This is a genomic window from Rhodococcus sp. NPDC003318 (assembly GCF_042879035.1).
Taxonomy (GTDB): Bacteria; Actinomycetota; Actinomycetes; order Mycobacteriales; family Mycobacteriaceae; genus Rhodococcus_G.
Genome location: NZ_JBIAOU010000015.1, coordinates 56,162 through 112,636, shown reverse-complemented (window position 1 = coordinate 112,636; position 56,475 = coordinate 56,162). Strand labels below are relative to the sequence as shown.

The following is a 56,475-nucleotide window of genomic DNA, read 5'->3' as shown; positions in this document are numbered from 1 at the left end:
CTCGGTCGACACCTGCCGAGTTCCCATGCGGCACAGGCTGACCACCGCATCGACGCCGCCGCGGGCGACGGCATCCACGCCGCCGAGGAGGACGCCGTCGTCGTGCGGGTGCACCGCGACGTGCCCGGTCCCCGGGAAACGGGAGTAGTCGAGGACCTTCACGGACGGCCATCCGTGCCGGTCGTCGCGGCCGCCGTTCGCGGTCAGGGTCGCCAGCCGCATCAGGTCCGACGCGGTGTGTCCGGGCCAGCCGTGCAGGATGCGCCGCCACCGCGCCGGGACCGCGGACGCGCCCCACCGCCCGCCGAGCAGGCCGCCCGCGATGGCGGCGGTGGTGTCGGTGTCGCCGCCCGCGCGGACCGCGGCCTCGAGCGCGCGCTGCAGGTGCCGGGCGTCGGACGCGTCGGTGGTGGTGATCGCCCACCACGCGGTCTGCAGCGCGTGCACCACCCAGCCGTTGTTAGGAAAGTCTGCGGGAGAGCCGGTTTCGGCCTGGTCGAGCAGCGGCGACCAGTACGCCGCGACGTCCGCGGGTGCGGTGGCGAGGTAGTGGCGGACGCCGTCGAAGGTGCCGTGCAGCACGGCGTGCCGGATGGCGTGCGTCCAGATCTGGCAGGCCTCGATCGCGCGCTGGTCGTCGTGGGTCAGTGACGCGATCTGCGCGGCGGCGTGCGCGCAGGCCGCGGCGTCGTGGAGGTAGCCGAGGGCGACCGGCGCGGTCCGCATGAGGGACCCGTTGCCGCCCGTGCGGCCGGTCAGCTCGCGGGCGCGCGCCTGCATCGCCGCCGCGGACGCAGGGCGGTGGCCCAGTACCGCGCGGGTCTGGTTGCCGATGTCGGCGGGCTCGGAGTCGTACCAGCGGACGAACTGCGCCGCGACGGCGTCGAGGCCGGTGCCGCGGCCGATGTCGGCACCGGTGGCGGCGACCTCGGCGATCGCGACGGCCATCGCGGTGTCGTCGGTCCATTCTCCGGGTGCCCAGTGGAAGGGACCGCCGCCGATCATGTCGATCGTCGCCTCGGCGGAGGGGTGGGTGAACTCGTAGCCCGCGCCGAGCGCGTCGCCCGCGGCGGTGGCGAGCAGCACGCCGGCGGCGCGGTCGCTCTGGCTGGTCGTGAGGTCCATCGAAGCTCCTTCGATCAAGTCTGAGCAAACTATAGATCGAATATGCGCTAAGTGGCAAGGTGGGTCCGCCGCCGCTACGACAGCACCCACTTCCCCCCTCGGCTGAAGGTCACCTTCATGCGGTCAGGCCGCACGAAGGTGACCTTCAGCCGTCGAGGGAGCGGGTGATGACCGTTATGGGGCTGCGCACTCGAAACTGGTTGCGTCGTCGATGCTTCCGGTGCCCGTGTAGCGCGGCCACGTGGGGGTACTCGGACAGCGGACGCGAGCGGTCGGTCGCGTCGTAGGTGACCGGATCGGTGGGGCCTTCGCCGTGGTCGACCCAGCGCTCGACTGCGCTGAGCGAATCTCAGGACCCGGCGAAGTGGGCGGTGCCGCAGGCTGTTCCGGCAGGGCGGTTTTCCGCGACGCCTCGGCCAGTGGTTGGGTCGGTGCGGGACGTCACCCGGACATCGCGGGCGATCGGGACGAGTCGGTCAGTTCGGTTCGTCGAAGAGGGTGAGCTCGTCGGGGTCGTCGAACAGCGTCGCCTGCCGCGGCGCGGGTGCCGGCGGGGCCGGGTGGTCGCCGGGGCGGGAGAAGGTGACGACGCGCAGCGCGCCCCGCAGCGCGTCGTGGGTCTGCGACCAGGCGGAGTGTTCGCTCTCGCAGAGGTCGATCTCGTCGGTCTCGTCGGCGTCCCGGGCCTTGGTGAGGTTGTCGCGCCACTCGGACTTCTGCTCGGCGGCGATGCGCAGGTAGTCGAGGACGGTGGCGCGGTCGCGGTCGCAGATCTCGGCGACCGTGTCGTCGTCGAGGCTGTCGCGGGCGTAGAGCACCAGCTGCACGAGGGTGAGGAGTGCGGCGGGGATCTCCGGTTCGCATTCGTGGTCCGCGGCGGCGGTGGCGCGGTGTCCGACGGCGTCGAAGCGGGCGGCGAACGCCTGGTCGACGGTGCCGAGGAAGGTGGAGACGCGGTCGATCTGGTCGGTGAGATGCCGTGGCACGAACGGGAATCCGGGGATCTCGACGACGGCGTTGAGTCGGTCCTCGCGCAGCACGAACCGGATGTGCGACCACTGCGCGGTCAGGTCGGCGACGATCTCGGCGGCGCGGGTGCGTCCACCGATGCGGTAGAGGAGCGGCACCCACAGCCGGACGACCGGTTCGCGCGGGTGCGGCACCACGAACACGGAGTGGCCCTCGACGGACAGCACGAAGTCGCCGTCGGCGTCGGTGGCGGGGAGTTCGCCGAGCACGTCGGTGAGGGTGTTCTCGACGAGGCGGCGCAGGTGGTCGGGGTCGCGGGGCGTCACGGCCAGCATCGGTTCGAGGTCGGTGACCTCGGGTGGTGTCGACGTCAGCGCGGCGACGGGGGACTCGGGTGCCTCGCCGGCGGTGTCGATGCGCAGGAAGCTGGGGTGCGGAACGCTCCAGATCTCGCGGAACACGGTGACGGCCATCGCGGCGAGCTGGTCGGAGAAGCGGGAGGGGCGGTCGAGGAAGAATGCCGGCGATCCGTCCGCCGATTCCTCGTCGGGGGCGCAGGTGGGTGGCTGCCAGCCCAGTTCGAGCAGCAGCGACTCGGCGTCGGGGGAGAGAGCGAAGCGGGGGGCGAGGAATGCGTTGGACGGCACCTCGCAGCGCACCTGTCCGCGTGCCCAGCCGAGGAACTGCACGCACGGGGCGTAGCCGTCGGCGGTGTCGTCGCGGTCGGGGAGTTCGACGACGAGGATGTCGTCGTCGCGCATGGCGCCGACGTGGTCGGCGAGCGCACCGCGGAACATCCGCCACGCCAGTTCGACTGCGTGGTCGAACTTTTCGACGTCGGACACTGCATCCCCCTTCAGGCCGTCAGTTCGTGCACCCAGGGGTGCACGAGCTGACGGGAGGCTATCGCGCGGCACCTACAGAACCGGGCCGCGTCGTGGTCGGAGGCGGTCAGCGTCCGGGTTCGCCGACGGGGATCGTGTCGCCGAGGTGGCCACCGTCGCCGCAGGCGCAGTCGTCGCCGCAGCCGCCGGTGTTGCAGTCGCCGGCGTAGCTGACGTCGTCGGCGTCGCAGTCGAGGGTGCCGCCGAACTTCGCGGCGAAGTCGTCGTCCAGGTCGTGGGTGAGATCGTGGATCTCCTCGACCAGGTTCAGCAGGTGCTGCGGCGCGAACGGGTCCGCATCGAACAGCGTCGAGACGAGGACGTGCTCGCGGTCCACGGCGAACCGCAGCCGCGGCCACTGCTCACCGAGGTCGAGAAGCTCCGCCGCCGCGGCCGCACGGTGGGTGACGCCGTCCACGATCGACGACCACACGTGCAGCTGCGGCCCGTCCTCCGCGACCGTCACGTACAGCGCGAACCCGTGCACCGGGACGACGATGTCGCCGTCCTCGTCGACGGCCGGCGCCTCGCCGAGCAGCTCCGTCAACGCGCGGACCGCCAGGTCACGCAGCTGATCGCGATCCTCCGTGGCCACGGCGAACGCGCCGTCGAGCTGCAGGGGGAGGTTGTCCTCGTCGCTCATGATGTCCCTCTTCTGCGCCGAACGCGCGGGTGATGGCAGATGCGCCGTCAACCGTAGCGCGCCGTGCTGTCCCTGGCTCGATACGGGGCTCTGTCGGAAGTGGTCGCGGAGCGAGACGATGCGCGCTTTCAGGCTAGCGGTACGGTCCGGCGTAGCTTGGCCGACGATCGGGATCGAAGCCCGCCCCACGGCTACCGTTGCGGTGCTGCCTGGGAAGCTCGCACTGGAGTTGACCGTTCGGGCCCCGTCGCTGCGGCTGCAAGCACGTGATCCAGCAGGTCATCGACCTTTGATCGACCTGGTGTGTGGATACTCGCTGGAGGTCGGCTTCGGACTCGTCCCACCAACGTACCGGCGGGACAGCCGACTGCGGCGAGCGAAGAACATGGCTCGACATCCTCAACGAAAGGTTCTCCGCTCCGCTGGAACCGCGCAGTCCCACAAACTGTGACGAACGAGGTCACGAACTCGAAAGAGGTCGTGACCTCGTTCTTTGTTGCCCAGAAGCCCCTGTGTCCCACTTTGGGTGGGTGGGAGGCTGCGGCCCCGTTTCACCGCGCTGTCGAGATCGCTCCAGTGCCCTGCGTGCCGCACCGATCGAGGTGGGAGAATTTCACGCGGAGGTGCGGCAGTATCGAGTCGTCGGCGGCTGCCGACGGCATTCAGGATGCAGCGGAAGGCGAAACGTGGCGCTCAAGAAGTCGGATCTGTACTCGTCGCTATGGGCAAGTTGCGACCAGCTTCGTGGCGGCATGGATGCCAGCCAGTATAAGGACTACATCCTGACGCTGCTGTTCGTGAAGTACGTGTCTGACAAGGCCAAGGCCGACTCGAACAGCCTCATAGAGGTACCTAACGGCGGCTCGTTCGAGGACATGCTCGCCGCGAAAGGCGACAAGGAGATTGGCGACCGCTTCAACAAGATCATCGCCAAGCTCGCCGAGGCCAACGACCTGCGCAACGTCATCGACCAGGCTGACTTCAACGACGAGGAGAAGCTCGGCAAGGGCAAGGAGATGCAGGACCGCCTCTCCAAGCTCGTTACCATCTTCAACGACCTCGACTTCCGGGGCTCGCGCGCAGAGGGCGACGACCTGCTCGGCGACGCCTACGAGTACTTGATGCGCCACTTTGCCACCGAGTCCGGCAAGAGTAAGGGCCAGTTCTACACGCCGGCTGAGGTCTCTCGTATCCTCGCTAAGGTGGTCGGCATCGGTCCGGCCACCCGCCAGGATCAGACCGTCTATGACCCCGCTTGTGGCTCCGGCTCGCTACTGCTGAAGGCGGCTGCCGAGGCGCCGCGGGGCATGACGATCTACGGCCAGGAGAAGGACAACGCCACCTGGGCGCTATCCAAGATGAACATGATCCTGCATGGCAACGAGATTGCCGAGATCGCCAAGGGCGATACCATTACCGGCCCGAAGTTCGTCACCGCCGGCGAGCGATTGCAGCCGTTCGACTTCATCGTCATGAACCCGCCGTTCTCGGTGAAGTCCTGGACCAATGGACTTGAGAATGACTACGGCCGCTTCGAATATGGCCGACCGCCGGAGAAGAACGGCGACTACGCTTTTTTGCTGCATGCGCTCACGTCGCTGAAGAGCACCGGCAAGGCCGCGATCATCCTGCCGCACGGCGTGCTGTTCCGCGGCAACGCTGAGGCCACTATTCGCACCCGTCTGCTCAAGCGGGGCTTCATCAAGGGTGTCATCGGCTTGCCGTCAAACCTGTTCTACGGCACAGGCATTCCGGCATGTGTGGTTATTCTCGACAAGGAGAATGCGCAGGCGCGTACGGGTGTTTTCATGATCGACGCATCAAAGGGCTTCATGAAGGATGGCAACAAGAATCGTCTCCGCAGCCAGGACCTGCATAAGGTTGTCGACACCTTCAACAAGCAGATCGAGATCGACCGCTACTCACGCATGGTGCCGATGAGTGAGATCGCCGATCCAAGGAACGACTACAACCTCAATATTCCGCGCTACATCGACTCCTCCGAGCCCGAAGACCTGCAGGACCTCAGCGCCCACCTGTACGGCGGCATCCCCGACCGTGACCTTGACGCACTTCAGAGCTACTGGGACGCTTTCCCTCAGTTGCGTAGCCAGATCTTCACACCGAATCGACCCGGCTATAGCGACCTGGGCATCGACGTCAGTGCAGTGCAACAAGCCATCTTCGACGCAGTTAGCTTCCACAAACTGCGTGACGAAGCCGCCGGCATTGTCGAAGACTGGTTCGCGACGCACCGTGACGCATTGGCCGGCGTCAATGCCAACACCACCCCGAATGAACTGATAGCGACCATCAGCGACAACCTGCTGGCACGCTTCGCGCGGATGCCGCTGCTCGACGAGTACGACGTCTACGAGCAGCTCATGACCTATTGGCACGACACCGTGCACGATGACGTCTACCTGATCATGGCCGAAGGCTGGCAGGGTGCGGCCGTACCGCGCCTGACGATCAACGACAAAGAACGCAAGCTCACCGAAGAACCCGACCTAACTATCGGCAGCGGCAAGAACGCCCAGAAGTACAAGATGGACCTCATCTCGCCGGCCCTAATCGTGGCCCGCTACTTCGCTGACCAGCAGGTCAAGGCCGACAACCTCACCGCCGCCGCCGAAGAATCTACGCGCGCCGTCGAGGAATATATTGAAGAACATGCCGTTGAAGACGGCTCGCTCGCCGATGCTATGGAGGACGACAAGATTTCCAAGGCGCTCGTCGCTACGCGACTGAAGGTGATCAAGGTCGGCGGCGATCATGATGAGATCAAGGCGCTACAGCAGGTAACCAAGCTGTACAACGCCGAAGCAGCTGCCAAGAAGGCTGCTAAGGATGCCCAGGCTGAGCTCGACCTCGCCACACTCAAGAAGTACGGCGACCTCACCGAGAATGACATCAAGAAGCTTGTACTCGATGACAAGTGGCACGCGACCGTTGCGCGACGTGTCGCCGGTGAGGTAGAAGCATTGACGCTCGGACTGGTCACGCGCATCCAGCAGCTCGGTGAACGCTACGCAGCGACCGTTGAGGACCTCAACTCTGAGCTCAGCAATCTTGAAGCCAAGGTTGAGGGGCATCTAGCTGCGATGGGGGTCAAATGAGCGACGTAACCGCACTGACCGACGATTGGGAGATCCGTACGATCGGGTCACTCGGGAGCGTACGAGGCGGGAAGCGGTTGCCGAAGGGGCGGTCTCTTACTCAGACACCAACCGCGCACCCATACATAAGAGTCACTGACATGCAACAGGGACGGGTCGATATATCCGAGCTCCGCTTCGTGCCCGAAGACGTGGCTCCGTTGATCCGCGCTTATCGAATCTTCAAGAACGACATCTTCATCAGTGTGGCGGGAACCCTCGGAATCGTCGGCCGCGTTCCTGCAGATCTCGATGGAGCAAATCTCACCGAGAACGCTGATCGAATAACTTCGATCACTTGCGATGTTGACTACTTGATGTACTCGCTACTCGGCGAGCCAATTCAGAACGAGATCGACTCCATCCGGACGGTTGGTGCACAACCCAAGCTTGCGCTTGGTCGAATCAAACAGTTCGAGATTCCAATTCCGATGTCGCGGTCTGAGCAGTCACGGATTGCACAGACCCTTCGCGACACTGACGACCTGATCGCCACCCTCGAACGCCTAATTGCCAAGAAGCAGGCGATCAAGCAGGGTAAGATGCAGCAGCTCCTGACAGGCCGCACCCGCCTGCCGGGGTTTACCGCGCCGTGGACCGTGCGCTCACTTGGCTCGGTAGGGAAATGCATTCGCGGAGTCGGCTACGAGCCAGGTGTGGACCTGTCGACCGTCGATCGACCATTTACCGTTCGACTTTTGCGTGCGAACAACGTACAGGACGGCCTTATCGAACTCGATGGACTGCAATACGTGCACGAGCGACGCGTCCGGTCGGACCAGATTCTCAAGCGGGGTGACATCGTCGTCTGCATGGCTAACGGAAGCCGTGCACTTGTTGGGAAGTCGGCGCTATTTGATCATTCCAGTGATCCGAGGTACACGTTTGGAGCGTTCATGGGTGCATTCCGAGTGATCGGCAAAGAAGCTTCCCCGATATACGTTGCGGGATTGTTGAAAACGCACGCGTTTCGCTCGTGGCTTGACGTCATCCTTTCTGGATCTAGCATAAACAATCTGCGACCAGGGGATGTCGAGGGCTTCACGTGTCCCATGCCAAGCTTCGAGGAGCAAGGTGCTATTTCTCAGGTGCTCAGCGACGGCGATACTGAGCTCCTCAGTTTGCGTTCGCGTCTCGCCAAAGCCCGCGCCATCAAGACCGGAATGATGCAGCAACTTCTGACCGGACGCACGCGTCTACAGGTGGAGGCTGTGTCGTGAGTGACGTCGGGCAGATTGAACGGAAAGCCCAGAATCGCATAGTCGCGCTGTTTCGTGACCAGCTTGGTTACGAGTACCTCGGGAACTGGGAGCGCCGCGATGGTAATTCGAACATCGAGACCGGCCTGCTCGTCCAGAACCTCAAGGCTCGCGGCTACAACGACAACCTCATCACCCGTGCTCTCGACCAGCTGGGAAAGGCCGCGGCGGTCGGTGCCGGCCACGATCTCTACGAGGCGAATCGGGATGTCTACCGGCTGCTGCGCTATGGCGTGAAGGTCAAGCCCGGTGTCGGTGAGCAGACCGAGACTGTCTGGCTGGTCGACTGGGAACACCCACAGCTCAACAAATTTGCTGTTGCCGATGAAGTCACCGTCGCCGGCCAACACATCAAGCGTCCCGACGTGGTGCTCTACGTCAACGGCCTGGCCGTGGCCACGCTTGAGCTCAAGCGCTCCAAAGTTGCTGTTTCCGAAGGTATCCGGCAGACTATCGGCAACCAGCATCCGGAGTTCATCCGGTCGTTCTTCTCGACGGTGCAGTTCGTCTTCGCCGGCAACGACGTCGAAGGCCTACGCTACGGAGTCATTGACACCCCGGAGAAGTACTGGCTCGAGTGGAAAGAGCCCTCCGACATCGAAGACCGGCTCGACCGGGCGCTGCTGCAGATGTGCAACAAGGAGCGCCTGCTCGAGCTGATCCACGACTTCATCGTCTTCGATGCGGGCATCAAGAAGGGCCCGCGTCACAACCAGTACTTCGGTGTCAAAGCTGCGCAAGAGCGGATCGCCCAGCGTGAAGGCGGCATCATCTGGCACACCCAGGGCTCGGGCAAGTCCCTGACGATGGTGTGGCTGGCGAAATGGATTCGCGAGAACCAGTCCGACGCCCGGGTCCTGATCATCACCGACCGCACCGAACTAGACGAGCAGATCGAGAAGGTTTTCGGCGGCGTCAACGAGCAGATCTACCGCACCCGCAGCGGCGCCGACCTCATCGGCACGCTCAACGCATCGACCGAGTGGCTGATCTGCTCACTCGTCCACAAGTTCCGCGGCACCGACAACGAGGCCGACCGTGATGAGGCGACCGCCGAGTTCCTCGACGATTTGCGCGCCCGCATCCCGAAGGACTTCAAGGCCAAGGGCAACGTCTTCGTCTTCGTCGACGAGGCCCACCGTACCCAGTCCGGCACCATGCATACCGCGATGAAGGCGCTCCTACCGGGGGCGATGTTCATCGGGTTCACCGGCACCCCACTGCTGAAGGCGGACAAGGCCACCAGCATCGAAACGTTCGGCTCGTTCATCCACACCTATAGGTTCAACGAGGCCGTCGCCGACGGTGTGGTGCTCGATCTGCGCTACGAACCCCGCAACATCGACCAGCGACTCGACTCTCCCAAGGCTGTCGACGAGTGGTTCGAGGCCCAGACCCAGGGCATGACCGATCTGTCCAAGGCCGAGCTCAAGAAGCGTTGGGGCACCATGCAGAAGGTCCTCACCAGCCGGTCCCGAGCCGAGAAGATCGTCGCCGACATCCTCAAGGACATGGCGACCAAGCCCCGCCTTATGGACGGCCGCGGCAATGCCATACTGGTCGGCTCGAGTATCTATCAGGCGTGCAAGTTCTATGAGTTGTTCGTCGCGGCCGGCTTCAAGGGCAAGTGCGCCATCGTCACCAGCTACACCCCAAATGCGAGTGACATCGCCAAGGAAGACGCCGGCGCCGGCAAGACCGAGAAGATCCGCCAGTACGAGATCTACCGCAGAATGCTGGCCGACTACTTCGCCGAATCCGAGGACATAGCAGTCGGCAAGGTCGAGGAGTTCGAGCGGGTAGTCAAACGCCAGTTCATCGAGAACCCTGGCCAGATGCGGCTGCTGATCGTCGTCGACAAGCTCCTGACCGGCTTCGACGCACCGAGTGCCACCTACCTGTACATCGACAAGAAGATGCAGAACCACGGCCTGTTCCAGGCCATCTGCCGCGTCAACCGCCTCGACGGCGACGACAAGGACTACGGCTACATCGTCGACTACCAGGACCTGTTCAACTCACTCGAAACCGCGATCACCGACTACACCTCCGGCGCGCTCGACGGCTACGAGAAGACCGACATCGAGGGCCTGCTCTCCGACCGCGTCGACAAGGCCCGCGAGAACCTCGACGACGCCCTCGAACGCATCCGAGGCCTTGTCGAACCCGTTGCGCCACCGAAGAACACACTCCAGTACCAGCAGTACTTCTGCGCTCTCGAGCAGGGCAACGCAGCCCAACTCAAGGCCAACGAGCCCAAGCGCGTCGAACTGTACAAGGCGGTTGCCGCGGTCACCCGCGCCTACAGCAACATCGCCAACGAGATGACCGCCGCCGGCTACACGCAGGTCGAGGCCGAGGTGATCAGAGAAGAGATCGCGCACTACATTGACGTGCGCGCTGAGGTGAAACTCGGGGCCGGTGAGGACGTCGACTTCAAGCAGTACGAGGCCGGCATGCGGTTCCTGCTCGACACCTACATTCAGGCCGGCGCCTCCGAGGTGGTCTCCGACTTCGCGGATACGGGTCTGATCGAGCTGATCGTCAAGCTCGGGGTCGGGGCGATCGACAAGCTGCCTGCCGGGATCAAGAAGGATTCTGACGCTGTGGCGGAGACGATCGCCAACAACATGCGCAAGGTGATCGTCGACGAGCGGGCGATGAACCCAAAGTACTACGACAAGATGAGCGAATTACTTGACGCGATCATCGAACAGCGCCGCCAGCAGGCCATCGACTACCAGGAGTACCTGGCCAAGCTCCTCGACGCCGCCAAGAAACTCGGCACCCGGGAATCCGACACCCAGTATCCCGACTGGGCGGACAACGGCGCGCGCCGAGCCCTGATCGACTTCGGCTGGCCCGACCCGGCGATGCCGATCCGGGTCGACACCGCGGTCCTGACGAGCAAGCCGCACGACTGGGTGGGCAATACGATGAAGGAGAAGGTCGTCAAACGGGCGATCAAGAGTGTCCTTCCCGATGACTTCGACCGACTAGACGAACTGTTCGACCTGGTAAAGGCGCGGGATGAGTACCGCTAAGGCGTATCTCACCGTCCGCGGCATCGATATCGATGTCGTCTACAAGGACATCAAGAACCTGCACATCGGCGTCTACCCACCGATGGGCCGCGTCCGTGTCGCCGCGCCGGAGCGATTCGACGACGACCAGGTGCGTCTGGCGGTGATCCAGCGACTGTCGTGGATCAGACGACAGCGCGAACAGCTGCGCTCCGCCGCGCGGCAGTCCGAGCGGGAGATGGTGACCGGCGAATCACACTACCTGTGGGGTGTTCGTCGCCGGCTCAAGGTCGTCGAGCGGCCGGGACGGGCACACTTCGAGATCGACGGCGAGAGACTAGTGCTCTACGTGCCCACTGACACCCAGGCCGAGAAGCGTCGCGGCTACCTCGACAAGTGGTACCGAGACCAACTCCGACAGGCGATTCCCGTCCTCGTCGCCAAATGGGAGCAGGAACTCGGCGTGACGGTGCCGAAGTGGACGATCCGACGAATGAAGACCAAGTGGGGATCCTGCAACCGCGAGACCCGACACATCTGGTTCAATGTCGAACTTGCTAAGAAGGATCCAAAGTGCCTGGAGTACATCGTCGTCCACGAGATGACGCACTACTTCGAACGCCACCACGGTGAGCGGTTCATCACGCTGATGGACCAACACATGTCCGACTGGCGCGAGCGGCGCAAGGAGCTCAACGGCGCGCCACTCAGCCATGAAACGTGGGTTGGGGCCTGACTGGGCCCTCAGCTCTTGGAACGAAGTACTCGGCACCTGCTCGCTTGCGCCATGGAAGGCTTTGCAAAGTTTCTCTTCCCGATCGACGGAGGGTAGACAGATGTCCAGCGTGAGAAGTGGGGACCTCAAGACGTCCTGACTTGCATAGATTTAGTGGCTCTTCCTGATTCAGAGTGCGTTGGTCCGTTCCTGAAGCTGGCCGGAGTGGATCAACGACCGCACGATGTAGTGGTCGAGGTTGCGGAATCCGTGGGCGATGCCACGCAGGTGCTCGAGTCGGCCGTTGATGCCTCGACGGGGCCGCAGTGTCCGAGGATTGTCAACGAAGGTGCTGGACGCCAACCCGGCCCTGTGGGATCTGATCTACAACGGGATGCTGGCGTCGATCGCGACCGGGCGATGCGAGACAACAGCACTCGCTCGAATGATTCTGGGGTTGAACGGTCCACCGAAGTCGGATGTTCTCGCGCTGCCGGAGTTCCAGATGCCGGAGGACGGTGGCCTCTGGCATCTGCAGGAGACCCGATTGCCCGGGGTGTACCGACGTAGCAGCAGACGACACCGAGCGCGAGCCTCGCGTCAGAACAGGGTCGGTTCGGCCAGCGCCCCGGTCCGCGCCTCGTGCAGGCGTGCGGCCCAGCGTTCGACGAGCCAGCGTTCGACGAGTTCGGGCCGGGTCTGCGCCTGTGCGGCCCAGGAGTCGAGGACGTCGACGTAGCGGGTGTACCGGCGGAGTGTGAAGCCGGTGACCGCGGGGTTCTCCAGCCAGCCCTGGTGGATGAGGGTGGACACGCCGTGCTGGTCGACCAACTGGGCGGCCCGCGTGTCGACGGTCGCGCCGACCGCCGACAGGTACGCGGCGAGGAGCACCACGCCGACACCCGGTGTGTCCGGCCACCCCGACCACGAGCCGCCCGGGACGTCGGGCAGCCGCTTGTGCTTCGAGCAGTGGTCGAGCACGGCCTTGATGGTTCCGAGCGGGTCGGTGCCCTTCGCGGCGTGCGGGTTTCGGACGTCCGGAAATCGGCGCCGCACCTGCCGGCTGGTGTGGCCGGACTGCCACGCCGCGCACAGGAACAGCAGGCCGAGCCCGGCGTGGTCGGTGTCGACGAGCTCGCTGCCGAGACGCAGGTCGTTGCGCAGGATCGTTGCCTTGCCGCCGCTGACGACGCGGCCGTCCAGGTCCCGACCCTTGAGCCGGATCTCGTGCTCGCCGCGGTCGAGGTGCCGATTCCACCAGTCCAGGTCGACGACGGCGCCGTCGTCGAGGACGTGAATGTCGTATTGCCGCGTGCTGCACCACAGCACGCAGTCCTCGGGCGGCTCGAAACCCTCGTCGAACGGATGCATGCGGACATGATGGCAGCGAGTGCCGCCAGGACGACCGCGCCTCGCCGTACGGCGCGCCGGCAAAGCGCGGCACGGAGCAAAGCGTGGGTGATCTGTTCTCTCAGTTCGGGGTGAGGACGATCCGGCCGATAACCGTGCCGTCGTCCATCTGCCGGTGCGCGTCGGCGGCCTTCTCCAGGGGGAGGACCTGGTGTACGACCGCGTGCAGGTCGCCGCGGGCCGTGGCGGCGAGCTGCTCGGCACGCACGCGGTCCCGCTCGGCGACGGGGACGGTGTCAAGGCTGAAGGTGGAGAACGTGCGGGACTGCTGGAACGAGCTCATCAGCCGGGTGCCGAAGTCCGCCGGCGGCGGACCTGCGACGAGCCCGACGAGGACATACCTGCCGTTTGGTGCGAGCCGGTCGATGAAGAGCGGGAGGTCGTTGCCGGCGACGATGTCGATGATCACGTCGAAGGACTCCGGGGCGGACGGGTCGCCGGCGCCGGAGCGGTCGAGGACGTGGGTCGCGCCGAGGTCGGCAAGCCGCCGGCCGCGTTCGGGTGAGGAGGTGGTGACGGCGATGGCGCCGGCGCCGCCGCGGGCGGCGAGTTCGACCGTCGCGATGCCGATGCTGCCTGCCGCACCGCGGACGAGCACGGACTCCCCGGCGTTGAAGCGTGCATGCGTCAACGCGAAATACGCGACGGTGGAGGAACTTCCGGCGGTGACCGCGTCGATCGACGTCAGCTCGTCGGGCAGCGCGACGATATCGTCGACCCGGGCGACGGCCTGCTCGACGTACCCACCGCCGGTGCCGGTGAACGCCCACACCCGGCGCCCGACCCACGAGGCGTCGACACCGTCGCCGACCGCCGTCACGGTGCCGGCGACCTCGCTGCCGGGGATCAGGCCTTCGGTGAATCCGTAGCCCGCCAGGGTGCCGCGACGGATGACGGCGTCCACCCCGCCGACCCCGATCGCCTCGGTGCGCAGCACGACCTGTTCGGGTCCGGGTTCAGGTTCCGGGACGTCGATCACCTCCATGCCGTCGGGATCTCCGAATCGTCGTATCGCTATCGCCCGCATGGGTGGCTCCATTTCTGTTGCGTCGGTAAGCTTCTCTCGCGAACGTAGTGGACGGTCCCGTCCACTTAGGGGAAGTGAGAGTCATGACCGACCAACTGCCTCACATGCTGCGCGCCGACGCCCAGGACAACCGCGACCGAGTGATGGACGCCGCGAAGGCACTGTTCTCCGAGCACGGGCTGGCGGTCACGATGCGGGAGATCGCGCGCCGCGCCGGTGTCGGCCCCGCGACCCTGTATCGCCGGTTCCCGACCAAACAGGACCTCGTCGAGGAGGCATTCGCGCAGGAACTGCGGGCCTGCCGGGACATCGTCGACGACGGCGCCGCCGACCCGGACCCGTGGCGGGGTTTCTGCACGGTCATCGAACAGACCGTCGTCGTCAACGTCCGCAACCACGGTTTCGTCGAGGCGTTCATGTCCGAGGACCGGGAGGCCGGCGGCTTCGCCGCGCACCGCGCGACGTTGTTCCGCAAGGTCGCCGAACTGGCCTGGCGGGCTCAGGCGGCCGGGGAGTTGCGCCCGGACTTCGTCATCGACGACGTCGTGCTGGTGCTGGTGGCCGCCCGCGGGCTGGCGTCGCTGCCACTGGACAGCCGACAGGCGGCGGCCCGCCGGTACGCCGCGCTCGCGATCGACGGCTTCCGGGCATCGACCGCGCACGGGCGCCTTCCTCGTGCCCCGAAGCTCGGCATCGCTGTCACGACGGGCCGGAGGAAGACTTCCACGTAGGTCACGGCGTGTGAGCGTCATCCGCCGGTGTCACTGATGCCCGACGACATAACCCCAGACTGCCTGGCAAGCGGGGCTCAGGAGGCCCAGGCGCATGGCCCTCGAGTGTGCTCCAACCGCAGAGAGCGCAGATCCCATACCGCCTGGTTAGAATCCGGACCAATTGCAATGTTTCGCTGTCGGCCCACGACTGTGTCTGGTCCGGAGGAGGACGCATGACCGCGCGCCAGGGTTCGAACTCGTCCCATTCCACTGATCATGTCCAGTGAGAGCCCGGATATCCCGAACATCGACGGCGCCGCGCCCGCGGCGAGAGCCGAGATTCTCGCACGCGTGGTGGCCGCCGTCGACGCCGGCGACCTGGAGGAGGGACGCCTGATTCTGGGACGTGAGTATCCGTTTACTCCGGTAGCGAAGTCGTCACGCCGGTACACCGACAGGCAGTGTCTGCGGGTCTTCTACCGTGACGGATTCCTCGATCGCTACAGCGGAACGAAACTGGTTCACCCAGCTGCGCTGCGTGCACTTTCGGTGATCATGCCGGGAGAGTTTCCTGCACATCCCAACTGGTTGATGTCCCAGTCCCACTTCGCATTCTGGGAGCTGTTTCCGACGATTGACCATCTCGTTCCAGTCGCTCGCGGGGGCGCCGACGAGGAGTCGAACTGGGTATCGACATCGATGCTGCGGAACTCGGCGAAGGCACACTGGACACTCGAGGAGCTCGGCTGGACGCTCAGCCCTCCCGGCGACTACACGCAGTGGGACGGATTGTCTGGATGGTTCACTGGCTATCTCGAGGCGAATCCGGATCTGTTCGCCGACAAGTACCTCGCCAGGTGGTACCGGGCGACAGTCCACACACGGGGGGAGTACCGGCTCAGCGCCACGACCCACCCTCCGAACTGACGTCCGTCACGATGCCTCGAACCGGGCCTCGATGTCGGCGACGATGGTGATCCGGTCGGGCTCGAGCACCAGCTCGGGGGCGCCGGCGGGGGCGTCCAGCCGCGTCGCGACGGCCCGCATCATCGGCGCACCGACCGGGCGGGCGGTAGGAGGCGGCGCCACGCCGAGCATGCCGGGGTCGGCGATCGCGACGGCTTGGAACGTGCCGAATCCGAGGCTCTCTGTGTAGCCCTGCGCCTTCGTGATGGCGTCCAGGACGGCGAGGTGACGTACCTTCGCGAGCCGCCGCGCCTGCGCCTTGCGGCTGACCCACCACCGCAGGTGCTCCACGTTCACGGCCTCGCTCTCGGCGGCCCGCTCGACAAATGCGCCGATGCCGCGGAAGTCGCTGAACGTCACCGTGATCGACGCCGACGACTGGTACACCCACGGCTTCGGCTTGCCGCTCTGGCTGTAGGGGCGGTGCCGGGTGTGCCGGATCTCGTCGAGCGTCCACCGCTTGACGGGGCTGTCGTCCTGCTCGCGCAGCGCGATCACCTGCTCGGTGACCGTCGCGATCGCCGCCGCGGCCGGCTCGGCGGCGGCCTCCCGCGTCGCGCCGTCCGCGTACACCCGCAGCACCACGGTGCAGCGGTTCGGGGCGAACTCGCGCTCGGCGTGGCCGGTGACGGTGATGGCGATCGGGTTCGGGCTCATACAGGAAGTGTGCCAGGGGTCATCCGCGCGTCGGGCGGCGCGTGGAACTGCCGTTCGTGAAACCGGTTAGGATCTCCCTTCCGGTCGGGGGACCGGGCAAGTACCGAACAGGGGGACGGTTTGGGATCGACATTGCACGTGGACCCGGCAGCACTGGAAAACATCACCACTCTTCTCACCGAGGCCGGCAGCGCGGTCGACGCGGTTGCGAAGACCGCGATGGCAATCGGCGATCTGGTGAAGGACACCTGGAATGCTGCATTCTGACGACCAGCTCGGGCGCCCAAACGGAGTGGCTGGACCGGGGGAGCGGCCGCGGGGTGACTGCCGCAGCTGGAGCGTGCGGGCTGCTAGCGCTGTTCCTGTTGATCGCCGCCATCGGATGCATCGCCGAAGGCTGGTATGTACCTGCCCTTTTCGCGTTCCTGTTCGCTTTCCTACTGGTGCTGAGTGTCGTGACCGGAGTCGTCATGCGTCGCCAGTCCGGGACCGATGTCGACATCCGCACGACCACCGTCGACGGCAGCGACGTCACCGAGATTCGGCAGCCGTCGCTGCTGTTCGGTCTGCTCGCAGCGCTCATGACGGTGATGGCGGGCCTGACGGGCGGGGCAGCGGTTGCGCTGTTCCTCAACGCCGCGGGCTTTCCGGGCGCTGCGCTGATCGCCGCGGCGCTGGGACTGTTCGCCTTCGGCTATCTGATCGCGATCGCGACGGGGCGGGTGCGGCGTGGAGGTCTTCAGCTGTCGAGGGAGGGCATTCGGCATCGCGGGTGGAGCTTCGAGTCGTACCTCCCGTGGAGTGCGATCGTGGGTGCGAAAGCCGTGCAGTACCAGTTCCCGGAGACGCTGGCGATCGGGTACGCGAACGCTCCATGGGAACGTGATACCGGACGCGGCTCTACCGGGTGGACCGGCTACCGCCGGTACCCCTGATCGAGGTCGACATGTCGAAGTTCGCCGTCGACCCGGTCCTGCTCCACCACCTCGTCCGCCACTACGCGCTCAACCCCGATGCGCGGGCTGAACTCGGTACCGACGCGGCCACTGCCCGAGCCCGGGCCCGGGACTACCGCTGATCTCACGCCGCGAACCGCGAGTCGCATCCGCACGGACACTCAGATCAGGGCGTCCCGGCCCGACCGCGGCGGTCAGTACGCGGCGTCGGCTCCGTACTGGGCCTGCGCACTCGTGAAGCCTTCGTATACGAGCTGATCGATCAGTCCCGACTTCGAGAACGACGTCATTTCGAGGTAATGCTCAGCGCTCCGCGCGGCCTGCTCGTTCCAATCGGCGTTGAGGCTGTCCGCCGCGTATGTCGCATCCTCGGTGGAGAAGCCCTCGTACTCGAGCTGTTCGATCAGGCCGCTGCGGGAGAAGGCCATCATGTCGATGTACTGCTCGGCGGACCGGACGGCGTTCCTCTGGCTGGAACTGATCTGAGGCTTCGCCGGGGCAGGCGCGATCGTGGTTGCGGGTGCACGCACTGCTGTGGTCAGCGGAGGGATGTAGGTCCGCGCGGGGGCGACCGGCGCGACGGTGGTGACCGGCACGAGGGTGGTGACGGGCGCGACTGTCGTGACCGGTGCGACGATGACCGGCACCGTCGTGGTGCCGGGTGCCTTGGATGTTGCGATGCCGGTGGCTGAAGCCTGGCTACTCGCTTCGGCCGCGGTTGCCGTGCCGTCCTTCTTCTTGTCTCCCGCGCCGAAGGCGGCGGCGAGGACGAAGACGAGAACGACGGCGCCGACGATCCACGGCCACTTCTTCCGCTTCTTCGCCGGGGTGTCCGGCTGATAGCCAGGTGGTGGCGGAGGGTAGGCGTTCGGGTGGTGGGGGACGGTCATGGTTTCTCCTCGGAAGTTGCGACGGAGTCGTGAATCGATACGAAAAAAGTTTGGAGTAGCGAATATTAGCTACCGCTTCCGACAGGTTTCTTCAGTGCTGGTGGATTGCCGACAATTCCCGAAACGTGAGTGTCGGTCGAATAGCTGACGCCGCTGAGCGGGCCCAGAGCGGAGAACAGGCACGGTGGAGTGGCGCGAGTGCGGCTCTCGTGTCGTCTGTTCGTGAGACACGGAATGGCGGGTGTGGGTTCGATCGGGCAGACCTCCGTGGGCGGGCGCCCGCCGTAGGCTTGCCGTCATTAGCGCAATAATGATCTAATCGGTTCGACAACCGAAAGGGGGACACGATGGTCGCCTTCCTGAACTCGACGGCGTTCACCGCGTTTGGCGCCGCGACGACCTGGGCGGAGGTGCTTGGCTTCGTCACCGGCGCGTTGTGCGTCTACCTGGTCGGCCGGCAGTCGCTGTGGAACTGGCCGATCGGGATCGTCAACAACCTGGTCTGGATCCTGCTGTTCGCGACCGCGGGCCTGTACGCCGACTCCGCCCTGCAGATTATCTACATCGCGCTCGCGATCTGGGGATGGCACAACTGGATTCGCGGCACGGCCGGGGATCGTCTGCCGGTGGCGGGGACCGGCGCCGGCGAGAGGGCGGTGCTGGCTGCTCTCGGTGTCGCGGGCACAGCCGTGCTGACGATGCTGCTCGACACCGCGACGAACTCGACCGTCCCGTTCTGGGACGCCGTCACCACCGTGTTGTCGCTGCTCGCGACGTGGGGGCAGGCGACCAAACGGTGGGAATCGTGGCTGCTGTGGATCGCTGCCGACCTGGTTTACATTCCGCTGTACGTGCACAAGGGCCTGACGCTGACGGCCCTGCTCTACGCCGGTTTCCTGATCCTGTGCGTCCGCGGGCTGATCGCCTGGCGGCGGTCGCGGGTCGCCGCGCCCGAGCTGGTGGCGGTGGCGTGATGTACCGGCACGCGCTCGTCATCGGCAAGTTCTACCCGCCGCACGCCGGGCACCACCACCTCGTTCGCTCGGCGGCCGCCGTCGCCGACCGCGTCACCGTCGTCGTGATGGCGTCGGCAGCCGAGTCGATCCCCCTCGCCGACCGGGTCTCGTGGATGCGGCAGTCGCACACCGCCGACCCGTCGGTGACCGTCACCGGCATCGCCTGCGACGCGCCGATGGACCTCGGGTCCGAGACGGTGTGGGCGGCGCAGGTGGCGGCGATGCGGGCCGCGGTCCGGGGTGTCACCCGGGTGCCCGTCGACGCCGTCGTCTCCAGCGAGAAGTACGGAGAAGAACTGGCGCACCGCTTCTCGGCCGTCCACGTCTGCGTCGACCCCGGACGCGTCGCGCATCCCGTCTCGGGGACCGCGTGCCGCGCCGACCTCGCCGGGCACTGGGAGGCTCTCGACGCCCCGGCCCGCGCCGGACTCACCACTCGGATCGTGGTGGTCGGCGCGGAGTCGACCGGCACCACCACGGTCAGCCGCGCGCTGGCCCGGCATTACCGGAGTGCCTGGAACCGGACGCAATGGGTGCCCGAGTACGGGCGGCAGGCCACGCACGACAAGCTCGACGCGCTGCGACGCCGGCACCCGGACGCGTCGATGGACGACCTGACGTGGACCGGCACCGACTTTGCGCGCATCGCTGCCGAGCAGACGCGGCTCGAGGACGCCGCTGCCCGCACGGGGTCACCCGTCCTTGTCTGCGACACCGACGCCTTCGCGACGACAGTGTGGGAGCGGCGCTACCTCGGGACGTCCGTGCACGCAGTCGCCCCGGACCGTCGCGCGCTGTACCTGCTCACCGACCACGTCGGAGTTCCGTTCGTGCAGGACGGGATTCGCGACGGCGAGCACGTCCGCGCGGACATGACCGGCTGGTTCGAGGATGCACTCACCGCGGCCGGCCGGTCGTGGGTGCTGCTGACCGGCGGCCTCGCCGACCGGGTCGACCTGGCCGTGCGTGTCACCGACCAGGCGCTGCGCCTGAACGTGACGTTCGCGGATCCGCTGTGACGGCGGAGGTTGGATCAGCGCGAGGAGGCGCGGACCGGGAGTGAGTCGTCGCGGCGTAGGGAGAAGAAGTGCGGCCGCTCCGCGTCGCGCAGGTCCATCCAGCCGATGACGGTGTCGTCGTCGATGCGGCGGAACACGTCGTTGATGGGATGGGCGTCGTAGATCATCGTCGCGGTGTCGACGCCGCGGAAGTTGGTGGTGCGCAGTCGCGCCTTGGGCTTCCGCGTCGCCACGAGCGGCCGAGCGGTGGTGACGAGCTTCGACAGGTCCTTGCCGTCGAACGACGGCACGACATCGGCCGTCAGGAGAGTGAACGGCACCCGCTTCGGATCCAGCGCCCACAGCGACCGGCCGTCGGAAGACGGAAACAGCAGGGGGTGAACGGTTTCCGCGTCCACGAACTGCTTGCCCCACCACCCGCTGGCGTCGAGCATGCCGTCCATCTTGTTGCCGGTCCGCAGCTCGGCGCCCCGCCAGGTTCCGATCATGAAGTCGGGGTCGACGGGCGCGGCGTCGTCGAACACCGCCTGCGCCTCGTCCACCGACGCGCGCTGCTCGACGATGATCCGCTCGGCTACCGACATGGGTCCTCCTGACTGTAGTTAACGACCATTCTGCACAACGCGCCTGGCGAGGAGGAGGAAAACCGGTCGAACCGACGTGCGATGTGGTCTGTCGGACGGGTGCGCTACTGTCTCGCCCGGGAATCGACGTTGGGGGCGTTGTGCCGATGAAGGTTGATCCCGACATGCTGCGATCGTTCGCGGAGTCGGTGTCGGAGGTGTCGAGATCGCTCGCGTCGGTGGACGTGAGTTCGCCGTTCGCCGATGCGCAGGGGGCGCTGCCGGGCACGGCATTCGACGACGTGTGCACAGCTGGGCTGGGCGCGACAGCGGTCGGGCTGCGGAACGTGTGCCGAATGCTCGGCGAGATCGCCCGCATCGCCCGCATCGCCCGCGGCAACGCCGCCGACTACGACGTCAGCGAAGCCGACTTCACCGGCGCACGGCACACCATGGATGCACCGGCATGAGTCTCACGGTGTCGCATCCGGCGTCGCTCCTCGCGGCGGCCGACGGTCGAGGACTGGACACTCGACGCCACCACCCGCTACGTCGTGACGACGACTCCCACCGGAATGTTCCTCACCCAACTGACCATCACGACGCCGGCCGACCGAAGCGACGACCTCGACGCGGACGTCGTGGCCGTCAACCTCGGTCTGACAGTCGCGAGTCAGGCGACGAGGTCCTTGTACTCCGGGTTGCGTGCGACGAAGGTGTCCACATACGAGCAGGAGGTGGCGATCTTCAAGCCGTCGGCGCGGGTGGCGTCCAGGGCGGCAGCGACGAGCTTGCCCGCCAGGCCCTGCCCGCGGAACGCGGGGTCCGTGACCGTGTGGTCGAAATCCCGGACCTCGCCGAAGACGGTGTAGTCGGCGTGACCGGCGACCCTGTCGTCGACGAAGATCTCGAAACGGTTCTGCTCCGGCTTGTGCTCGATGCGATGCGTCACGGTCGCGGCCCTTTCCTCAGAGGATTGCCCCGCACATTCACGATGCGAGGCACTGCAACCTTCAACATCCCAGGTCGAGCCGCTATTCCTCACCCACCACGCTCGCCCCGACGCACCCCGGCGTCGCCGTCGACCCGTCCGCCCACACCACCAGAAAATTCGGATCCGGTCGTGAGGACAGCCACCGCGCCGCATCGGCGCCCCGCGCATACGCCGCCGTGGCGTCGATGTCCGCCCACGTCAGGGACTCACCGATGACGGTGACCGACGCGACGCCCGTCGGTGGACGACCTGTGCGGGCATCCACCAGATGACTGCCACGATGCGCGGTGCCCGAGGTCGCGACGGCACCGGTGTGAATCGGCACCACCGCAACCAGCCGGCTCGTGTCCAACGGGTTCTCGATGCCGATACGCCACGGCGCCGCAGCCGGATCATGCGTCCGACACGTCATGTCACCGCCCGCGGACAGGCAGAAATCGGTCTCGTCGAGCGCGCGCAGGAACTCGGCGGCCCGCTCCACCGCCCACCCCTTCACGACCCCACAGGGATCGAGAACCGTGCCGCCGGCCGGACCGGGTCGGCGGATCGCGAACGCACCACCCGATTCCCGTTCCGCGCGGTCGCCGAGCGCGAACACCTCCGCCACCGCCGGCGGCAGCCGATCCGTGCCCTCCTCCCCGCGAATCAACCGGGACACGAACGAGTCCGCGCGGAACGAACTGAACAGCCGGTCCGCTTCACGAAGCGACTCGAGCACCTCGTGCCACGCGCGGAGCCCCGCGTCGTCGGCGGCATGTCTGCCGCGAAGCGCCAGGCTGATCGGCATCCCCATCACCTGCTCGACACAGCGGCGGGTGCCGTCGCCGCCGCTCACAGCCCGGCCTCGTCGAGCGCCGCCTGCAGGGACTCCACGTACCCCTCGCTGGTGACCGTCGCACCGCTGACCATGTCGATGTCGGTGCTCTGCGCGTCGAGGGTCTCGTCGATCAGGACCGGCAACGCGCGGGCGTTGATCTGCTTGTCCTTGTTGTTGTTGGCCGGAGCCACCGGGACGGTGACATCGGTGATCGTGCCGCCCGACACCACGATCTGCACCTGCACCGGACCCCAACGGGTATCGGCTGCCGGGCCGACGATCGTGGAGGACGCCGACGGTTCCGGACCACCTGCCGACGCAACGGGCGCCGACGACGCGTCCGCGGCGGGGGAGCCGGTGCCCTCGGGACTGCCCGACACCACCGCAGCCGTGTCAACCGTGGCAGACGCTGAATCGATCGGCCCCTCGGTGGACGTGTGATAGCCGAACAGCAGGACACCGGTCGTGATCGTGGCCATCAGCCACAGGACGATCTTCCTCATCGCGACGTCACCATCCGAAATTCTCGGTGTGGATGCGGCCGGCGGGAACACCGGCCGCGCGGCTGGTTCGGCGGACCAGATCCGTCCACGGTTCGGGGCCGCAGACGTAGACGTCACGGTCGGCGATGTCGGGGGCCCAGTACGTCAGCGCGGTGCGGTCGTCCACCTCACCCATACCGTTGCCGAGCCACGACCCGGGACTCCGCCGCGGGCCGGGGAGCCACACGATCTGCAGGCCTCGCCGGGCGGACAGGTCCTGCAGTTCCCGGACGAACAGCGGGTCGGTGGTGTAGCGGAGCAGGAGAGTCGCCTCGCCGGGCCCGTAGTCGAGTCCCTCGGCCAGCGCCCGCAACGGGGTGGCACCGACGCCGGCGCCGATCAACGCGACCCGACGCGCGCTGCGAGCCCGACCCGACAGCCGACCGTACGGGCCTTCGAACAGCACCGGAGTACCCGGTGTCAGGGCCTGGGTGCGGGCGCTGCCGTCGCCGAGGTCCTTGACGGAGATCCGCAGGCTCCGACCGTCCGGAGCCGCCGACAGCGAGTACGGGTTCGCACGGGTCCACCCGGGACCGTCGACGAAACGCCACTGGAAGAACTGACCCGCATCCGCGGGCAACCGGTCGAGCGCCCGGCCGGCCATGTGGACCGAGACGACCCCGTTCCCCTCGGGAACGACGGCGGTGACGCGCAGTCGGTGCCGGGCGTTGCGCCAGACGGGCAGTCCGACACGCCAGACGAGGACGGCGGCCGCGGCGAGTGCCCACAGCGTCCACCAGTAGATCGTCGCCGCGGCGGAGGCGAGGAATTCCTGCCCTGTCCACAGCTGATGCGGCAACGCCAACCCCACGCCGAGGTACGCGTAGAGGTGCAGCAGGTGCCAGGACTCGTACCGCAGGCGGTCGCGGACCGGCCGGACACTGGTGACCACGATCATCAGCAGAAGCAGGGTGCCGGCGACGGCCAGCAGCATCCCGGGGTAGTCGACGGTCAGGTCCCACAGCATCGACGGCACGTCCGCGATGTCACCGCCGGCGTAACCCCAGGTGATGATCCCGACGTGCCCGACCATCAGGACGAACGACGTGATGCCGACGACGCGGTGCAGACCGATCAGCTCGTCCTGCCCGAAAGCGCGTTCCAGCACGGGGATTCGTGCGATCAGCAGTACCTGCACGAGCAGCAGTGCGGCGGAGACCAGCCCTGCGAGGCGTCCCACGGACGTCAGTGCGGTGTCGACCGCCCCGAGATCCCGGATGCCGCCGCCGGCCGTCCACCAGTAGGTGACCACGAGCAGGTTGAGCCAGAATGCGACGAGGGCCCCGTACCGGACGACCGTGTCGAACCGGTGAGCTGGGAATGGATCGGCCGTGGGGTTCTCCGTCCTGGCTGGTTCGCTTCGCCGTGGGTGCGCTTGCACGGGCGACATCGATTCGGTTCGCATCGGCGGTTCCTCGGGTACGCGGAGGTGGGAACCCGGAAGCCCCGAGGTCACGCCCCGCTGCGGTTGCGGAGTACGCGTGGGCTGCCACCACCGCGCGCCTGTTCAGTGTCGACGACCGGGCTGGGAGCCCGGATCGATCCGGCTGTGAATCACCTGGGAACGACCTTGGGGCCGGTGGGCCCCGCAGTTACCGACCCGGGCGCGCAGCGCGGCGAGGGCGCGCGGGTGCGGGCGCCGAGCGTGCGAAGAACGGCGAGGGTGCGGTGGATTGCCCTCACGTCACCGACGCCGGGCCCCTGCGAGATTCAACCTGTCGAGCCGCTGCTCCCGCAGTGTGTCGACAGACTGTCGCGGGGTCCACCGAGCGGAGTCGGTGGTCAGCAGCGGCTGGGTTCGCCGATCTTGACCACGGAGAGGACAGCTTCGGCCTCCGAGACGGGCGCGCCGGGGAGAGGGGTCTGCCCGACCACGATCCAGTTCGAATCGACGAGCTGGCGTCGGCCCGCGCCTGTCGCATCGGCACTGCGTGAAAAGAAGACGCCTGCCAGCTGAAGGCGATCCTGTGCCGCCTGAAGGTTCATGCACATGACATTCGGCATCGTCGCGGTGACGGGTGCAGCTGCAACGGCGGTGGGTTCGGGTGTGGCGATCACCGAGGCCGGTGCCGCGACCGGGACGGTCGATGTGATCGGCCGCGTACTCGGCACAGTCGTCGATGCCGTCGTCGGTGGTGCCGTTGTCGTGGTCGCCGACTCTTCCGAGGCACTGCTGTCGGTGCTGCCGCAGCCGGCGATGAAGTCGTTCTGCTTGTCGCCGAGGTTGCGGATGGTGACGTCGCTGCGGAGCCGCGCCGGGCACCTACGTCGTGCTGTTCGCGGACACCTTCTCGTTGTCCTCGGACCGCATCGCGTGGGTCGACACGCTGTAGACATGCGTAGTGGGAACCGGCCGGACGCCCTGCGTGCGGCCGGGTGTCTGCGTACGCTGCCGAGGAGACCCGAGAGGCGGACGCATGAGCGCACCCGATCCGACCCAGCGGCTGGCCCTGATGCGGGCCTTCGCCCAGAGCTACCGCGACCGGCAGTTCCTCGCCGAGCACTACGACCTCGCCGACGGCTACCTGCAGACGACCCTGTCCGACGACTCGCGGATGCCGCTGACGTTCTTCGTCGAGTACAACAACGCGTGGTGGTTCGAGATCGTCACGGCGGTGGCCGTTCCCGCCGTCGGCTACGACCCGGACAGCGACACCGGATTCATCGTCCTCGACATCGAGTACGACACCGACGTCCTGCGCGCCATGCAGCACGTCCACTTCGGCGGCGACGTCATCAACCGCATCCGCACCTACGCGGCGGGCGCGTTCTTCACGTTGCCGAGGCCCCTCGTCGAGCTCGACAGCCACGGCAACCGGTTCTGGCTCGAGACCGGCTACCACCTGCGCCCGTCCGCGGAGGCGGCGCGCGACTTCCTCGACTCGGAGTCGGGCCGCCGGTTCGCCGACGACGAACCCACTGCCACACCGGTTTCCCGGATCCGGCGCAACCTGGACGAGTTGCTCGGCCGGATCTGACCGGGACCCGTCAGACGCTGATGCCGGCGGTCCGCAGCGCGGGGGTGAGGGCCGCGAGATCGGTCATGTGGTGCAGCCATGTGGGTCGTTCGATCGGACGCCACCGCCACCGACACCGGATGCCAACGCCGCGCCGCGACGACCCATCCGTCGCCGCCCGGCATCGCGCCGGCGGGCGCCCAACGGGCCGCCCGCGGCATCCACGTCAGTGCGGCCAGGCCGACCGTGGCGAGCCGAGAATCGAGACGAAGGTGTGTGCCCGAGGTCGCTGGTCAGTCGGTGCTGATCGGCGAAGCCGGTGCGCAGCACAGGGAATCGCGGCAGGCCGGGAACAACGAAGCGGGTCGGGCGGATGTAGTTGCGCACACGCGAACCGTCGGGGTCGGGGAAGTGCTCACCGGCAGGGCCGTACGTCCACGCGGTCGCCGCCGCGCGGTGCGTCTCGCCGGCGCCGAGGGAGATTGCGACGTCGTCCTCCGGACTTCGCGGCCTCGACGGCCAGCAGACTCGACAGTCCGGGCGCGATACCGACACCGAGCAGCACCGGCCCGTCGACGGATTCGAGCGTCCGCGCGTACGACGACGCCGCGGTGATGTCGACGAACGGAATGCCGCGCTCGGCGACGGACGCCGCGAGCGCCCGGGTTCTCGGCGCCCGCGCAGTTCACCAGGATCGACACGTCGTCCAGTGCCGCGACGAGTGAGGCCGGGTCGGTCAGGTCCACCACCCGGTCCGCCCGCGCCGGGTCGCGTCCGGCCGCGATCGCCGGGATGCCGTCCCCACGAAGCCGCTCGACGCGCTGGCGTCCTACGCTCGCATCGGCCGCTGACGGGCGGGTCGCGGGCCGGTACGCGCGACGAAGGCCCGTGCGGCACATGCGCGCACGGGCCTTCGTCGTGTGACGAGCCGGACTCAGCTCAGCTCAGGCCGCCGAACAGGATGACCAGCGCGTTCACCGTGTTGGTGATCGAGTCGACGATGCCGGCACCGACCAGGTCGACGCTGCCGAGCGGGATGATGGCGACGGTTTCGAGGGAACCCATGTGTACCTCCAGAATGCGGCGGGGCCGGGGCGGCCCTGCTGGGAAATCAACCCCGACGAGCGTCAGGGGGTTGTGCCGGCAACGCTGTCAGCGCAGCACGGGGCGTCGGGGACGGCTCAGCTGGCCGAGAGTTCGCTGAGCACGCTGATCAGGTGCGTCACCGATGCGATGAGCTGGCTACCCGACAGCAGTTCCTCGATCGATCCCATGTACTTCTCCTCACATGAACAGGCGACGCTCATCGCAGTCACGTTGAGCGGCAATGACCTTCGGGGGTTCGTAGGCGGCGGCCCATGAACTTAGGTGATGCTAACAGGTCGCTCGTCCGTGTGGGGACGCCAGGTTTCCGGGACGTGGTCAGCCCAACAGCTCGCGGATGTCCTCCACGGTCAGGGCCGACGTGAACGCGCCACCCTCGTCGACGACGGAGGAGAACAGTTCGGACTTGCGGGCCTTGAGCGCCATCACCTTCTCCTCGATCGTGTCCTTGGCGATCAGCCGGTACACCATCACGTTGCGGGTCTGGCCGATCCGGTGCGTGCGGTCCACCGCCTGCGACTCGGTGGCCGGATTCCACCACGGGTCGAGCAGGAAGCAGTAGTCCGCCTCGGTGAGGTTGAGGCCGAACCCGCCCGCCTTGAGGCTGATCAGGAACACCGGCGCGTCGCCGCCCTTGAAGTCGTCGAGCACCTTGGCGCGGCCGCGGGTGCTGCCGTCGAGGTAGGCGTGCGCGATGCCCTCGATGTCCAGCCGGTCCCGGACCCGGCCCAGGAAGCCGGTGAACTGGCTGAACACCAGCGCCCGGTGCCCGCCCGCGACGACGTCCTCGAGCTGTTCGAGCAGGGCGTCGACCTTCGCCGACCCGATCCCGGCGTACTCGTCGTCGACGAGCGCCGGGTCCAGGCTCAACTGCCGCAGGACGGTCAGCGACTGCAGGATCGTGAACCGGTTGGAGTCGAGGTCCTCGACGAGACCGAGGATCTTCTGCCGCTCCCGCTGCAGCCGGGTGTCGTAGAGCGCGCGATGCCGCGGCGACAACTCGACCTCGAGCACCTGCTCCTGCTTCTCGGGCAGATCCGCGGCGACCTGTTCTTTGGTGCGCCGCAACATCAGCGGCCGGATCCGGCGGCGCAGCTGCGCGAGAAGTTCGGTGTCGCCGCCCTTCTCGATCGGGGAGCGGTAGAACTCATGGAACCGTGTCGGATTCGGGAACAGGCCCGGCGCGGTGATCGACAGCAGCGACCACAGCTCCATCAGGGTGTTCTCCATCGGCGTCCCGGAGATCGCGATCTTCGTCGGCGCCTCGATCCGTCGCATCGCCTGGTACGCCTTGGACCGGTGATTCTTGACGAACTGCGCCTCGTCGAGCAGCAGCATCGACCACGGATGCGCCTCGTACTCCTCCGAGTCGAGCCGGGCGAGGGTGTACGAGGTGACGACGACGTCGGCGTCCTCGATCGAGTGCGTCAGGGCCGCACCGCGTTTGGACGACGTCTCGGACATGGCCGCCACCCGCAGGTGCGGGGTGAACCGCGCCGCCTCCGACGCCCAGTTCGCGACCACCGACGTCGGCGCCACGATGAGCACTGGGGCGTCGGCCGGATTGTCCTGCCGCGCAAGGCAGATCAGCGCCAGCGACTGCACGGTCTTGCCGAGGCCCATGTCGTCGGCGAGGATGCCGCCGAGCCGGTTGGCCCACAGGAACGCCAGCCAGTGGAACCCCTCGAGCTGGTAGGGCCGCAGCGTCGCCTGCAGCGTCGCGGGCGGATCCAGATCGGCGGTGCCGGTCAGGTCGAGGAGGCCCTGCACCTGCTCGCGCCACTGTGCGGCCTGCCGCTCCACGACGCCGAGCGCGGCCAGTTCCTCCCACAGCCCGGCCTGGAACCGGCTCAGCCGCAACCGGTTCGGGTCCTGGTCGTGCAGTTCCCGGGCCTCGGCGATCAGGCTCTTGAGTCGCTGCAGTTCCGGTTTGTCCAGCGACAGGTATGCACCGTCGGGCAACAGCAGGTGCGAGTCGCCGGCGCTGAGTGCGGCGAAGACGTCGCGGAACGGCACCGGCCGGTCCTCGACGCGGACGGTGATCGACAGGTCGAACCAGTCGCCGTCGTCGGTGGCGTCGGTGCCCACGCCGATCTGCAGCGTCTCGCCGGCGTCGCGGTAGTCGGCGGCGCTGCCCGTCACCCGCACCTCGACGTCCTCGCGGCCATGCAGCAGCGGAAGCAGCTCACCGGTCAGCCGTGCCGTCTCGAGACCGTGCAGCGTCATCCGCGGGTGCGGGCGGGCGTCCGGCGCCGAACGCAGCCCGAACTCCTCGAGCGGCGCGTCGAGAGCGGCGAGGACGGCCCGCTCACTGTCGACGTCCCGGAATGCCTCGTGCCGTGGCGCGTCCAGCGCGACGAGCTGTTCGACGCCGTTGATCCGGTACCGGAACGACCAGGCCAACACGGCGTGATGGCCGGCGGAGTACGCCACCTCCAGCAGCAGGCCGGGGCCGTCGACGGTCGGCGGGGTGAATCCGCCGTCCACGGAACGCACGGTCGCCGCGCGCTGCAGCCGCGGGAAGTACTCGGCGGCGAACCGGTCCGCGTCCTCCTCGGGCACCGACACCGACGCGTTCCCGATCACCAGATCCTGCATCCCGCGCGGCGCCTGCCCCGTCAGCTGCGCCAACCGGAACGGCCACTGCTCGGGGTCCGCACCGCGCTGCTCGTCCGGACGCAGGTACAGCACGCCGTGCGGGTCGGGCCCGATGAACCCGAGCACGATCACCGGCAGCGCGGAGTCGTCCGTGTGGATCGTCGGAGTCAGCTGCAGACCGGTGTCGGAGCGGTCGAGGTCGACGACGAGCGTCGCCTGCGCGTGCCGCGGGACCGGGCCCATGCCCTTGCGGTGGTAGACGAATTCGATTCCGGCGTCGCGCATCTCGTCGATCAGCGCCCACAGGCGGGGCGGGCCGATCGCGGTCAGGTCGATGTCCTTCTCGCTGACCTGCCCGTAGTAGCCGCGCCGGCCCACCTGGTACGTCGACCACAGCTCCGACAGCAGCGTCACGTGCCGGACGTCCGCATCGCGAAGGCCCGCGAGTCCCGACCAGTTCATGTTGCCGTTGACCCATCCGGTCTTGCCGGGCCGCAACAGCCGGGCAGTCACGCCCCACGCCTCCGAACGCGGGCCACGCCGCAGCGCCAACTGCACACCCAGCGGGACCGAGTCCGGTGACGCGGCGGGCTCGGACGGCAACGCGGCGTCGAGGATCGTGTGCCAGCTCGGCGGCTCGTCCACAACCTCCGCCGCTGCCGACTCGAGCAGGACCACCGTCAACGCGACCACGTGCTTGCAGTTCATCCGCACCGGACACGTGCACTGGCCGAACACGAAGTCCAGGTCGTCGCCGTTCTGCCGGAACTGGGCGACGGACTCGTACACCTCCGTCCCGTCGACCGTCCCGACCGCCACCAGGTCCTCCTGGTACCAGTCGATGCCCGCCACCGCCCCCGACCGGGCGTACCGCGACCCGCGGCTGAACGCACCCTGCCCGACCACGCGTGCCAGGGAGGCGAGCGTGTGGGCGCGGCGCGCGTCGGAGGTCATGTATCGACGGTACCGGTGCCGCGCGGGCGATCGGCCTCAGGTCAGGCGAGGGACACCGGGTGGAAGTACAGCGCCGTGTCCGTCTCCTCGATGCGGACGTCGACCGTGTCGCCGACCCCCAGATGGTCGTCGACGTCGATCCGGGTACTCGACCCGAGCGCAGCCCGCACCGACCGCGCCGGGATCAACCCCTGCCTGCCGTCCGGCGCGATCGCGAGGGCATAACGCCGACCCGTGCGCGTCACCCGAGCGAAGACGGTCGGCTCGTCGGTCCCGCCGCGTTCCGCCGAGTCGCCACCGGCCGTCGGCGGTGCGGTCTGCCGGTCCAGTTCGGCCGCCAGCAGGTCCGCCATGGTGTCGACGTTGTCGAGGAGCTCCGCCATCCTGCGGGCCACGTCGCGGTGGAACTCGTTGGGTTTGAGTGCCTTGCCCGGCTTGTACATGTCCTCGTGGGTGAGCTCACCCCAGGCGTCCTGCAGTCGCGTCTTCACCTGAACCTCGACCTTGACGGGCAGGTCGCCCTCGTGGGTGGCGACCTTCACCAGGAGCACCGCGTGAAAGGCGCGGTAACCGCTGTCCTTCGGGTGGGCGACGTAGTCGTTCGGTGGATGAGCGAGACGCACCGAACACGTCGGGGACGCACACGCCTGCTGCAACTTCTCCGTGAACGCAGACAGATCCCGCGGCGTCTTGCACAGCACCTTCACTCCGAGCAGGTCGTGCACGACGTCGGCGACCTCCTCCGGCGTCGTGGGCCGGGTGATCTGCCCCGATGCCTCCTTGCGGAGGATCTTGTCGACGGTGCGGGCCCGATCCTTGATCCGCGCCGACTCCGCGTTCAACCGGTCGCGGTCGAGGTCCTCGAGCACCGAGTCGGCGAGCGTGTCGAGGAACGTCTGCGCGGTCACCAACGCCGCCGCCCACGCGCGTTCCCTCTGGTCGTACAGCTCGTCGACCAGGATGGCGAGAGTGTCTGCGCGCTTGCTCCTACGCATGATTTCGGGGGGTGCGTCAGTTGGGTTCGTCGAAGAGCGTCTGCTCGCCGGGGTCCGGGAACAACTCACCCTGCCGCGGCGGCTTCAGTTCGCCGCGCTGCACCTCGACGGCATCCGGTTCGTCGTCGACGAGACCGTCGAGGACGCCACCGAACCGCCGCGCGAACCGGGTGTCGACGGTCCGGGAGAACGCGAACAGCTGCTGCAACGTGTCGAGCAGATGTTGCGGCACATACGGATTCGCCGACACCGACGCCCACACGTCGACGCGGTCGGCGGTGAGCGTGAACTTCAGGTGCGGCCACCGACGGTTCAGGTCCGCGCACAGTTCGCTGGCGCGCGTGCGGTCGCTGACGTCCCGGACCAGCGGCACCCGGACCTGCACCTCACCGCCGTCGAGATGCGGACCGACGAACCCGGCGAGCGGACCGATCGCCAACACGAAGTCGTCCGCATCCTCGTCACCCGGCGGCTCGTCGAACAGCTGCGACAGCGTCAACCCCACCAGCTCGAACAGGTGGTCCTCGTCCCGCGGCGACACCGCCGCAGTCAGGTCCAACGCGAACGACTCCTCGTCCGACAGCACCTCCGGTTCCATCGACACGTGCTCGATCGACCCCGACGCCTCGATACGCAGGAAGCTGGGATGCGGCACCGACCACACCTCCCGGAACACCGACGTCGCCATCGCCGCCAGCTGATCCGCCCAGTTCGCCGGCTTGTCGACGAAGAACGCGGGCGACCCCGCGTCCGGCTCGTCGTCCGGATCACGCGTCGGCCGATGCCACCCGAGCTGCACCAGACGCACCTCGTCCGCCTCCGACAACCGATGCCGCGGATCCAGGTACGCGTTCGACGGCACCTCGCACCGCACCTGCCCGTCACCCCACGCCAGGAACTGCACGCACGGCACGAACCCCTCGACGCTCGACTCCTCGCCCAACTCCAACGCCAGCAGGTCGTCCTCACGCATCGCCGCGATCACGTCCGCGAGCCGCTGCTGATGCTCTGACCAGGCGCGATCGATGCCGGCGTCGAAGTCCTCGAACTCGGTCATGGTCCCCCCAATCAGGTGTGTCGCTGTCAACACCACGCTATCGCGGCACATGCCCGCCGGCTCGGAGCCGGGCGGGGTGTTCGACGGAGAATTCCGCCCCAGCGGAACCGGAGACGGGGATGCTGCGTCCTAACAGGATGAATCGGTCTGGGGAGCGGGGTGGCATGCGGGTCGGGAGCATCGTGGGGGTGGTGTGCGCCGCAGCGTTCGTCGCTGCAGGTTGTGGCACCCAATCGGTGGACGGGCAGGCAGGAGCGGAGGGGGTTTCCGCTGGTGATCCAGCATTCAGTCCGTGCGACGACATACCGGACGAGGTTGTGCGGGAGGTCGGGGTGGATCCGGCGACCGAGGAGCGGGACATCGACGGCATCGACCAACCTGGGTGGAACATTTGTTCCTGGTCGGGTCCGAAGCCCGCGCTGGCCGTATTCGCGACCAACTACACGCTCGATGATGTTCGCGCCAAGGAGGGCAACGTCGCCTTCACTCCTCTCGACATTCCCGGCAGGACTGGATTCGCGTATCGCCAGAAATCGGACATTGCCGGTCGGAATTGCGACGTCGCGCTCGAATCGGCAGACGGCTCAGTTCTGGTGTCCACGACCTACCTCGGCATCGACCCGATCACTGAAGACGCGTGCGTAGTTGCGACTCGACGAGCACACACGCTGGTCGAGTACATCCCGGAATGAGTACAACTATTTGTTTGGGGGAAAAGTGGCGGAGTCGCTCGCCGGTTGGACGGAGTTGGCGCAGGCAGTGGACTCGGGACAGCTTTGGCTCGCGCAGGGCGTGGCACAACAGTGCGCACGCCACTGCTCCGACCTCTCGAGGAAACTGGTGGAAATTCAACATCGAGCGAGAAGCCTGTCGCAGGTCGACGGATTCGGCACGTTCCCCTCCGGTATTGCGTTGGCGAAGAAGTTTTCGGACAAGGCCTCGGGTGGGGTGTATTCGATGGATCGGGCGCTCGCCGACCACATTGCGGAGGTGGAGCGGATGCGTGAGGTGTTCGTGAAGATCGACGCCATGTACCGGGACGCGGACGATTCCGGGGCGCAGTTGATCACGGGAGCCGGCTCCGGATCCTGACGTCCGGACGAAAAGGGGGGAAGACACAGATGGGACTGTTTGAATCCACGATGCCCAGTGTGGAGGGCTTGACCGATTCGCTGGAGCGGTTCGCGTCGGCCGCCACGGAAGTCGCTGCCGGCGTGCGCGACGGAGCTGTCGAGTTGGTGACGGGCCGCGACCTCGAAACAGAGCGATCCGCGCGGAATGCGCAGGCGCACGGAAACGAGGAACGCGACGGCATCCACACCTGTCAGTCCGAACTGGGCGGCCGGTTCACCGGCGACTGGGACTCACAGGTGTTCGTCGAGGAGAGCTTCGACTCCATGTCCCACGAGGACATCATGGCGTCCGTCGACCGCATGGACCCGGCGGCGGTGGATGCGAGCGCACGTGGTTGGACGGCGATCGGCGACGCGCTCGCCGAAGCCCTCGACGACTTCAAAGCAGCGATCACATCCGAGATGAACGCCGGTTGGTCCGGTGTCGCCCACGACGCGGCAGCGAGTGCAACGGCGAACTACGTGACCGCGTCCGACCAATTGGCTGTCGCGGGCCTGCTCGTCGGAACGAAGGTCGCCGAAGTCTCGACAGGCATCACCCAGGTCAAGGCGACGGTACCGCCGCCCGAGAACTCGTCGTTCTTCGAGAAGGCCCTGGACTACACCCTTCCTCGGCTTACGTACAAGGCGTTCAACCACGAGCGGACCGAGGCGCGCGAACAGGCCGTACAGATCATGAAGACCGTGTACTCGCCCGTCATGCGCGAAGCGGACACCCGGGTACCGACGCTGCCGGCCCCGGTCAGCGTCGTCGCTCAGGACCAGAGCCAGACAGCCGGAACGCCACAGGGTGCCGGTTCCTCGGCAGGGTCGAATCCGACGTCGACCTACACGGGGCCGTCGAACTCGGGCGCTGGAGGGACGCCGAGCGGAGGGACCGCGGATGCCGGCTCCACCGCGCACGACGCTGCCGGTGACGGTGCGACAACCGCCGCGCCGCAGCCGGGCATGGCCGATGCCGGCACCGCACCATCCGGCCTCGAGGATGGGGACGGAGCCGGACACCGTTCGCTGCAGCAGGATTCGCCGGCTGCATGGACCAGGCCCGCCGCGGTCGGCGGCGACGGCATCCCCTCGGGTGCGGGGCAGGGTGGACCGGGGCCCGGGCACGTTCCCTCGGGGGTGACCGGCAGCGGAGGCTCGACGGCGAACCCGTACGGCGGCGCCGGTGCATCCGGCACCGGTGGCTGGGGCGTCGGAGCGCACGGCGGCGGCGTGAACGGCGGATCCGGCGCGGTCGGCGGGATCGTCGGCGGCCCCGGTGTGGTCCCTGCAGCGGGCGCGGCGTCACCAGGATCAGTCGCGGCCGCAGCGCGTGGTGGCGCGGCAATGCCGGCCGCAGGCATGATGCCCGCCGCAGCACGCGGCGCGGGTGGCGATGACACGGAGCACGCAACTCCCGGCTACCTCGTCACCGTGGACAACGGAAACGACATCGTCGGCACACTGCCACTGGTGGCTCCGCCCGTCCTCGGGGCATGAACGGGCCGTGGTCCGGATCGTTCGCGGGGCCGGACACGCGCGAGCGGCCCGTGGGAACGGCTCCGGCCGACTCGGTGCTGTCGGATGCCGCCGTGGTGTCGGACACCACGACCGCCGTCGCGGTGAACGCGGCGCTGTGCGCGGTGACGGCGCTGGTCGTCGGACTGTTCGTGCGGCCCCGACCCACGCAGTGAGCTACGCCAGGACGGCTCCCGGATTGAGGATGCCGTCGGGGTCGAGGGCCGTCTTGATCCGGCGGGTCAGTTCCATCACGTCCGGCCCGAGCTGGTTGGGGAGCCAGTCGCGCTTGAGTCGTCCCACGCCGTGTTCGCCGGTGATGGTGCCGCCCAACCGGATCGCGAGGTCCATCACCTCGCCGAACGCCCGCCGGGCGCGCTGTGCCTCGTCGCGGTCGTCCGGATCGAAGACGATGAGCGGATGGGTGTTGCCGTCACCGGCGTGCGCGACGACGCAGATCCGCACCGCGCAGTCGGCGGCGATCGCCTCGACACCGGAGATGAGTGTCGGCAGCGCCTGCATCGGCACTCCGACGTCCTCGAGGAGCAGCGAACCCAACGCCTGCACAGCCGGGAACACCGCCCGCCGCGCCGCCGTGAACGCCTCGCCCTCGACGGGATCGTCGGTGGCGAACACCTCGGTGGCGCCACAGGTTTCGGCTGCGGCCACCATTTCCGCGATCTCGAGCTCCGCGGCCGCGCCGGGGGCGTCGGATTGCGCCAGCAGCAGGGCGCGGGCCGAACGGTCCAGACCCATGCGCACCGAATCCTCGACCGCGTTGATCGACGCCTGGTCCATGAACTCGAGCATCGCCGGGCGCAGCGTCCGCGTGATGGCGAGGACCGCTGCGGCCGCCGCGTCCACCGTCGCGAACGACGCCACCATCGTCGATGCGGGCGGCTGCGCCGGGATCAACTTCAGGGTGATCTCGGTGATCACACCGAGCGTGCCCTCGCTGCCGACGAACAGTTTCGTCAGCGACAGGCCCGCCACGTCCTTCAGTCGCGGGCCGCCCAGCCGGACCGCGGTGCCGTCCGCGAGCACCACCTCCAACCCGAGGACGTAGTCGGTGGTGACGCCGTACTTGACGCAGCACAACCCGCCCGCGTTGGTGGCGGCATTGCCCCCGATCGAGCAGATCTCGAACGACGACGGATCCGGTGGGTACCAGAGTCCGTGTTCGGCGACGGCCTGCTTGACCTCCGCGTTGAGCAGGCCGGGCTGCACGACCGCGGTGCGCGTCACCGGGTCCACCTCGATGGCGCGCATCCGCTCGGTGGACAACACGATCCCCCCGTCGACCGCGGACGAGCCTCCCGACAGTCCGGACCCGGCACCCCGCGGTACCACCGGCACGCGGTGTGCACTCGCCCAGCGCAGCACCGCCTGGACGTCCTTCGTGCACGTCGCGCGGACCACCGCGAGGGGAGTGCCTGCGTTCGGGTCGGCGGCCCAGTCCTGGCGGTAGCCGGAGACGATGTCCGGATCGGTGAGGAGTGCGCCGTCGGGCAGGTCGGCGGCGAGGGCATCGAGATCGGCGGCAGCGGTGGTCATGACCCCCATCATTCGCCCGTGGAGCGCAGGTGACCACGCAGCGCGCGCTGTATCGCCGCTACCGTGCACGAATGCGGACAGTCGGTGTGGACCTGGCGGCGGAACCGGCGAAGACGGCGGTCGCGACGGTCGAGTGGGGTGACGGATCCGCCCGGGTGATCGACCTCCGGCTCGGCGCCACCGACGCCGACATCGTCGAGGCGGCGATCCGTGCCGACCGCATCGGCGTCGACGCGCCGTTCGGCTGGCCGGACGCCTTCGTCGAGTTCCTCGCTGCGCACCACCGCCGGAGTCCGGTGCGTGATCTCGGGCTGGACACCCGCGCGGGGCGGCTGCCGCTGGTGCGCAGGCGGACCGACCGGATGGTGCACGCGGCGACGGGCATCGTTCCGCTCAGCGTCTCGACGGACCTGATCGCGCACGTCGCGCTGCGCTGTGCGGGCCTGCTCGCCGATCTCGCCGTGGCCGGGGTCGACACCGGCCGCGTCGACGGCCGGGTTGTCGAGGCGTACCCGGCAGCCGCGTTGCAGCGGTGGGGCCTGCCCTTCCGCGGGTACAAGGGGACGGTGAACGCGACCCGGCTCGCCGCGCTGACCGGCGAAATCGAGGTCGCCGCTCCCGGTCTCGAACTCGGCGGGTTCCGCGCCCGGTGCGTCACCTCCGACGACGCGTTCGACGCGGTGATCGCGGCACTGATCGCGCGGGCGGTCGCCCTCGGCCGGACCGCGCTGCCGGATCCCGGTGACCGCGACGTCGCGGACCGGGAAGGGTGGATCCACCTGCCGACCTCACCGCTCGACACGCTCTTCGGCTGACGCCCGAGGCGGCCCGCTCGGCGGTGGGATTGCCGGCGCCGCGTTCCGTTTCGGCCGGCACGCAGGATTGCGCCCCGCGCAAGCCGGCTTTCAGCCGACCCGCTCGGCGACGAGGAACGACGCGATGCGGCCGATCAGGTCGTACGGGATCGGCTTCGTCAGCGGGAATTTCGCCGTTCCGGGGCCCGACCGGTACGGGGCGAGGTCGGCGGCGAACGCGGCGTCCCCCTCGGGCAGCGGGTAGACGCTCACGTGGTGTTTCCATCCGGCGAAGTACACGATCGACGTGCCGCCGACGATCAGTGTCGGGATCTGGTAGCTGATCTTCTCGCCCGCGCCGGGAACGGCCTCGTGCAGCGTGCTCCGGATCTGCTCGAGTACGGCGCGGGTCTCCGCGGGGAACGATTCGAGATACGCGTCCACGGTGTCGAATTCGATAGCCAAGACAGACCTTTCGCTGCGTGGTGAACTCTCACTGGGCGTCCACCGCGGTCACCTGCAACTGTTCGACCTCCGGTCGCGCGCACCCGGTGCCCGCATGTGCCACGTACAGTGCCTGGGAGTCGTTGGGCGGATAGATCCGCAGCCCCGCGACAGGGGTCGGTTCGCATTGCGCCGGTGTGTAGTTCACCACTTGCGCGGCCCGGACCGTCACGGTGGCGCGGCCGCCCGGCGCAAGCGTGACCGGTTCGCCGATGTCGCCGGAGTGGGTGGCGGCGGCGCCGACCTCGGTGCCGTCCTTCGCGGTCACGTAGGAGACCCCGGGGAACCCGTGCAGGCTGCAGGCGCGTTCGCCGGTGTTGACGAACCGCAGCGGGATCGTCACCGACCCGGCCGACTCGTCCGTCCTGGTGTCGGTCACCGACAGGTCCGACGCGGTGCAGGGGTCCGGTGCGGGTCCCGTCGTTCCGGCCGCGGCGGTGCCGCCGGACAGGCCGGGAGCCGCGATGGAGGGTGTGGCCGGCACGGCGCCGCCGAGGTGGGGCTCCTCCGTGCCGCAGCCGGTGAGGACGGCCGCGGTCACCGCGCCGATGGCAGTGCAGACCCGGTACCTCACCCGGGACCCCCTCACTCGAAACCCTGACGCAGGCGGTCCTCGAACAGTGCTCGGACGTCCCGCACGTGCTGGTCCAGGGTCCCGGCGGACCACCCCTCCGTCGACACGGGCTCGAGGACGTCGACGTGCACCGTGCCGGCATGTGCGACAAGGGAATTGCGCCACATCAGCTCGCCGGCGTCGTGGATGACGATCGGGACGATCGGCACCTGCGCCTGCAGGGCCAGATGGAATCCACCTTTCTTGAACCGACCGATCCGCGGGGTGGGGGAGCGGGTGCCCTCCGGGGCGATCGCGATGGAGGTTCCCGACGTCAGCTTCTCGACGGCCGGGGCCAGCGCTGCCTTCGCTTGCGTCGTGTTCGACCGGTCGATGTACGCCACGTCGAGCAGCGCGCCGACCGGGGCGAACCGCGGATCGTGTGCGGCCTCCTGCTTCGCGACGCCGGTCACGTCGCGGCGAATCACGTTGCCCAGCACCAGGACGTCGAGCGAGCTCTGGTGGTTGAACATGAAGACGGCGGGGCGTCGGCTCCACGCGTTCTCGCGACCGCGCACCTCGACGTCGATGCCGCAGATCGTCAGCGCGACGTCGGGGCCGAAGGTGCCGACGACGTTCGCGGCGGTCTGCCGGCTCCGGGTCACGAGTCCGATCCCGACTCCGACCGCGGCCGTCGACATCAGTGCGCCGATCGCGGTCGCGGTACGGACCGTGGACACCGGCGTCGGGCCGCGTCGGGGCCGGCTCAGGCGCACCACCGGCCAGCCGCGCTGCCGGGCTTCGCGGGTCAGCGCGCGGTCCGGGTTCAACGCGACGGGCCGTCCGACCGATTCGAGCATCGGAATGTCCTCGGCACCATTGGAGTACGCGAACGCGTCGGACAGGTCCGAGCCGCGACCGTCGACATACTCGCGCAGTGCCTTCGCCTTCTGTGCGCCCCACAGCGGCGGCGAGGCCAGGGCGCCGGTGAGCATGCCGTCGTGTACTTCGGGTTTGGTGCACAGCACGTCCGCGATGTCGAGGTCGTCGGCCACGTACTGCGCCTGATAGGGCGTCGCGGACGTCGCCATCACCACCGTGTGCCCGGCGCGGCGGTGGGCGGCGAGGATGGTGCGGGCGTCGCGGTAGATCATTCCCGCGATCTCCTGCCGGAACAGCCGCAGCCCCCACTCGGCGAGATCGTCGTCCAGCCGACCGGCCAGTCCGCGCACCGCGACGTCCATCAGCCCGCCCACATCGGCACCGCGGAACCGGGTGTCGAGCACTGCTCCGGTGGTGCGCAGCAACTCGCCGAGTCCGATATCCATGGTGCGCAGCCGGTTCCGGTACACGACCGACGCCGAGTAGCCGGCGATGAGGGTGCCGTCGAGGTCGAACGCGGCGACGGTCCCCGGCCCCGGCGGGGCGTCGGCGATCGTGTCGAGCAGGGTTTCGAGCGAGCTCATCGCGGTGGTCCCTCCGGCTCGACGACTGCAGGCTGGGACAACTGGTCCAGGCGGGTGTGTGCGAGCGCCCGGATCCGCCGCACCCGGTCGACGAGGGTGCGGATCTCGGCGGCGAACCGGGCGCGCCGCTCGACGACGCCGTCCTCCCAGGACGCCGGCGGCGAGGTCGGCGCCGGCTCGACCAGTCCGCGATTGCGGGCCAGCGCCAGCGCGGTGCCGAACAGTTCGGCGGAGATCGACTCGCTGCTCGCGATCTGCTGCCGAAGCCGGCGCTGTCGCGCGATCCCGAGACACTCCGTGACGAACGCCTTCTCGTCGAACGGCTTCGACACCGGCGTCGACGTCAACTGGTCCGCCACCACCTCGTACGCTTCCAGGAACGGTTGCAGCACACGGTGCGCGAGGAACGGCCGGACCGCGTGCAGCATCTTCGCCGCATGGTCCGGGTCGTCGAGGTCGTTCTCCCAACCGGGCCGGATCAACGTCAGCTCGTCGCGCATCTGCTTCTCGAAAGTGACCTTGTCGGGGAAGAAGAACTCGAACTTGAGCACGTCCCGGATGCGTTTCGCGTCCTCCCAACCCGACGTCACCAGGTCGTCCGGCGGGTTGTCGACCGCGCCCTGGATCACCAGTTCGGCGATGGCGCGGGCGACGAGGAAGTGAATGCTGTTGTTGCGGTAGAACGCCGCGACGAGGTGTTGATCGGAGCCGAGGTAGTACACCGGTTCGTCGCCGTCGGCGTATCGGGTCAACGCACCGGAGTCGAGGTGCGTCTGCAGCGCCTTGCGGATCACCTGCGGATTCGTCAGGTCCACATCGCCCGCGGTCGGCAGGTCGCGCGCGAGGATGTACTCGATCAGCGGGGTCATGATCTTCTCGAGCTCGTACACGGTCAGTGCGCGGTCCTCGATGCCGAGGAACGGGAGCAACACCAGCGACGAGGCGGTGATCGGGGTGACCTCGTTGATCCGGTGGCAGACCTCGAACGCCGTCTTCTGGATCGCGCGTCGCTGATCGGACTCCTGCGCTAGTGCCTGTGCCAGCGACAGTGGCCTGCCGATCGTCACGTGCGCGACACCGTTGCGTTCACCCTGCGCCCGGACGTAACCGACCATCCAGCGGAAGCCCTCCTTCTGCTTCACCGCGCCGTGCGCCTCGGCGGCCATCGCCTTGACCTCGTAGAGCTGGTCGTAGATCAGCGACACCGGAACCAGGTACACGTCGGAGGCGCCCGAGGCGTGGAACGCCTGCGCCAGGTAGGTCAGCAACCCGAACCGCGGCGGACGCAGTTTGCCGGTGCGGCTGCGGCCGCCCTCGAGGTACCACTCGAGGTTGAACCGCTTGGTGACCAGGTAGCGCATGTACTCGCGCAGCGTCCACTTGTACACCTCGTCGTCGCCGAACTTGCGACGGATGAACACGGTGCCGCTGCGTTTGCCGATCGGGCCGATGGGCCAGAAGTTGATGTTCAGACCGCCCATGACGTGGTTGAGCGGAAGGTCGTTGGCGAGCAACGCCGGTCGCAGCACCAGCGGGTCGAGGTACGAGCGGTGACCGGGGAGGAAGACCAGTGAGTGCCGCCGGTTCAGCTCGCGCAGTTCGTCGAACCGTGCGGAGTCGACGTCGAGGCGATAGGCGCGGGAGAAGTAGCGGCCCAAGCGGTCCCACAGCGCGATCGCCCGCCGGCTCTGCGTGGCGACCAGCTCGTCGAGTGCCTCCCGGGCACGTTCGTCGACTTCCGAGACACCGAGCGACTGATCGACGGCGAGCTGCCGCACGCCCTCGCGGTAGCGGTGACTGTCGGTGATCTCGTCGACGACGAACCGCGACACCTTGTACTGGTCGCCGAGCAGCGTCCGCTCCGCCCGTTCCAGCGCGAGTGCCGCCTGCCTGCGGATGAAGTCCGGCAGGGACCCACCGCCGGTGTCGGCGAGCCGGCGTTCGAGGTCGCTGAGCGGGGCCGGTTCGCCCTCGATGACGCGGCAGCGCGCCGGATCGTTGCGCAGCATCCGCCGCTGGGCGCTGCGCCCGGGATGCAGCGGATCGCGCGGGGACAGCGCCTCACGCAGTCGCTGCGCGCCCGGCTCGTGGGGGTCCCGCGGCAGCCACACCACCCGCACCGGTGTGAGCAGCGGATCGTCCTCGCGTCTGGTCAGCTCGTCCAGCGCCTGGTCCGTGATCGTCACCGCCGTGGCCGGAACCGACGAGCCGCTCACCTGCAACCCCAACCAGGTGTGCAGCACGCCGGACTCGGTTTCGGTCATCGCCTCCGTCAGGTACACCCGGGGACGCTGGCCGTTTCCCGTCATCGCGAAACCTCCGTCATCGTGGGCTTGCTGTCGCTCCCAAGGCCACGATCTCGTCGAGGCCCTTGCGCAGGCATTCCATGAACAGTGCCGGTTCGGTGACCGCCGCGGTGTCGATGTTGACTCCGATGCAGCAGACACCGACGTGGGAGACCAGCGTCGCCATCACCGCGCAGCCGGGTACCGGGCCGAACGGGAACATGCGCTCGATCCGCGCCCCCGCCAGGTAGACCGGGACGGGGACACCCGCGACGTTGCTGGCCTGCAGGTCGAGCCCCTCGGCCTGGGAGAGGTACCAGTTCGCGAGCAGCCACGTCGGCAACCGCGACAGGACCGGCGCCGCCAGGTCGAGCGCGTCCAGCGCGGGTTCCTCCCGCAATCCCAGGACGATCGCCCGGACCTTCGCGATCCGTTCCACCGGATCGGTCACGGTGGCCGGGCCGACGAACCGCACGGCCGTGAACCGGTTGCCCCCCGACGGGTCCGACGCGGTCCGCATGTTGACCGGCATGCCCATCGGCACGGGGCACGGGTCCTGCCCGAGTGCGCGCTGGTACCGGGCGAAACCTCCGAGCAGGGCGGCGATGTACGCGTCGTTGAGCGAGCCGCCGGCCGCGCGGGCGGCGGTCTTGAGTTCGGTGAGCCCGACCTCGAGGACGCCGAACCACCGCCCCAGGCCGCGGTCGCGCAGCAGCGGCGAACCGCTCGCGGGCGGCGGGGTGACGACCCGGCGCAGCGAGTTCGCGTACCCGAGCACCTCGCCGGCCGCGCCGAGTGGGTCCGCGACCGCCGCGGTGGCCGTGCGCAGGGCGCCGCCGATCAGGTTCCCGACGAGTCCCGGCGCCCGGCGCAGCTGGGTGACGACCTCCTCGCCGAACGCCGTGACGGTGTTCAGGTTCTCGGGGGCCGCGGGTAGGCGATCCGGTTTGTTCGGGGTCGGCTCGCGGCGACGGCTGTGCAGCAGCGTCATCAACCCGATGCCGCCCATGCCGTCGGTCATGCTGTGGTGCGTCTTGACGACGTACACGGCGCGGCCGTCGGCGAGGCCGTCGATCAGCAGTGCGGTCCACGGCGGACGCGCCTTGTCGAACGGTTCGGTCGCGAGGTGGCGACAGATCCGCAGCGCGTGGTCGAACGTGGCCGGATCGGGCAGTCGCACGCGTCGCAGGTGGTAGTCGAGGTCGAACTCCGGATCGACCGACCAGACCGGATTGCCGAGTCCGAAGACGGGTTCGACGGCCCGCATCCGGATGCGGGGAACGATGTGCGAGGCCCACTCGTGCGCGCGGACGAGCCGGTCCCAGTCCGGTGGTTCGTCGAGGACGTCGACGGCGACGATGGGGGAGCGGAGGCGGGGCTGGGCCTCCTCCATCCGCCACATGCCCGCCTCGAGGTCCGACATGGTGCGGTTCCAGCCCTGGGCGACACCGGACAGGTCGACGTCGACCGCGCTCGGTGGGATCAGCGGTTCGCCGTCGCTCATGCCGCACTCCCTCGGTAGTCCATCGGCCCGCGGTATGGCTTCAAGTCTGTACCCGGGACGGTGGGGTTGGGGGTGTTTCGGGCACCGCGCCGTGCTCGTGTCGCGTCGCGAGAAGACGCCGATTTCGGCCGCGTCAATGTGTGATAACACACATATCGGTTCACGCAAAGTTTTTACGCTAGCTATACAAACTTCCCGCTAGAGGGTCTAGATTCGGCCGCATCGCTCGACACCGCCAAAGCGTTACACGTCGAGCGTGGATGTCCTTCGAACGACGGACACCCCCGTAGCTGCCAGGCTGTACGCGTGGCACGGGTGAAGGAGTGACCCATGAGCGGTGTGCCCGCCGGAGTCGACGGTGTGATTCGCGCGATTTTCGCCTACGAGTTCGACGACCTCGCCACCGTCGACGCCACGGCCGTGGACGCGATCCGGTCCGGGGAGTTCGACGACTGGGTGCAGGCCGTCGCCGATTCCGGACTGCTGACCGCATCCGCGGTCCGAGGCCTCGAACTGGCCTGGCGTGCGGACCCCGAACTGCTCGTCGACGCCCTGCTCGACGGTGCCGACGAGGTCACCCGCCGACGGTTCCGGGCTCCTCGCGTGGCGGCGCTGCCCGCGGCGCCGGGTCAGGTGTCGGCGTTCGGCTGACCGCTCGTCGTACCGTTTGTCACACGAGTCCCACTGGCCACTCTGTTACCGAATTGTCGTTGTGCATCCTCGCCACCGCGACGATTCCCCGCTAGGTTTGGCTCCAATCGCTCCAGGGCACCGCAGTGTTACACACGCACACGAACTCGTCTCAGACGAAGGGACCGGCACCATGAACGATCTGGCATCTCCGACAAAAGAGCTGGTCAGCGCGGTGCTGTTCTGTGAATGGGACGGTGGGGAGATCGACGTGCACGCGATCGATCGAGTGCGTGACGGCGAAATGGCCGAGTGGCAGGAAGCACTGTCCGACAGCGGCCTGTTCACCGACGAGGCGCTCGTCGCGATCGTCGCGGCCTGGCGAAGCGATCCGGAACTGCTCGTCGACGCTCTGCTGGCCGGGGCGGACGAGGTGTCGCGGCGCAGGCTCAAGGCGCCCCGCAGGCAGTCGCTGTTGCCGGCGCTGCTGCCGGACCGCATGGCCGTCTTCGGCTGATCACGACGCTCCCGGGCCCTCACCGACCACGATGACATCGTCGTCGGTGAGGGCCCGATGTCGTGTGCCGTCGCGTCGGTAGCGTTCGACGATCCGCTCGATCAACGCGGACTCCGACGGGTCGTACCCGGGAGACCGATAGTGCGGAACGATCGCCTCGTCGATCAGGCCCAGCCCCTCCCAGATGACCGGCACCCCGCACGTGGGTTCCACCTCGGCCGGGTCGTCGACGAGCTCGAGGCCCCGCAGGCTCGGTGCCATCACGCAGGCGCCCGCGCTGTATCCGGCGTAGACGAGGGCGTCCTCCAGCAGCAGGCCGGTCAGCACGACGTCGGCGCCGGACCGTGCGAACTGCGCGCGCAGGACGAAGGTGTTGCCGCCGCGCACCCACACCATGTCGTATCCACGGAGTTCCTCCCGCAGCAACTCCGGCGCGTCGACGAACCTCCTCAGGTCCACCTCGTGCGGATCGAAGCCGAGCCTGCGCAGCGGAACGAGATCGGACACGACGGCCGAGTCCCGGGCGCTGCCGGCGGTGTTGGTGTCCCACGCGTCCGCCGCGTTGGCGATCACCGCGACCCGGCCCGGCCGGCCTACCAGCCGCACCAGCCGGTCGGGGTCCGCGCCGAACCGGTACGAGGCGAGAAACAAGCGCATCAGGGTGCCGTGCCGGCCGAACCGGTGAGGGTTCGCCGCATCAGACGGTCAGTCGCATCAGATGGTGAACCCCAGATTCGTCGCGATCCGGCGGCCGAACTCGACGTCGCCGGTGACGGTGATCTCCGCGAGCCGGTCGGCACCGGCAACCCGTCCTCCGCACAGGCGGGTGAACAGCCGCGAATCGAGCGTGAGAGTCGCCGTCGCCGGTCGGGGCAGTTGCGGGACCACCGCGGCGCGGCCCTCGACCGCGACGTGGATGTCGCGTGCCAGCGGACCCGACAGCGCGAACGTCACCGACGACCCCTGCGGTGCGCCGCCCTTCTTCCCGACCGCGAACCCGAGACCCGGAAGCAGTTCGGCGATCGCGTACTCCCCGCGGACGCCGCCCTCGTCGCCCGGCAACCCGACGGCGTCACGGATGTCGTGCTCGTGGAACCAGCAGTCGAACAGGCGGGTCCGCATGAAGCGGCCGTAGCTGTCCGGCCCCACCGGGGTCATCGCGGGCGCGTCGAAGTCGTCCTGCGTCATCGCGTCGAGTGCGGCGGCGCGTCGCGACGTGATGTCCCGGTACCGCGCGAGCATCTGCTCGGGGGACAGGTCACGCAGTCCGACGATCCACCGTTCGTTGTAGGCGCCGATCGGATTGTGGACGTGCGCGGCGGCGGGCACCGCGTCCGCCGCGACCGGCGGCTCGACACCGGCGAGCATCGACTCGGTCCCGATCAGATGTGCGACGACGTCGTGAACCGACCAGCCGGGCAGGGGGGACGCAGCCGCCCACTGGTCGGGCGTCAACCCGTCCAGGACGGAGTCGATGGTGGCCCACTGCTCGATCAGGGCCGCGGCGAGGGGTCCCTTGTCGAGCAGCGTGGGCGTCCGCGCGTCGCTCATTGGGGACACATTAGGCGCGGTCGCTCCCGGGCGACGCGACCATCGGTGTTTCGGGCGCGTCCGCACAGCGCGGGCACCCGTGGTCGGGGCCGTCGGGCAGGAACGCGCCGCAGTCCGGACACACCCGGTCCAGCCAGCACACGGGGTCGCCACCCAGATCGTCAGCGGAAGCCGGATCGTCAGCGGCGGAGTCGGCGGTCACCGGTCTTCCAGGATGAATTCGGCCAGCACGTCGGCGTGGCTGTGCTCGAGGTCGCGGGTCGCGGTCAGCAACACCAGCGAGTGCCCGTCGGCGAGGTCGGTGACCCGCGCGATCGCCTCACGTCCCTCGTCCGACTCGAGTTCGGCGCGATACCGGGCCCGGAACTCGCGGAAGTGCGCGGTGTCGTGGCTGTACCAGCGCCTCAACTCGGTGGACGGCGCGAGGTCCTTGGCCCAGTCGTCGTAGTGGAAGTCGTCCTTGCGGACGCCTCGCGGCCACATGCGGTCCACGAAAACCCGCACCGCACCCTGCTCGGGTTCCGGGTGGTCGTACACCCGCTCGACCGTGACGCGCGGCGTGGTCCTGCTCGTCGGGGCGGTTCGGCTGGTCGGCGTGATCCTGTTGGTCATGGCACCTCCGAGGAGTTCGCTCACGACCAGTCTAGGTTGGACGGCTTCTCCCCGAACGCGTACGGAGCAGGACGGATGTCCATGAGGGGGTGACGCGCCCGGGTCTCGTGTGACCGCTGTCACAATTGGCTGGTCCGGTGTCCGCGTTGTCCGTGATCGGATTCGATTCAGTGCCCAATTCGTGGGATTCTGCGCACCTCAGGAACCGTAACGATGGCTAACATTGGCTACTTCGTGCCGCCGGACCACTCGTCCGCTCGTCGCACGGGGGGGTCGCCATCCGACTTGATTCTCTCACCATCGAACGCAGGAAGTAATGACAGTGGACACATCGCAGAGCACGCCGCAGGCGCGCCCGACGATCGGTGTCGTTCGGGAGACGAACGACGGCGAACGTCGGGTTGCGCTTGTGCCGAAGGTCGTGACGGCGTTGACCGGGAAGGGTATCGACGTGATCGTCGAGCCCGGTGCCGGTACGGCCGCATTGATCCCCGACGAGTTGTACAAGGAGGCGGGCGCGACGATCGGTGATCCGTGGCCGGCCGACGTGGTGGTCAAGGTCGCACCGCCCACCGATGCCGAGACGGCGAAGTTGAGGGCCGGTCAGGTGCTGATCGGGTTCCTGGCTCCGCGGACCAACCCGGACGGGATCGCGGCGCTGAAGGCAGCGGGCGTACAGGCGTTCGCCGTCGAGGCGATTCCGCGGATCTCGCGGGCGCAGGTGATGGACGCGTTGTCGTCGCAGGCGAACGTGTCGGGGTACAAGTCGGTGGTGGTGGCGGCGTCGGAGTCGACGCGGTTCTTCCCGATGCTGACCACCGCGGCCGGCACGGTCAAGCCCGCGACGGTGCTGGTGCTCGGCGTGGGTGTCGCCGGTCTGCAGGCGCTCGCCACGGCGAAGCGTCTCGGTGGCCGCACCACCGGCTACGACGTGCGTCCGGAGGTCGCCGACCAGGTGCGCTCGGTCGGCGCGCAGTGGCTCGACCTGGGCATCGACGCGGCCGGTGAGGGCGGGTACGCCCGCGAGCTGACCGAGGCCGAACGCGCGCAGCAGCAGCAGGCGCTCGAGAACGCGATCAAGGGCTTCGACGTGGTGATCACCACCGCGCTGGTCCCGGGACGTCCGGCGCCGCGTCTGGTGACCGCCGCCGCGGTGCAGGGCATGCGGCCCGGCAGCGTCGTCGTCGACCTGGCCGGGGAGACCGGCGGCAACTGCGAGCTCACCGAGCCCGGACAGACGGTCGTCAAGCACGGCGTCACCATCTGCTCGCCGCTGAACCTGCCCGCGACGATGCCCGAGCACTCGTCGGAGCTGTATTCGAAGAACCTGCAGGCGGTGATCGAGTTGATGCTCGACGACAACGGGGCCCTCGCCCCCGACTTCTCGGACGAGATCCTCGCCGCCGCGTGCGTCACCCGTGCGGAGGCGAAGCCCTGATGTACACCGAACTGCTTGCGAACATCGCGATCCTGGTCCTGGCCGGGTTCGTGGGTTTCGCCGTGATCTCGAAGGTCCCGAACACCCTGCACACCCCGCTGATGTCGGGCACGAACGCCATTCACGGCATCGTGGTGCTCGGCGCGCTGGTGGTGCTCGGTCACCTGCCCGGTGACGCGCCGTGGTCGATCAAGGTGATCCTGTTCGTCGCCCTGGTGTTCGGCACGCTGAACGTGGTCGGCGGGTTCGTGGTGACGGACCGGATGCTGTCGATGTTCAAGCCCAAGAAGGATGCTCCTGCCGTGAAGAAGGGGGCTGACGCCTGATGGGCTACCTCGTTTCGATCCTGTACATCGTCGCGTTCTCGATGTTCATCTACGGTCTGATGGGCCTGACCGGCCCGAAGACCGCGGTGCGCGGCAACTACATCGCCGCGGTCGGCATGCTCGTCGCCGTCGTCGCGGTGCTGATCGACATCCGCGAGACGGACAACTGGATCCTCATCGCCGCCGGCCTGATCGTCGGTGTGGTGCTCGGTGTGCCGCCGGCGCTCAAGACGAAGATGACCGCGATGCCGCAGCTGGTGGCGCTGTTCAACGGTGTCGGTGGCGGCACCGTCGCGTTGATCGCGTGGGCGGAGTTCCTCGACTCGGACGGGTTCACCACCCTGTCGGACACCCCGACGGTGCCCGTGGTCGTGGGGTCGCTGTTCGCGGCAATCATCGGATCGGTGTCGTTCTGGGGTTCGCTGGTCGCGTTCTCCAAGCTGCAGGAACTGCTGAACAAGAACGTCGAGAAGAAGGTCGTCGCGTCGGCGAAGCTGTTCCAGCTGGCGAACATCGTCCTGGCGATCGCGGCGATCGCGATCGCGGTCTACATCGGCGTCCAGGCCGACCCGAGCAACGAGCCGACGTCGGCGATCTGGATCGTGGGTCTGCTGATCGTCGCCGGACTGATGGGCCTGTTCGTGGTCCTGCCGATCGGCGGCGCGGACATGCCCGTCGTGATCTCGCTGCTCAACGCGCTGACCGGTCTGTCCGCGGCGGCGGCGGGTCTGGCGCTGAACAACCAGGCGATGATCGTCGCCGGCATGATCGTCGGTGCGTCGGGTTCGATCCTGACGAACCTGATGGCCAAGGCGATGAACCGGTCCATTCCGGCGATCGTGTTCGGCTCGTTCGGCGGCGGTGACGCCGGCGGCGCGGTCGTGGGCGGTGCCGGTGGCACCGTGAAGGCGACGTCCGCCTCGGACGCGGCGATCCAGATGGCGTACGCGAACCAGGTCATCGTCGTCCCCGGTTACGGCCTGGCGGTGGCGCAGGCGCAGCACGCGGTCAAGGAGATGGCCAGCATGCTCGAGGAGCGCGGCGTCGAGGTCAAGTACGCGATCCACCCGGTCGCCGGCCGCATGCCCGGGCACATGAACGTGCTGCTCGCCGAGGCCGACGTCGAGTACGACGCGATGAAGGAGATGGACGACATCAACGGCGAGTTCGCTCGCACCGATGTCACCATCGTCATCGGTGCCAACGACGTCACCAACCCCGCGGCGCGGCAGGACTCGTCGTCGCCGATCTACGGGATGCCGATCCTCAACGTCGACCAGTCCAGGTCGGTGATCGTGCTCAAGCGGTCCATGTCCTCCGGCTACGCCGGTATCGACAACCCGCTGTTCACCGCGGACCAGACGTCGATGCTGTTCGGTGACGCGAAGAAGATGGTCGGCGAGGTCACCGAGGAACTCAAGGCGCTGTAGAGCGTCAGACCTCGGGGTCGTCCAGATCGTCCCCCCGGCTCGGGCTGAAGGTGCCCTTCGTGCGGTCAGGCCGCACGAAGGGCACCTTCAGCCTTGTGGGGCGCCGGACGTACCTGGCCGGCGAATCGCGCCGCGAGCAGCACGAACACCAGCGGGACGATCAGCGTCGCCGTCAGCGGCATCAGACCGGTCAGCCAGCCGAGCAACGCGGGCCCGGCCAGCAGTCCCAGATACCCCATACCCACCACCCGCGACATGGTCACACCCGGTGAGCCGCCGCTGAGGTTGCCCGCCGCGGTGAAGATCTGCGGGATGCAGCCGGACAGGCCGAGTCCGAACAGCGCCCAGCCGGTGAGGGTGAGCCACACCCAGCCCGACGCCATCACCGTCGCCAACCCGGCCGCCGCGAGCAGCGTGCCGCAGCGGACCACGGCGACCGGACCGAACGCGGCGGCGACCCGGTCCGCGGTGAAACGGCCCACCGTCATCATCACCGCGAACGAGCCGAAGGCCAGCGCCGCCGTCGACTCCGAGGTGCCCAGGTGCTCCTCGACCTGCAGGGTGCTCCAGTCGTTGGCGGCGCCCTCGGCGAGGAACAGCGCGAACGCGATCGCGCCGAGCGCGAGGACCTTGCCGGTGGCGGCACGGCGGCGGGGCGGTGGTGCGGGCGCGGCGGTGGCGGTCGCCTCTCGGGTCGGCGGTTGGGGCGGTCGCCCGAGCAGCATCGGCAGGCACAGCAGGACCACCACCAGCGCGACGGCCGCCGCCCCGGACAGCGCGGTCAGCGGGCTCCATCCGGCCGCGAGCGTCGCCGCCCCGAGCAGCGACCCGGCCACGCCGCCGAGCGAGAACAGGGCGTGGAACGCGGACATGATCGGCCGTCGATAGGCCCGTTCGACGTGGACAGCCTGCGAGTTCATCGACACGTCCAGCGCGCCGTTGCCGAGGCCGAACACCGCCAGTGCCGCCGCCAGCGTTGGGGCGTCGGTGGCGAGACCGGGCCCGATCACGCCCGCGGACAGCAGCAGACCCGCCGCGCCGACCATGCGTCGGCTGCCCCACCGATCGGCGAGCGGTCCGGCCATCTGCATGCCGAGCAGCGCGGCGCCGGCGAGGACCAACAGCAGCCACCCGAGGGTCGCATGGCTGATCCCGGTGCGCTCGGAGATCGGCGGGATGTGCACGACCCAGGCCGCGAGCAGAAACCCGTTGACAGCGAAGATGCCGAACACCGCGGCGCGGGCGCGACGCAGACGGCTGGGATCGAGCGTCGAATACGGCACTGGCCCCATTATGGCGACTCCGCCGCCTGTGCGCGCCCCCGGTAGCCCCGGCCACCGACGTCACGCACAGGTGGCGAAGCCGGCGGCGACCGAGGTGAGGAAGCGCGACGCCTGTTCGCCGTCGACCACGCGATGGTCGAACGAGAGCCCCAGCGTCGTCACCCAGCGAGGGACCACCGTGTCGTCGACCACCCACGGGCGCCGCTCGATCGCGCCGAGACACAGGATCGCCGCCTCGCCCGGCGTCACGATCGGGGTCCCCGTGTCCACCCCGAACACCCCGACGTTGGTGATCGTGATCGTCCCACCCGTCAGGTCGGCCGGAGTCGCGGTGCCCGCACGGGCGGCGCCGACCGCGGCGTCGATCGCGCCGGCGAGATCCGGCAGGGACAGTGCCTGCGCGCCGCGGATCGCCGGCACCAACAGCCCGCGGTCGGTGGCGACCGCTATCCCGAGATTCACGTAGTGCTTGACGACGATCTCCTGCCGCGCCTCGTCCCAACTCGCGTTCAGATCGGGGTGGGACCGCAGCGCCACGAGCAACGCCCGCGCGATCAGGTGCAGTGGCGTCAGTGGGGGGTCGAAGAGCGTTGTCGCGCGCAGCCGGTCGAGCAACTCCACCGACGCGGTGACGTCGACGGTCGTCAGCACCGTGGCCTGGGGAGCGGTGAACGCGCTGCGGACCATCGCCGCCGCGGTCCGCTTGCGTACCCCGCGGATCGGGATGCGAGTCTCACGGCCGGACGCGCCCGGTGCCCCCGAGGGCGCCGATGCGGCCGACTCGACATCGGTCACCGTGATCGTGCCGCGAGAACCGCTGCCCACCACGGAGTCCAGGTCGACATCGAGCTCCCGGGCCAGCCGGCGTGCGGCGGGCTTCGCGTCGGGCCGCGCTCCCGCGCGGGGCTGCGGGTCGGTGGTCGACCGATCCGCGGCACCCACCCGCCTGCTCGCGGTCGGCGCGGAGGGTCCGTAGCCGACGAGCACCGAAGCCTGGTGCGGGGCAGCGGTATCGATCTCCGCCTCGACGAAGGTGTCCGTCTTGGTGTCGGTGTCCGTCTTGGTGTCGGTGGTCACCGGGGTGTCGGTGGTCACGGTGGTGTCCGGCTGGGCGTCCGGATCGCCGATGCGGATCAGGGGCGCCCCGACCGGGACGGTGTCGCCGGGTTCGGCGAGCAGGGCCAGTACCGTCCCCGCGAACGGGGACGGCAGTTGCACCGCGGCCTTCGCGGTCTCGACCTCCGCGATCACCTGGTTGAGCGCGACGACGTCGCCGACGGCGACCGTCCAGGACACCAGTTCGGCGTCGGTCAGGCCCTCACCCAGGTCGGGCAGCAGGAACTCGTGGGTCCCCGAACCCTGTGTCCCCGAACCCTGTGTCCCCGTCACCGCGCGCTCCCGTTCAGGCGGCGAGCGCGCGGTCGACGGCGTCGAGGATCCGATCCGGGTCGGGGAGGTAGTGCTTCTCGAGCTTCGCAGGGGGATACGGGGTCGCGAACCCGCCGACGCGCAGGACCGGCGACTCCAGTTGGTAGAAGCAGCGTTCGGTGATGCGCGCCGCGATCTCCGCGCCGAGCCCGGCGAACACCGGGGCCTCGTGCACGACGACGAGCCGCCCGGTGCGCCGGACCGACTCCTCGACCGCGTCGAAGTCGACGGGCGACAGCGACCGCAGGTCGACCACCTCGAGTGAGTGCCCCTCGGTCTCCGCCTGGGCCGCGGCCGCGAGTGCGGTGGCGACCATCGGCCCGTAGGCGACGACGGTGGCGTCCGAGCCGGACCGCACGATTCGGGCGCGGTACAGGTCGAGGTCGGGCGGCGCGTCGGGTTGCACGTCTGCGCGATCCCAGTAGCGCCGTTTCGGTTCGAAGAACACCACCGGGTCGTCGTCGGCTATCGCCTGCTGGATCATCGTGTACGCCTCGGCGGGGCTCGACGGTGTGACCACCCGCAGTCCGGGGGTGTGCGCGAAGTAGGCCTCGGGGGATTCCGAATGGTGTTCCACCGCACCGATTCCGCCGCCGAACGGGACCCGGATGGTCATCGGCGCCCGGACCTTGCCCTCGGTGCGGTAGTGGATCTTCGCGACCTGCGAGACGATCTGGTCGAAGGCGGGGTACACGAAACCGTCGAACTGGATCTCGCAGACCGGGCGGTAGCCGCGCAGTGCGAGGCCGAAAGCCGTTCCGATGATGCCGGATTCGGCGAGCGGCGTGTCGATGACGCGGGCGCCGCCGAAGTCCTTCTGCAGGGTGTCGGTGACGCGGAAGACGCCGCCGAGGGCGCCGATGTCCTCGCCCATCAGCACCACCTTGGGATCGCGTTCGAGGGCGCGGCGCAGGCCGGCGTTGATCGCGCCGGCGAGGGTCATGACGGTCATGACCGCGCCTCCTCGAACGAGCGCAGGTAGTCGGCGTAGCGCTGACGCTCCTCGTCGATGAGGGGGTGGGAGCCGCTGTACACGTGTTCGAAGACGGTCAGCGGCGGCGGATCCGGCAGGGCGAGGGTGCCCGCCCGGAACGCGGCGGCGGCGTCCTCCGCCTTCTCCTGCACCGCGGCCGGGAACCGGTCGTCCCACGCGTCCTCGCGTTCGAGCAGGCGCCGGAGCCGGTCGATCGGGTCCCGGGCCTGCCAGGGCTGCAGGTCGGCGCCGGTGCGGTAGCGGGTCGGGTCGTCCGATGTGGTGTGCGGACCCATCCGGTACGTCAGCGCCTCGACGAAACTGGGGCCGCCGCCCTCGCGCGCCCGCCGGGCCGCGATCCGGGTGACGGCGAGGACCGCGAGCACGTCGTTCCCGTCGACCTGGAGCGATGCTATTCCGTACCCGGATGCCTTCCGCGCCAGCGGTGTCGGGCTCTGCAGCTGGACCGGCTCGCTGATCGCCCAGTGGTTGTTCTGGCAGAAGAACACCACCCCGGCACCCCAGCTGGACGCGAAGCCCAGTGCCTCCGCGAGATCGCCCTGACTGGTCGCGCCGTCCCCGAAGTACGCGACGGTGGCGATCTCCGCGCCGTCGAGATGCGCGCCGAGCGCGTAGCCGGTGGCGTGCAGTCCCTGTGCACCGACGACGATCGCGGGGTTGGTCAGCGCCAGTTCGTCCGGATCCCAGCACGACAGCGCGACCCCGCGCCACAGCCGGGGCCACTGCGCGGGGTCGACGCCGCGGCAGTACGCGACTCCGTGCTCGCGGTAGCTGGTGAAGACGAAGTCGTCGGCGTGCAGTGCCCGCGCCGAGCCGACCTGCGCCGCCTCCTGGCCGACGCACGGAGCCCAGATCCCGAGCTGTCCCTGCCGCTGCAGTGCCGTGGCCTCGGCGTCGATCCGCCGGACCACGACCATGTCCTCGTACAGTCCTCGGAGCGTGTGCGGATCGACGTCCGCAACGACATCCGCATATCGTGCGCCGTGCACCCGCCTGCCGTCCGGTTGGACGAGCTGGACCGGGTAGACCTGTGTGTCGGTCACCGGGACCTCCTCGTGCGAGCGCCGGGGGATCCTTGTGGGACCGGGCCGGCGCACTGTGCCCTCTTCCACAAGGATCCCCCTTTACGGCGGGGACGCAAGAGGCACCCGGGTGTCAGCGGCGGTGCAGTCGCAGGCGGAGGTTCACCGGTTTGAGGGTGAACTCCTCGGCGACCTCGAGCCGGTCGCCGGACACGGGTTCGAGGTCGAACCGGTGCAGGATCAGGGCGAGGGCGAGCACCGATTCGTGCAGGGCCAGTTGCCGTCCGATGCACTGCCGCAGACCGGTGCCGAACGGCTTGTACACCCCGGGCGGGCGGGTGCGGGAGTTCTCCGGAAGGAACCGGTCCGGGTCGAAGGCCGTCGGGTCGGGCCCCCACACCGGGTCGCGGTGAACGGCCATCGTCAACGCCAGCACCGGTTGTCCCGCGGGCAGGTGGTAACGCCCGCCGAGCAGGGTGTCGCGCAGGGGTTCCCGGAAGAAGGCGGGCGCGATCGGCCACAGGCGCAGCGACTCGTCCAGCGCGCGCCGCAGGTACCGCAGCCGGTGGACGTCGGAGAACGCCGGGTCGGGATCGGTTCCGGCGGGCCAGAGGGCCTGGATCTCGGTGCGGGCGCGGTCCGCGACGGTGGGATGGGTGGCCAGCTGGTACAGAGCGAAGGACAGGGCGCCCGCGGTGGTCTCGTGTCCGGCGTTGAGGAACGTGAGCACCTGGTTTCGGACGTTCGCGTCGCCGAGCAGGCGGCCGGACTCGGGGTCGGGGTTGGTCAGCATCAACGCGAGCAGGTCGTCGTCGGGGGCGTTCTCGGGATCCTGCTTGCGAGCGCGGATGACGTCGTCGACGACCCGTCGCGTGTACGCGATGTCGTCCTCGACCCGGGTGATCGTGCGGTGGTGGACGACGCGGTCGAGCCAGCGTAT

General features: G+C 68.3%; 53 protein-coding genes and 2 pseudogenes (1 of these 55 running past the window's edge). 23 read left to right on the top strand and 32 right to left on the bottom strand.

What is annotated here, in order from left to right; translation table 11 throughout:
• Positions 1-189: 189 nt before the first annotated feature.
• From ACFYVR_RS20845 to ACFYVR_RS20835, 3 genes and pseudogenes are all read right to left on the bottom strand, one after another.
• Positions 190-1,125: pseudogene (locus ACFYVR_RS20845) on the bottom strand (ADP-ribosylglycohydrolase family protein); the annotation flags it as partial.
• 476 nt (positions 1,126-1,601) lie between these two features.
• Positions 1,602-2,939 carry a hypothetical protein gene (locus ACFYVR_RS20840; protein ID WP_387476674.1) on the bottom strand — a complete coding sequence of 446 codons (1,338 nt, stop codon included), beginning with the start codon at positions 2,937-2,939 and terminating at the stop codon, positions 1,602-1,604.
• 106 nt (positions 2,940-3,045) lie between these two features.
• On the bottom strand, positions 3,046-3,621 hold the full coding sequence (locus ACFYVR_RS20835; RefSeq protein ID WP_387476672.1) for a hypothetical protein: 576 nt from the start codon (positions 3,619-3,621) through the stop codon (positions 3,046-3,048).
• Between the two features lie 686 nt (positions 3,622-4,307).
• On the opposite strand from ACFYVR_RS20835, the gene ACFYVR_RS20830 reads away from it, so the two are divergent.
• The 4 genes from ACFYVR_RS20830 to ACFYVR_RS20815 are packed head-to-tail and all read left to right on the top strand — an operon-like array spanning position 4,308 to position 11,797.
• Positions 4,308-6,740, top strand: coding sequence for a type I restriction-modification system subunit M (locus ACFYVR_RS20830; RefSeq protein ID WP_387476670.1), 2,433 nt, complete (start codon positions 4,308-4,310; stop codon positions 6,738-6,740).
• Complete coding sequence (locus ACFYVR_RS20825; protein WP_387476668.1) at positions 6,737-7,999, top strand: restriction endonuclease subunit S; 1,263 nt, start codon at positions 6,737-6,739, stop codon at positions 7,997-7,999. The genes ACFYVR_RS20830 and ACFYVR_RS20825 overlap by 4 nt, the downstream gene beginning before the upstream one ends.
• Positions 7,996-11,082 carry a type I restriction endonuclease subunit R gene (locus ACFYVR_RS20820; protein WP_387476666.1) on the top strand — a complete coding sequence of 1,029 codons (3,087 nt, stop codon included), beginning with the start codon at positions 7,996-7,998 and terminating at the stop codon, positions 11,080-11,082. The genes ACFYVR_RS20825 and ACFYVR_RS20820 overlap by 4 nt, the downstream gene beginning before the upstream one ends.
• Positions 11,069-11,797, top strand: coding sequence for a M48 family metallopeptidase (locus tag ACFYVR_RS20815; protein WP_387476664.1), 729 nt, complete (start codon positions 11,069-11,071; stop codon positions 11,795-11,797). Before ACFYVR_RS20820 ends, ACFYVR_RS20815 begins: the two co-directional genes overlap by 14 nt.
• Positions 11,798-11,965: 168 nt before the next feature.
• Here the strand turns inward: ACFYVR_RS20815 and ACFYVR_RS20810 are convergent.
• The 3 genes and pseudogenes from ACFYVR_RS20810 to ACFYVR_RS20800 form a co-directional block, all read right to left on the bottom strand.
• Positions 11,966-12,124: pseudogene (locus tag ACFYVR_RS20810) on the bottom strand (ISL3 family transposase); the annotation flags it as partial.
• A 252-nt stretch (positions 12,125-12,376) separates the two neighbouring features.
• Positions 12,377-13,147 (bottom strand): hypothetical protein, encoded by a 771-nt coding sequence (locus tag ACFYVR_RS20805; RefSeq protein ID WP_387476662.1) that lies wholly within the window; start codon positions 13,145-13,147, stop codon positions 12,377-12,379.
• A gap of 100 nt (positions 13,148-13,247) precedes the next feature.
• Positions 13,248-14,213 carry a zinc-binding dehydrogenase gene (locus tag ACFYVR_RS20800; protein ID WP_387476660.1) on the bottom strand — a complete coding sequence of 322 codons (966 nt, stop codon included), beginning with the start codon at positions 14,211-14,213 and terminating at the stop codon, positions 13,248-13,250.
• An 83-nt stretch (positions 14,214-14,296) separates the two neighbouring features.
• Between ACFYVR_RS20800 and ACFYVR_RS20795 the strand changes: the two genes are divergently transcribed.
• Together ACFYVR_RS20795 and ACFYVR_RS20790 are read left to right on the top strand one after the other, a co-directional pair.
• The gene (locus tag ACFYVR_RS20795; RefSeq protein WP_387476658.1) at positions 14,297-14,944 is read left to right on the top strand and encodes a TetR/AcrR family transcriptional regulator; all 648 of its coding nucleotides are present in this window, start codon (positions 14,297-14,299) and stop codon (positions 14,942-14,944) included.
• 333 nt (positions 14,945-15,277) lie between these two features.
• Entirely contained in the window at positions 15,278-15,853 is a 576-nt protein-coding gene (locus ACFYVR_RS20790; protein WP_387476656.1) for an HNH endonuclease, read from the top strand.
• A 6-nt stretch (positions 15,854-15,859) separates the two neighbouring features.
• On the opposite strand, the gene ACFYVR_RS20785 is transcribed toward ACFYVR_RS20790, so the two are convergent.
• Positions 15,860-16,549 (bottom strand): SIMPL domain-containing protein, encoded by a 690-nt coding sequence (locus ACFYVR_RS20785; RefSeq protein WP_387476654.1) that lies wholly within the window; start codon positions 16,547-16,549, stop codon positions 15,860-15,862.
• A 138-nt stretch (positions 16,550-16,687) separates the two neighbouring features.
• Between ACFYVR_RS20785 and ACFYVR_RS20780 the strand changes: the two genes are divergently transcribed.
• The 3 genes from ACFYVR_RS20780 to ACFYVR_RS20770 are packed head-to-tail and all read left to right on the top strand — an operon-like array spanning position 16,688 to position 17,627.
• Positions 16,688-16,816 (top strand): hypothetical protein, encoded by a 129-nt coding sequence (locus tag ACFYVR_RS20780; RefSeq protein WP_387476652.1) that lies wholly within the window; start codon positions 16,688-16,690, stop codon positions 16,814-16,816.
• 53 nt (positions 16,817-16,869) lie between these two features.
• The gene (locus ACFYVR_RS20775; protein ID WP_387476650.1) at positions 16,870-17,484 is read left to right on the top strand and encodes a hypothetical protein; all 615 of its coding nucleotides are present in this window, start codon (positions 16,870-16,872) and stop codon (positions 17,482-17,484) included.
• Positions 17,485-17,495: 11 nt separating this feature from the next.
• A complete protein-coding gene (locus ACFYVR_RS20770) occupies positions 17,496-17,627 on the top strand; it encodes a hypothetical protein (RefSeq protein ID WP_387476648.1) in 132 nt (43 codons plus the stop codon).
• A 72-nt stretch (positions 17,628-17,699) separates the two neighbouring features.
• Here the strand turns inward: ACFYVR_RS20770 and ACFYVR_RS20765 are convergent, their stop codons facing one another.
• A complete protein-coding gene (locus tag ACFYVR_RS20765; RefSeq protein ID WP_387476646.1) occupies positions 17,700-18,395 on the bottom strand; it encodes an Ltp family lipoprotein in 696 nt (231 codons plus the stop codon).
• 347 nt (positions 18,396-18,742) lie between these two features.
• Here ACFYVR_RS20765 and pnuC point away from each other — a divergent pair, with 347 nt between their 5' ends.
• Both pnuC and ACFYVR_RS20755 read left to right on the top strand, forming a co-directional pair.
• Positions 18,743-19,369, top strand: coding sequence for a nicotinamide riboside transporter PnuC (gene pnuC, locus ACFYVR_RS20760; protein WP_387476644.1), 627 nt, complete (start codon positions 18,743-18,745; stop codon positions 19,367-19,369).
• Positions 19,369-20,430, top strand: a complete 1,062-nt coding sequence (locus ACFYVR_RS20755; protein WP_387476642.1) for an AAA family ATPase — start codon at positions 19,369-19,371, stop codon at positions 20,428-20,430. The genes pnuC and ACFYVR_RS20755 overlap by 1 nt, the downstream gene beginning before the upstream one ends.
• Before the next feature lie 14 nt (positions 20,431-20,444).
• On the opposite strand, the gene ACFYVR_RS20750 is transcribed toward ACFYVR_RS20755, so the two are convergent.
• Positions 20,445-21,014, bottom strand: a complete 570-nt coding sequence (locus ACFYVR_RS20750) for a DUF4334 domain-containing protein (protein WP_387476640.1) — start codon at positions 21,012-21,014, stop codon at positions 20,445-20,447.
• Between the two features lie 146 nt (positions 21,015-21,160).
• Here ACFYVR_RS20750 and ACFYVR_RS20745 point away from each other — a divergent pair, with 146 nt between their 5' ends.
• Positions 21,161-21,463, top strand: a complete 303-nt coding sequence (locus ACFYVR_RS20745; protein ID WP_387476638.1) for a hypothetical protein — start codon at positions 21,161-21,163, stop codon at positions 21,461-21,463.
• 203 nt (positions 21,464-21,666) lie between these two features.
• On the opposite strand, the gene ACFYVR_RS20740 is transcribed toward ACFYVR_RS20745, so the two are convergent.
• From ACFYVR_RS20740 to ACFYVR_RS20720, 5 genes are all read right to left on the bottom strand, one after another.
• Positions 21,667-22,140: a GNAT family N-acetyltransferase gene (locus tag ACFYVR_RS20740; RefSeq protein ID WP_387476636.1), complete on the bottom strand. Its 474-nt coding sequence runs from the start codon at positions 22,138-22,140 to the stop codon at positions 21,667-21,669.
• Positions 22,028-22,822 (bottom strand): FAD:protein FMN transferase, encoded by a 795-nt coding sequence (locus ACFYVR_RS20735; protein ID WP_387476634.1) that lies wholly within the window; start codon positions 22,820-22,822, stop codon positions 22,028-22,030. The genes ACFYVR_RS20740 and ACFYVR_RS20735 overlap by 113 nt, the downstream gene beginning before the upstream one ends.
• Positions 22,819-23,307 carry an FMN-binding protein gene (locus tag ACFYVR_RS20730; protein WP_387476632.1) on the bottom strand — a complete coding sequence of 163 codons (489 nt, stop codon included), beginning with the start codon at positions 23,305-23,307 and terminating at the stop codon, positions 22,819-22,821. The genes ACFYVR_RS20735 and ACFYVR_RS20730 overlap by 4 nt, the downstream gene beginning before the upstream one ends.
• A 7-nt stretch (positions 23,308-23,314) precedes the next feature.
• Positions 23,315-24,751, bottom strand: coding sequence for a ferric reductase-like transmembrane domain-containing protein (locus ACFYVR_RS20725; RefSeq protein WP_387476630.1), 1,437 nt, complete (start codon positions 24,749-24,751; stop codon positions 23,315-23,317).
• A gap of 377 nt (positions 24,752-25,128) precedes the next feature.
• Positions 25,129-25,332, bottom strand: coding sequence for a calcium-binding protein (locus tag ACFYVR_RS20720; protein WP_387476628.1), 204 nt, complete (start codon positions 25,330-25,332; stop codon positions 25,129-25,131).
• A gap of 431 nt (positions 25,333-25,763) precedes the next feature.
• Between ACFYVR_RS20720 and ACFYVR_RS20715 the strand changes: the two genes are divergently transcribed.
• Positions 25,764-26,324 carry a hypothetical protein gene (locus tag ACFYVR_RS20715; RefSeq protein ID WP_387476626.1) on the top strand — a complete coding sequence of 187 codons (561 nt, stop codon included), beginning with the start codon at positions 25,764-25,766 and terminating at the stop codon, positions 26,322-26,324.
• 918 nt (positions 26,325-27,242) lie between these two features.
• On the opposite strand, the gene ACFYVR_RS20710 is transcribed toward ACFYVR_RS20715, so the two are convergent.
• The 4 genes from ACFYVR_RS20710 to ACFYVR_RS20695 form a co-directional block, all read right to left on the bottom strand.
• Positions 27,243-27,368: a hypothetical protein gene (locus ACFYVR_RS20710; RefSeq protein ID WP_387476624.1), complete on the bottom strand. Its 126-nt coding sequence runs from the start codon at positions 27,366-27,368 to the stop codon at positions 27,243-27,245.
• 357 nt (positions 27,369-27,725) lie between these two features.
• The gene (locus ACFYVR_RS20705; RefSeq protein WP_387476622.1) at positions 27,726-30,959 is read right to left on the bottom strand and encodes an SNF2-related protein; all 3,234 of its coding nucleotides are present in this window, start codon (positions 30,957-30,959) and stop codon (positions 27,726-27,728) included.
• 41 nt (positions 30,960-31,000) lie between these two features.
• Positions 31,001-31,954: a GTP pyrophosphokinase family protein gene (locus ACFYVR_RS20700; protein WP_387476620.1), complete on the bottom strand. Its 954-nt coding sequence runs from the start codon at positions 31,952-31,954 to the stop codon at positions 31,001-31,003.
• Positions 31,955-31,970: 16 nt separating this feature from the next.
• Complete coding sequence (locus ACFYVR_RS20695) at positions 31,971-33,011, bottom strand: hypothetical protein (protein WP_387476618.1); 1,041 nt, start codon at positions 33,009-33,011, stop codon at positions 31,971-31,973.
• Between the two features lie 164 nt (positions 33,012-33,175).
• Here ACFYVR_RS20695 and ACFYVR_RS20690 point away from each other — a divergent pair, with 164 nt between their 5' ends.
• From ACFYVR_RS20690 to ACFYVR_RS20675, 4 genes are all read left to right on the top strand, one after another.
• A complete protein-coding gene (locus tag ACFYVR_RS20690; protein ID WP_387476616.1) occupies positions 33,176-33,703 on the top strand; it encodes a DUF3558 domain-containing protein in 528 nt (175 codons plus the stop codon).
• Positions 33,704-33,728: 25 nt separating this feature from the next.
• The gene (locus ACFYVR_RS20685; protein WP_387476614.1) at positions 33,729-34,103 is read left to right on the top strand and encodes a hypothetical protein; all 375 of its coding nucleotides are present in this window, start codon (positions 33,729-33,731) and stop codon (positions 34,101-34,103) included.
• A gap of 68 nt (positions 34,104-34,171) precedes the next feature.
• A complete protein-coding gene (locus ACFYVR_RS20680) occupies positions 34,172-35,626 on the top strand; it encodes a hypothetical protein (protein WP_387476612.1) in 1,455 nt (484 codons plus the stop codon).
• A 50-nt stretch (positions 35,627-35,676) separates the two neighbouring features.
• The gene (locus ACFYVR_RS20675) at positions 35,677-35,820 is read left to right on the top strand and encodes a hypothetical protein (protein ID WP_387476610.1); all 144 of its coding nucleotides are present in this window, start codon (positions 35,677-35,679) and stop codon (positions 35,818-35,820) included.
• 1 nt (position 35,821) lies between these two features.
• Here ACFYVR_RS20675 and ACFYVR_RS20670 read toward each other — a convergent pair whose 3' ends face one another.
• Positions 35,822-37,207, bottom strand: coding sequence for an FAD-binding oxidoreductase (locus ACFYVR_RS20670; protein ID WP_387476608.1), 1,386 nt, complete (start codon positions 37,205-37,207; stop codon positions 35,822-35,824).
• Between the two features lie 62 nt (positions 37,208-37,269).
• Between ACFYVR_RS20670 and ACFYVR_RS20665 the strand changes: the two genes are divergently transcribed.
• Positions 37,270-38,013, top strand: a complete 744-nt coding sequence (locus ACFYVR_RS20665) for a DUF429 domain-containing protein (RefSeq protein WP_387476684.1) — start codon at positions 37,270-37,272, stop codon at positions 38,011-38,013.
• A 90-nt stretch (positions 38,014-38,103) separates the two neighbouring features.
• Here ACFYVR_RS20665 and ACFYVR_RS20660 read toward each other — a convergent pair whose 3' ends face one another.
• Genes ACFYVR_RS20660 through ACFYVR_RS20640 form a run of 5 tightly spaced genes read right to left on the bottom strand, consistent with a single transcriptional unit; the run spans position 38,104 to position 44,304 of the window.
• Complete coding sequence (locus ACFYVR_RS20660; RefSeq protein ID WP_387476606.1) at positions 38,104-38,457, bottom strand: iron chaperone; 354 nt, start codon at positions 38,455-38,457, stop codon at positions 38,104-38,106.
• Positions 38,458-38,485: 28 nt separating this feature from the next.
• Entirely contained in the window at positions 38,486-39,037 is a 552-nt protein-coding gene (locus tag ACFYVR_RS20655) for a DUF4232 domain-containing protein (protein ID WP_387476604.1), read from the bottom strand.
• Between the two features lie 44 nt (positions 39,038-39,081).
• Positions 39,082-40,515 carry an HAD-IB family hydrolase gene (locus ACFYVR_RS20650; protein ID WP_387476603.1) on the bottom strand — a complete coding sequence of 478 codons (1,434 nt, stop codon included), beginning with the start codon at positions 40,513-40,515 and terminating at the stop codon, positions 39,082-39,084.
• Positions 40,512-42,824 carry a glycerol-3-phosphate 1-O-acyltransferase gene (locus ACFYVR_RS20645; RefSeq protein WP_387476601.1) on the bottom strand — a complete coding sequence of 771 codons (2,313 nt, stop codon included), beginning with the start codon at positions 42,822-42,824 and terminating at the stop codon, positions 40,512-40,514. The genes ACFYVR_RS20650 and ACFYVR_RS20645 overlap by 4 nt, the downstream gene beginning before the upstream one ends.
• 13 nt (positions 42,825-42,837) lie before the next feature.
• Positions 42,838-44,304 (bottom strand): wax ester/triacylglycerol synthase domain-containing protein, encoded by a 1,467-nt coding sequence (locus tag ACFYVR_RS20640; protein ID WP_387476599.1) that lies wholly within the window; start codon positions 44,302-44,304, stop codon positions 42,838-42,840.
• 330 nt (positions 44,305-44,634) lie between these two features.
• On the opposite strand from ACFYVR_RS20640, the gene ACFYVR_RS20635 reads away from it, so the two are divergent.
• Positions 44,635-44,955, top strand: a complete 321-nt coding sequence (locus ACFYVR_RS20635) for a hypothetical protein (protein WP_387476597.1) — start codon at positions 44,635-44,637, stop codon at positions 44,953-44,955.
• Between the two features lie 172 nt (positions 44,956-45,127).
• Complete coding sequence (locus ACFYVR_RS20630) at positions 45,128-45,451, top strand: hypothetical protein (protein ID WP_387476595.1); 324 nt, start codon at positions 45,128-45,130, stop codon at positions 45,449-45,451.
• Here the strand turns inward: ACFYVR_RS20630 and ACFYVR_RS20625 are convergent, their stop codons facing one another.
• The 3 genes from ACFYVR_RS20625 to ACFYVR_RS20615 form a co-directional block, all read right to left on the bottom strand.
• Entirely contained in the window at positions 45,452-46,108 is a 657-nt protein-coding gene (locus ACFYVR_RS20625; protein ID WP_387476593.1) for a Type 1 glutamine amidotransferase-like domain-containing protein, read from the bottom strand.
• 57 nt (positions 46,109-46,165) lie between these two features.
• Positions 46,166-47,002: a maleylpyruvate isomerase family mycothiol-dependent enzyme gene (locus ACFYVR_RS20620; protein WP_387476591.1), complete on the bottom strand. Its 837-nt coding sequence runs from the start codon at positions 47,000-47,002 to the stop codon at positions 46,166-46,168.
• Between the two features lie 198 nt (positions 47,003-47,200).
• Complete coding sequence (locus ACFYVR_RS20615) at positions 47,201-47,614, bottom strand: DUF488 domain-containing protein (RefSeq protein WP_387476589.1); 414 nt, start codon at positions 47,612-47,614, stop codon at positions 47,201-47,203.
• A gap of 322 nt (positions 47,615-47,936) precedes the next feature.
• On the opposite strand from ACFYVR_RS20615, the gene ACFYVR_RS20610 reads away from it, so the two are divergent.
• From ACFYVR_RS20610 to ACFYVR_RS20600, 3 genes are read left to right on the top strand one after another with little or no spacing between them, the layout of a single operon-like run.
• A complete protein-coding gene (locus tag ACFYVR_RS20610; RefSeq protein WP_387476682.1) occupies positions 47,937-49,052 on the top strand; it encodes a Re/Si-specific NAD(P)(+) transhydrogenase subunit alpha in 1,116 nt (371 codons plus the stop codon).
• The gene (locus tag ACFYVR_RS20605) at positions 49,052-49,378 is read left to right on the top strand and encodes an NAD(P) transhydrogenase subunit alpha (protein ID WP_387476587.1); all 327 of its coding nucleotides are present in this window, start codon (positions 49,052-49,054) and stop codon (positions 49,376-49,378) included. The genes ACFYVR_RS20610 and ACFYVR_RS20605 overlap by 1 nt, the downstream gene beginning before the upstream one ends.
• Positions 49,378-50,808 (top strand): NAD(P)(+) transhydrogenase (Re/Si-specific) subunit beta, encoded by a 1,431-nt coding sequence (locus tag ACFYVR_RS20600; protein ID WP_387476585.1) that lies wholly within the window; start codon positions 49,378-49,380, stop codon positions 50,806-50,808. The genes ACFYVR_RS20605 and ACFYVR_RS20600 overlap by 1 nt, the downstream gene beginning before the upstream one ends.
• 65 nt (positions 50,809-50,873) lie before the next feature.
• Here the strand turns inward: ACFYVR_RS20600 and ACFYVR_RS20595 are convergent, their stop codons facing one another.
• The 5 genes from ACFYVR_RS20595 to ACFYVR_RS20575 all read right to left on the bottom strand — a co-directional run.
• Positions 50,874-52,100 carry an MFS transporter gene (locus ACFYVR_RS20595; protein ID WP_387476583.1) on the bottom strand — a complete coding sequence of 409 codons (1,227 nt, stop codon included), beginning with the start codon at positions 52,098-52,100 and terminating at the stop codon, positions 50,874-50,876.
• A 51-nt stretch (positions 52,101-52,151) separates the two neighbouring features.
• Positions 52,152-53,480, bottom strand: a complete 1,329-nt coding sequence (locus ACFYVR_RS20590) for a dihydrolipoamide acetyltransferase family protein (protein ID WP_387476581.1) — start codon at positions 53,478-53,480, stop codon at positions 52,152-52,154.
• A 13-nt stretch (positions 53,481-53,493) separates the two neighbouring features.
• Positions 53,494-54,471: an alpha-ketoacid dehydrogenase subunit beta gene (locus ACFYVR_RS20585; RefSeq protein WP_387476579.1), complete on the bottom strand. Its 978-nt coding sequence runs from the start codon at positions 54,469-54,471 to the stop codon at positions 53,494-53,496.
• Entirely contained in the window at positions 54,468-55,556 is a 1,089-nt protein-coding gene (gene pdhA, locus ACFYVR_RS20580) for a pyruvate dehydrogenase (acetyl-transferring) E1 component subunit alpha (protein ID WP_387476577.1), read from the bottom strand. The genes ACFYVR_RS20585 and pdhA overlap by 4 nt, the downstream gene beginning before the upstream one ends.
• A gap of 112 nt (positions 55,557-55,668) precedes the next feature.
• A protein-coding gene (locus tag ACFYVR_RS20575) for a cytochrome P450 (RefSeq protein ID WP_387476575.1) crosses the window boundary here: on the bottom strand, positions 55,669-56,475 show its 3' portion. Its footprint extends 594 nt past the window's final position; the window shows 807 of its 1,401 coding nt (coding positions 595-1,401); its start codon lies beyond the right edge, outside the window; its stop codon occupies positions 55,669-55,671.

Bases quoted from the DNA above. Each gene is read 5' to 3' on its own strand.
- ACFYVR_RS20835 (WP_387476672.1), bottom strand. From the start codon at position 3,621: ATGAGCGACGAGGACAACCTCCCCCTGCAGCTCGACGGCGCGTTCGCC.
- ACFYVR_RS20825 (WP_387476668.1), top strand. From the start codon at position 6,737: ATGAGCGACGTAACCGCACTGACCGACGATTGGGAGATCCGTACGATC.
- ACFYVR_RS20815 (WP_387476664.1), top strand. From the start codon at position 11,069: ATGAGTACCGCTAAGGCGTATCTCACCGTCCGCGGCATCGATATCGAT.
- ACFYVR_RS20805 (WP_387476662.1), bottom strand. From the start codon at position 13,147: ATGCATCCGTTCGACGAGGGTTTCGAGCCGCCCGAGGACTGCGTGCTG.
- ACFYVR_RS20800 (WP_387476660.1), bottom strand. From the start codon at position 14,213: ATGCGGGCGATAGCGATACGACGATTCGGAGATCCCGACGGCATGGAG.
- ACFYVR_RS20795 (WP_387476658.1), top strand. From the start codon at position 14,297: ATGACCGACCAACTGCCTCACATGCTGCGCGCCGACGCCCAGGACAAC.
- ACFYVR_RS20785 (WP_387476654.1), bottom strand. From the start codon at position 16,549: ATGAGCCCGAACCCGATCGCCATCACCGTCACCGGCCACGCCGAGCGC.
- ACFYVR_RS20770 (WP_387476648.1), top strand. From the start codon at position 17,496: ATGTCGAAGTTCGCCGTCGACCCGGTCCTGCTCCACCACCTCGTCCGC.
- ACFYVR_RS20765 (WP_387476646.1), bottom strand. From the start codon at position 18,395: ATGACCGTCCCCCACCACCCGAACGCCTACCCTCCGCCACCACCTGGC.
- pnuC (WP_387476644.1), top strand. From the start codon at position 18,743: ATGGTCGCCTTCCTGAACTCGACGGCGTTCACCGCGTTTGGCGCCGCG.
- ACFYVR_RS20755 (WP_387476642.1), top strand. From the start codon at position 19,369: ATGTACCGGCACGCGCTCGTCATCGGCAAGTTCTACCCGCCGCACGCC.
- ACFYVR_RS20750 (WP_387476640.1), bottom strand. From the start codon at position 21,014: ATGTCGGTAGCCGAGCGGATCATCGTCGAGCAGCGCGCGTCGGTGGAC.
- ACFYVR_RS20745 (WP_387476638.1), top strand. From the start codon at position 21,161: ATGAAGGTTGATCCCGACATGCTGCGATCGTTCGCGGAGTCGGTGTCG.
- ACFYVR_RS20740 (WP_387476636.1), bottom strand. From the start codon at position 22,140: ATGCGGCGCGGTGGCTGTCCTCACGACCGGATCCGAATTTTCTGGTGG.
- ACFYVR_RS20730 (WP_387476632.1), bottom strand. From the start codon at position 23,307: ATGAGGAAGATCGTCCTGTGGCTGATGGCCACGATCACGACCGGTGTC.
- ACFYVR_RS20725 (WP_387476630.1), bottom strand. From the start codon at position 24,751: ATGCGAACCGAATCGATGTCGCCCGTGCAAGCGCACCCACGGCGAAGC.
- ACFYVR_RS20720 (WP_387476628.1), bottom strand. From the start codon at position 25,332: ATGAACCTTCAGGCGGCACAGGATCGCCTTCAGCTGGCAGGCGTCTTC.
- ACFYVR_RS20715 (WP_387476626.1), top strand. From the start codon at position 25,764: ATGAGCGCACCCGATCCGACCCAGCGGCTGGCCCTGATGCGGGCCTTC.
- ACFYVR_RS20710 (WP_387476624.1), bottom strand. From the start codon at position 27,368: ATGGGTTCCCTCGAAACCGTCGCCATCATCCCGCTCGGCAGCGTCGAC.
- ACFYVR_RS20705 (WP_387476622.1), bottom strand. From the start codon at position 30,959: ATGACCTCCGACGCGCGCCGCGCCCACACGCTCGCCTCCCTGGCACGC.
- ACFYVR_RS20700 (WP_387476620.1), bottom strand. From the start codon at position 31,954: ATGCGTAGGAGCAAGCGCGCAGACACTCTCGCCATCCTGGTCGACGAG.
- ACFYVR_RS20695 (WP_387476618.1), bottom strand. From the start codon at position 33,011: ATGACCGAGTTCGAGGACTTCGACGCCGGCATCGATCGCGCCTGGTCA.
- ACFYVR_RS20690 (WP_387476616.1), top strand. From the start codon at position 33,176: ATGCGGGTCGGGAGCATCGTGGGGGTGGTGTGCGCCGCAGCGTTCGTC.
- ACFYVR_RS20670 (WP_387476608.1), bottom strand. From the start codon at position 37,207: ATGGGGGTCATGACCACCGCTGCCGCCGATCTCGATGCCCTCGCCGCC.
- ACFYVR_RS20665 (WP_387476684.1), top strand. From the start codon at position 37,270: ATGCGGACAGTCGGTGTGGACCTGGCGGCGGAACCGGCGAAGACGGCG.
- ACFYVR_RS20650 (WP_387476603.1), bottom strand. From the start codon at position 40,515: ATGAGCTCGCTCGAAACCCTGCTCGACACGATCGCCGACGCCCCGCCG.
- ACFYVR_RS20645 (WP_387476601.1), bottom strand. From the start codon at position 42,824: ATGACGGGAAACGGCCAGCGTCCCCGGGTGTACCTGACGGAGGCGATG.
- ACFYVR_RS20640 (WP_387476599.1), bottom strand. From the start codon at position 44,304: ATGAGCGACGGCGAACCGCTGATCCCACCGAGCGCGGTCGACGTCGAC.
- ACFYVR_RS20635 (WP_387476597.1), top strand. From the start codon at position 44,635: ATGAGCGGTGTGCCCGCCGGAGTCGACGGTGTGATTCGCGCGATTTTC.
- ACFYVR_RS20630 (WP_387476595.1), top strand. From the start codon at position 45,128: ATGAACGATCTGGCATCTCCGACAAAAGAGCTGGTCAGCGCGGTGCTG.
- ACFYVR_RS20625 (WP_387476593.1), bottom strand. From the start codon at position 46,108: ATGCGCTTGTTTCTCGCCTCGTACCGGTTCGGCGCGGACCCCGACCGG.
- ACFYVR_RS20620 (WP_387476591.1), bottom strand. From the start codon at position 47,002: ATGAGCGACGCGCGGACGCCCACGCTGCTCGACAAGGGACCCCTCGCC.
- ACFYVR_RS20615 (WP_387476589.1), bottom strand. From the start codon at position 47,614: ATGACCAACAGGATCACGCCGACCAGCCGAACCGCCCCGACGAGCAGG.
- ACFYVR_RS20605 (WP_387476587.1), top strand. From the start codon at position 49,052: ATGTACACCGAACTGCTTGCGAACATCGCGATCCTGGTCCTGGCCGGG.
- ACFYVR_RS20600 (WP_387476585.1), top strand. From the start codon at position 49,378: ATGGGCTACCTCGTTTCGATCCTGTACATCGTCGCGTTCTCGATGTTC.
- ACFYVR_RS20595 (WP_387476583.1), bottom strand. From the start codon at position 52,100: ATGGGGCCAGTGCCGTATTCGACGCTCGATCCCAGCCGTCTGCGTCGC.
- ACFYVR_RS20585 (WP_387476579.1), bottom strand. From the start codon at position 54,471: ATGACCGTCATGACCCTCGCCGGCGCGATCAACGCCGGCCTGCGCCGC.